The 43,391-nt window shown below is 69.5% G+C and carries 47 protein-coding genes and 6 pseudogenes; 18 read left to right on the top strand and 35 right to left on the bottom strand.

Features of this window, described 5'->3' with window-relative positions; all coding sequences use genetic code 11:
* Positions 1-500: 500 nt before the first annotated feature.
* Together IG05_RS46165 and IG05_RS0139090 are read left to right on the top strand one after the other, a co-directional pair.
* Positions 501-713 carry a helix-turn-helix transcriptional regulator gene (locus tag IG05_RS46165; RefSeq protein ID WP_030348874.1) on the top strand — a complete coding sequence of 71 codons (213 nt, stop codon included), beginning with the start codon at positions 501-503 and terminating at the stop codon, positions 711-713.
* Positions 703-1,089 (top strand): hypothetical protein, encoded by a 387-nt coding sequence (locus tag IG05_RS0139090; RefSeq protein WP_234336236.1) that lies wholly within the window; start codon positions 703-705, stop codon positions 1,087-1,089. The genes IG05_RS46165 and IG05_RS0139090 overlap by 11 nt, the downstream gene beginning before the upstream one ends.
* A gap of 115 nt (positions 1,090-1,204) precedes the next feature.
* Here the strand turns inward: IG05_RS0139090 and istB are convergent, their stop codons facing one another.
* From istB to IG05_RS48660, 3 genes are read right to left on the bottom strand one after another with little or no spacing between them, the layout of a single operon-like run.
* A complete protein-coding gene (gene istB, locus IG05_RS0139095; protein ID WP_030348876.1) occupies positions 1,205-2,008 on the bottom strand; it encodes an IS21-like element helper ATPase IstB in 804 nt (267 codons plus the stop codon).
* A complete protein-coding gene (locus tag IG05_RS49720) occupies positions 2,005-2,142 on the bottom strand; it encodes a hypothetical protein (protein WP_234336238.1) in 138 nt (45 codons plus the stop codon). Before IG05_RS49720 ends, istB begins: the two co-directional genes overlap by 4 nt.
* 57 nt (positions 2,143-2,199) lie before the next feature.
* Positions 2,200-3,063, bottom strand: coding sequence for a Mu transposase domain-containing protein (locus tag IG05_RS48660; RefSeq protein WP_234336239.1), 864 nt, complete (start codon positions 3,061-3,063; stop codon positions 2,200-2,202).
* Between the two features lie 698 nt (positions 3,064-3,761).
* Here IG05_RS48660 and IG05_RS0139105 point away from each other — a divergent pair.
* Positions 3,762-6,392 carry a glycoside hydrolase family 97 catalytic domain-containing protein gene (locus IG05_RS0139105; protein WP_078894836.1) on the top strand — a complete coding sequence of 877 codons (2,631 nt, stop codon included), beginning with the start codon at positions 3,762-3,764 and terminating at the stop codon, positions 6,390-6,392.
* A 213-nt stretch (positions 6,393-6,605) separates the two neighbouring features.
* Complete coding sequence (locus IG05_RS0139110) at positions 6,606-8,246, top strand: glycosyl hydrolase family 28 protein (protein ID WP_030348878.1); 1,641 nt, start codon at positions 6,606-6,608, stop codon at positions 8,244-8,246.
* An 88-nt stretch (positions 8,247-8,334) separates the two neighbouring features.
* Here IG05_RS0139110 and IG05_RS49725 read toward each other — a convergent pair whose 3' ends face one another.
* Positions 8,335-9,099 carry a ParB/RepB/Spo0J family partition protein gene (locus IG05_RS49725; RefSeq protein WP_234336241.1) on the bottom strand — a complete coding sequence of 255 codons (765 nt, stop codon included), beginning with the start codon at positions 9,097-9,099 and terminating at the stop codon, positions 8,335-8,337.
* On the opposite strand from IG05_RS49725, the pseudogene IG05_RS46175 reads away from it, so the two are divergent.
* Positions 9,004-9,255: pseudogene (locus tag IG05_RS46175) on the top strand (transposase); the annotation flags it as partial. The gene IG05_RS49725 and the pseudogene IG05_RS46175 sit on opposite strands and share 96 nt — an antisense overlap.
* A 190-nt stretch (positions 9,256-9,445) precedes the next feature.
* Here IG05_RS46175 and IG05_RS50795 read toward each other — a convergent pair.
* On the bottom strand, positions 9,446-9,904 hold the full coding sequence (locus IG05_RS50795; RefSeq protein WP_030348880.1) for an SH3 domain-containing protein: 459 nt from the start codon (positions 9,902-9,904) through the stop codon (positions 9,446-9,448).
* A gap of 1,029 nt (positions 9,905-10,933) precedes the next feature.
* Here IG05_RS50795 and IG05_RS0139125 point away from each other — a divergent pair.
* The 3 genes from IG05_RS0139125 (at position 10,934) to IG05_RS0139135 (ending at position 12,816) form a co-directional block, all read left to right on the top strand.
* Positions 10,934-12,274, top strand: coding sequence for a hypothetical protein (locus IG05_RS0139125; RefSeq protein ID WP_234336243.1), 1,341 nt, complete (start codon positions 10,934-10,936; stop codon positions 12,272-12,274).
* Between the two features lie 143 nt (positions 12,275-12,417).
* Positions 12,418-12,606 carry a hypothetical protein gene (locus IG05_RS42900; RefSeq protein WP_037815639.1) on the top strand — a complete coding sequence of 63 codons (189 nt, stop codon included), beginning with the start codon at positions 12,418-12,420 and terminating at the stop codon, positions 12,604-12,606.
* On the top strand, positions 12,607-12,816 hold the full coding sequence (locus tag IG05_RS0139135) for an ATP-binding protein (RefSeq protein ID WP_030348882.1): 210 nt from the start codon (positions 12,607-12,609) through the stop codon (positions 12,814-12,816).
* A gap of 34 nt (positions 12,817-12,850) precedes the next feature.
* Here IG05_RS0139135 and IG05_RS0139140 read toward each other — a convergent pair whose 3' ends face one another.
* Entirely contained in the window at positions 12,851-13,858 is a 1,008-nt protein-coding gene (locus IG05_RS0139140; protein ID WP_030348883.1) for a sodium-dependent transporter, read from the bottom strand.
* 187 nt (positions 13,859-14,045) lie between these two features.
* Between IG05_RS0139140 and IG05_RS48130 the strand changes: the two genes are divergently transcribed.
* On the top strand, positions 14,046-14,183 hold the full coding sequence (locus tag IG05_RS48130; RefSeq protein ID WP_158839117.1) for a hypothetical protein: 138 nt from the start codon (positions 14,046-14,048) through the stop codon (positions 14,181-14,183).
* 63 nt (positions 14,184-14,246) lie between these two features.
* Here the strand turns inward: IG05_RS48130 and IG05_RS0139150 are convergent, their stop codons facing one another.
* The 7 genes and pseudogenes from IG05_RS0139150 to IG05_RS0139180 form a co-directional block, all read right to left on the bottom strand.
* Positions 14,247-14,915 (bottom strand): response regulator, encoded by a 669-nt coding sequence (locus IG05_RS0139150; protein ID WP_030348884.1) that lies wholly within the window; start codon positions 14,913-14,915, stop codon positions 14,247-14,249.
* On the bottom strand, positions 14,912-16,192 hold the full coding sequence (locus tag IG05_RS0139155) for a sensor histidine kinase (RefSeq protein ID WP_030348885.1): 1,281 nt from the start codon (positions 16,190-16,192) through the stop codon (positions 14,912-14,914). Before IG05_RS0139155 ends, IG05_RS0139150 begins: the two co-directional genes overlap by 4 nt.
* Positions 16,193-16,219: 27 nt before the next feature.
* Positions 16,220-17,059: an ABC transporter permease gene (locus IG05_RS0139160; RefSeq protein WP_030348886.1), complete on the bottom strand. Its 840-nt coding sequence runs from the start codon at positions 17,057-17,059 to the stop codon at positions 16,220-16,222.
* Positions 17,056-17,994 carry an ABC transporter ATP-binding protein gene (locus tag IG05_RS0139165; RefSeq protein WP_030348887.1) on the bottom strand — a complete coding sequence of 313 codons (939 nt, stop codon included), beginning with the start codon at positions 17,992-17,994 and terminating at the stop codon, positions 17,056-17,058. The genes IG05_RS0139160 and IG05_RS0139165 overlap by 4 nt, the downstream gene beginning before the upstream one ends.
* Positions 17,995-18,129: 135 nt before the next feature.
* Positions 18,130-18,338, bottom strand: a pseudogene (locus IG05_RS46180) (TIGR00374 family protein); the annotation flags it as partial.
* A 331-nt stretch (positions 18,339-18,669) separates the two neighbouring features.
* A complete protein-coding gene (locus IG05_RS0139175; protein WP_030348888.1) occupies positions 18,670-19,599 on the bottom strand; it encodes a M48 family metalloprotease in 930 nt (309 codons plus the stop codon).
* Positions 19,596-19,967, bottom strand: coding sequence for a BlaI/MecI/CopY family transcriptional regulator (locus IG05_RS0139180; protein WP_030348889.1), 372 nt, complete (start codon positions 19,965-19,967; stop codon positions 19,596-19,598). The genes IG05_RS0139175 and IG05_RS0139180 overlap by 4 nt, the downstream gene beginning before the upstream one ends.
* A gap of 137 nt (positions 19,968-20,104) precedes the next feature.
* Here IG05_RS0139180 and IG05_RS0139185 point away from each other — a divergent pair, with 137 nt between their 5' ends.
* From IG05_RS0139185 to IG05_RS0139205, 5 genes are read left to right on the top strand one after another with little or no spacing between them, the layout of a single operon-like run.
* On the top strand, positions 20,105-20,773 hold the full coding sequence (locus IG05_RS0139185; protein ID WP_030348890.1) for a DedA family protein: 669 nt from the start codon (positions 20,105-20,107) through the stop codon (positions 20,771-20,773).
* Entirely contained in the window at positions 20,770-21,375 is a 606-nt protein-coding gene (locus IG05_RS0139190; protein WP_030348891.1) for a phosphatase PAP2 family protein, read from the top strand. The genes IG05_RS0139185 and IG05_RS0139190 overlap by 4 nt, the downstream gene beginning before the upstream one ends.
* Positions 21,372-22,190: a phosphatase PAP2 family protein gene (locus tag IG05_RS0139195; protein ID WP_030348892.1), complete on the top strand. Its 819-nt coding sequence runs from the start codon at positions 21,372-21,374 to the stop codon at positions 22,188-22,190. The genes IG05_RS0139190 and IG05_RS0139195 overlap by 4 nt, the downstream gene beginning before the upstream one ends.
* On the top strand, positions 22,144-22,806 hold the full coding sequence (locus tag IG05_RS0139200; protein ID WP_030348893.1) for a response regulator transcription factor: 663 nt from the start codon (positions 22,144-22,146) through the stop codon (positions 22,804-22,806). Before IG05_RS0139195 ends, IG05_RS0139200 begins: the two co-directional genes overlap by 47 nt.
* Positions 22,803-24,182 (top strand): sensor histidine kinase, encoded by a 1,380-nt coding sequence (locus IG05_RS0139205; RefSeq protein WP_030348894.1) that lies wholly within the window; start codon positions 22,803-22,805, stop codon positions 24,180-24,182. Before IG05_RS0139200 ends, IG05_RS0139205 begins: the two co-directional genes overlap by 4 nt.
* 28 nt (positions 24,183-24,210) lie before the next feature.
* Here IG05_RS0139205 and IG05_RS0139210 read toward each other — a convergent pair whose 3' ends face one another.
* The 6 genes and pseudogenes from IG05_RS0139210 to IG05_RS46190 all read right to left on the bottom strand — a co-directional run.
* A complete protein-coding gene (locus IG05_RS0139210; protein ID WP_030348895.1) occupies positions 24,211-25,002 on the bottom strand; it encodes a membrane protein in 792 nt (263 codons plus the stop codon).
* Between the two features lie 536 nt (positions 25,003-25,538).
* Complete coding sequence (locus IG05_RS49730) at positions 25,539-25,937, bottom strand: hypothetical protein (RefSeq protein WP_234336244.1); 399 nt, start codon at positions 25,935-25,937, stop codon at positions 25,539-25,541.
* 13 nt (positions 25,938-25,950) lie between these two features.
* On the bottom strand, positions 25,951-27,381 hold the full coding sequence (locus IG05_RS42905) for a hypothetical protein (RefSeq protein WP_234336245.1): 1,431 nt from the start codon (positions 27,379-27,381) through the stop codon (positions 25,951-25,953).
* Complete coding sequence (locus tag IG05_RS0139220; protein ID WP_030348896.1) at positions 27,381-27,641, bottom strand: hypothetical protein; 261 nt, start codon at positions 27,639-27,641, stop codon at positions 27,381-27,383. The genes IG05_RS42905 and IG05_RS0139220 overlap by 1 nt, the downstream gene beginning before the upstream one ends.
* Positions 27,642-28,265: 624 nt before the next feature.
* Entirely contained in the window at positions 28,266-28,400 is a 135-nt protein-coding gene (locus IG05_RS50120; RefSeq protein ID WP_267883340.1) for a hypothetical protein, read from the bottom strand.
* A 165-nt stretch (positions 28,401-28,565) separates the two neighbouring features.
* Positions 28,566-28,795 (bottom strand): annotated as a pseudogene (locus IG05_RS46190) (IS5/IS1182 family transposase); the annotation flags it as partial.
* 628 nt (positions 28,796-29,423) lie between these two features.
* Between IG05_RS46190 and IG05_RS49735 the strand changes: the two are divergent.
* Entirely contained in the window at positions 29,424-29,894 is a 471-nt protein-coding gene (locus IG05_RS49735) for a hypothetical protein (RefSeq protein WP_051790735.1), read from the top strand.
* Positions 29,895-30,025: 131 nt separating this feature from the next.
* Here IG05_RS49735 and IG05_RS0139240 read toward each other — a convergent pair whose 3' ends face one another.
* On the bottom strand, positions 30,026-30,955 hold the full coding sequence (locus tag IG05_RS0139240) for a LysR family transcriptional regulator (protein ID WP_030348898.1): 930 nt from the start codon (positions 30,953-30,955) through the stop codon (positions 30,026-30,028).
* A gap of 72 nt (positions 30,956-31,027) precedes the next feature.
* On the opposite strand from IG05_RS0139240, the gene IG05_RS0139245 reads away from it, so the two are divergent.
* Together IG05_RS0139245 and IG05_RS46200 are read left to right on the top strand one after the other, a co-directional pair.
* Positions 31,028-31,417, top strand: coding sequence for a RidA family protein (locus IG05_RS0139245; protein WP_030348899.1), 390 nt, complete (start codon positions 31,028-31,030; stop codon positions 31,415-31,417).
* A 93-nt stretch (positions 31,418-31,510) separates the two neighbouring features.
* Positions 31,511-31,911, top strand: a pseudogene (locus tag IG05_RS46200) (IS5 family transposase); the annotation flags it as partial.
* Between the two features lie 298 nt (positions 31,912-32,209).
* Here the strand turns inward: IG05_RS46200 and IG05_RS0139250 are convergent.
* From IG05_RS0139250 to IG05_RS0139290, 10 genes and pseudogenes are all read right to left on the bottom strand, one after another.
* Entirely contained in the window at positions 32,210-33,256 is a 1,047-nt protein-coding gene (locus IG05_RS0139250; protein WP_051790742.1) for an NAD(P)H-dependent glycerol-3-phosphate dehydrogenase, read from the bottom strand.
* 16 nt (positions 33,257-33,272) lie between these two features.
* Complete coding sequence (locus IG05_RS0139255) at positions 33,273-34,049, bottom strand: class I SAM-dependent methyltransferase (RefSeq protein ID WP_234336247.1); 777 nt, start codon at positions 34,047-34,049, stop codon at positions 33,273-33,275.
* A 16-nt stretch (positions 34,050-34,065) separates the two neighbouring features.
* Positions 34,066-34,620 (bottom strand): annotated as a pseudogene (locus IG05_RS46205) (YcaO-like family protein); the annotation flags it as partial.
* Positions 34,617-35,795 (bottom strand): TfuA-like protein, encoded by a 1,179-nt coding sequence (locus IG05_RS0139260; protein WP_030348902.1) that lies wholly within the window; start codon positions 35,793-35,795, stop codon positions 34,617-34,619. The pseudogene IG05_RS46205 and the gene IG05_RS0139260, both read right to left, overlap by 4 nt.
* An 80-nt stretch (positions 35,796-35,875) precedes the next feature.
* A complete protein-coding gene (locus IG05_RS50125; protein WP_267883341.1) occupies positions 35,876-36,010 on the bottom strand; it encodes a hypothetical protein in 135 nt (44 codons plus the stop codon).
* Positions 36,011-36,290: 280 nt separating this feature from the next.
* Positions 36,291-36,743, bottom strand: coding sequence for a hypothetical protein (locus IG05_RS44190; protein WP_037815641.1), 453 nt, complete (start codon positions 36,741-36,743; stop codon positions 36,291-36,293).
* Positions 36,740-37,303 carry an ATP-binding protein gene (locus IG05_RS0139275; protein WP_199808470.1) on the bottom strand — a complete coding sequence of 188 codons (564 nt, stop codon included), beginning with the start codon at positions 37,301-37,303 and terminating at the stop codon, positions 36,740-36,742. Before IG05_RS0139275 ends, IG05_RS44190 begins: the two co-directional genes overlap by 4 nt.
* Positions 37,287-37,688: a DUF6415 family natural product biosynthesis protein gene (locus IG05_RS0139280; protein ID WP_030348905.1), complete on the bottom strand. Its 402-nt coding sequence runs from the start codon at positions 37,686-37,688 to the stop codon at positions 37,287-37,289. Before IG05_RS0139280 ends, IG05_RS0139275 begins: the two co-directional genes overlap by 17 nt.
* Positions 37,685-38,098, bottom strand: coding sequence for a hypothetical protein (locus IG05_RS0139285; protein WP_158839118.1), 414 nt, complete (start codon positions 38,096-38,098; stop codon positions 37,685-37,687). Before IG05_RS0139285 ends, IG05_RS0139280 begins: the two co-directional genes overlap by 4 nt.
* Positions 38,099-38,383: 285 nt before the next feature.
* On the bottom strand, positions 38,384-39,628 hold the full coding sequence (locus IG05_RS0139290) for a helix-turn-helix domain-containing protein (RefSeq protein WP_078894842.1): 1,245 nt from the start codon (positions 39,626-39,628) through the stop codon (positions 38,384-38,386).
* Positions 39,629-40,009: 381 nt separating this feature from the next.
* Here IG05_RS0139290 and IG05_RS0139295 point away from each other — a divergent pair, with 381 nt between their 5' ends.
* Positions 40,010-40,243 carry a hypothetical protein gene (locus tag IG05_RS0139295; RefSeq protein ID WP_051790740.1) on the top strand — a complete coding sequence of 78 codons (234 nt, stop codon included), beginning with the start codon at positions 40,010-40,012 and terminating at the stop codon, positions 40,241-40,243.
* A gap of 437 nt (positions 40,244-40,680) precedes the next feature.
* Here IG05_RS0139295 and IG05_RS0139300 read toward each other — a convergent pair whose 3' ends face one another.
* The 5 genes and pseudogenes from IG05_RS0139300 to IG05_RS0139320 all read right to left on the bottom strand — a co-directional run bounded on the left by IG05_RS0139300 (position 40,681) and on the right by IG05_RS0139320 (position 43,186).
* The gene (locus IG05_RS0139300) at positions 40,681-41,196 is read right to left on the bottom strand and encodes a hypothetical protein (RefSeq protein ID WP_030348909.1); all 516 of its coding nucleotides are present in this window, start codon (positions 41,194-41,196) and stop codon (positions 40,681-40,683) included.
* A gap of 526 nt (positions 41,197-41,722) precedes the next feature.
* The gene (locus IG05_RS0139305) at positions 41,723-42,019 is read right to left on the bottom strand and encodes a hypothetical protein (protein WP_030348910.1); all 297 of its coding nucleotides are present in this window, start codon (positions 42,017-42,019) and stop codon (positions 41,723-41,725) included.
* Entirely contained in the window at positions 42,016-42,213 is a 198-nt protein-coding gene (locus IG05_RS0139310; RefSeq protein WP_229900791.1) for a toxin-antitoxin system HicB family antitoxin, read from the bottom strand. The genes IG05_RS0139305 and IG05_RS0139310 overlap by 4 nt, the downstream gene beginning before the upstream one ends.
* A 169-nt stretch (positions 42,214-42,382) precedes the next feature.
* Positions 42,383-42,778: pseudogene (locus tag IG05_RS0139315) on the bottom strand (IS5/IS1182 family transposase); the annotation flags it as partial.
* A 48-nt stretch (positions 42,779-42,826) separates the two neighbouring features.
* Positions 42,827-43,186, bottom strand: a complete 360-nt coding sequence (locus tag IG05_RS0139320; RefSeq protein ID WP_030348913.1) for a hypothetical protein — start codon at positions 43,184-43,186, stop codon at positions 42,827-42,829.
* Positions 43,187-43,391 lie beyond the last annotated feature (205 nt).

Consider the following 43,391-nt stretch of genomic DNA (forward strand, 5'->3'; position numbering starts at 1 on the left):
GACCCACGGCGAGCTCTCCACACTCAGGTTGAACGCTCGACTTCTACTGCAGACACGGCAGTCAGCGGCGATCCACCTCATTGTGTTAGCCCCTGTAAGTCGGCCGCGTCCACTTCGCAGTGGTGTTACTTCTCACCGACATTTTCGGGCTCTGTGATCGACAAGTGGTGTCCAAACTCGGATACAGACGGTGTCCGTTTTCACCTACGAAGCCACCTGGCTCTGTAGGCGAGACCTGACACCGCTTGTCGACGAATTCGGACAGCGTTTGTCGATCACAGCGTCGCGAAATGTCGGTGAGAAGTGACACCGCCTCGGAGCTGGAGCCGCGCTCGCGGGCGGGGTTGTGGCCGTCCAAGGAGTGGTCAGGGATGCACTCTCCGTTCCATACCGGACTGGCCATCAGCACGGTGGACACGGTGCCCAGGGGCCGTGCGAGCCTCGCTCTTCCTGTAAAGCGAGCTTGACAACTACCCAGAGGTGACAAGTAAGCTTTACATGTGAGAAATAGCGTCAGGGAACTGCGGTCGTCACGAGGGCTCTCTCAGGGCCAACTGGGCACGGCCCTCGGGGTCTCCCGGCAGACGATCAACGCCATCGAAACCGAGCGGTACACACCTTCCCTGCCGCTCGCCCTGTCCATGGCCAAGTTCTTCGAGGTCAGCGTTGAGGAGATGTTTCATGCCAATGAGGGCCCAGCAGATGACCAATAACACAGCCAGGCGGTCCGTCCCCGGCTTCTTCCTCGTCCTCGGAGGCGCCTGCCTCGTGGCCGCGACTTTCGGAGGCCGCCTCGCTCTCGGCCTGGTGACGTTCGGGATCCTGGCGGTCTGCAGTCTCGCCTTAATGCTGCTGGGACGCCGGAGCGAAACCTACCAGGGCCTCACCGAGAAGGAACCTGACGAGCGCTTCGCAAGGATCGCAGGGCGAGCCTGGGCCGGCACGGGCGTGGTGCTTACCGTGGGGAATCTCAGCGCCTTCATCGGTGACCTGGCATCCGGACGAAGCGGCGATCCGTACTTCTGGTTCGTGGCCACCGCCGCCATCGCCTACGTCGCGTTCGTCGTCTTCTGGTCTCGGCATACCTGAGACCCTGTCGCCTCCAACGGTTCGTCACCGTACGTCGGACCGGGCAACGCGATCAGCCTGGTTACCGAAGCTCGGTGCCGGGCGAGCTGACCGGGCGTGGCCAATGGCGGGCACGTCACTTGCCGGCCGAGTCCTGGGCGGCGGCTCGGGCTTGGGTGAGGGCGAGGCGGTAGGATTCAGTGCCGGTCTGGATGAGGTTGCCGCCGAAGGTGAGGCGGTCGACGATGGCCGCGCAGAGGCGGGGGTCGGTGAAGGTCTTGGTCCAGCCGCTGAAACTCTCGTTCGAGGCGATGGCGACGCTTTTCTTCTCCTCACGCTCCGTCAGGACCTGAAACAGCAACTCAGCGCCCCTGCGGTCCAGCTCCATATAGCCCAGCTCATCAATACAGAGAAGATCGACCCGGCCGTAGCGGGCGATGGTCTTGGTCAGCTGCTTCTCGTCCGCGGCCTCGACCAGTTCGTTGACGAGTTTGGTGGCGAGCGTGTAGCGGACCCGGTAGCCGGCCATCGCCGCCTCGGTGCCCAGCGCGATCAGCAGGTGGGACTTGCCGGTGCCTGAGTCGCCGATCAGGCAGAGCGGCAGGCCCTTCTTGACCCACTCGCAGGTCGCCAGGGTGTGGATGACCGCCGGGTCGACGTTGGGGTTCGCCTCGAAATCGAAGGCCCGCAGCGATTTCTCACGAGGAAAGCCGGCGGCCTTGATCCGTCGTTCCGAACGGCGCCGGGCCCGGTCGTCGCACTCGGCCATCAGCAGCTCGGCGAGGAAGCCGCGATACGACATCTGGTCGCGGGCTGCGGCTTCGGCGAGTTCTGGGAACTGGGCTCGGATGGTGGGCAGCCGGAGCATGCGGCATGCCTGATCGACGGCAGCATCGGCGGCCTGCTCGGTCATTCCGCGGTGGCGTTTGAACGTCGTCATGGTGAATCTCCCTCGACGGCGGAACGGTCCGGCCGCTGCCGCGGTCGCAGCAGCTGGTCGTAGGCCGCGACCGAGGGCAGCGGCCGGTTGTCGGGCGGCAGGTGGGCCAGCCGCCGTTCGGTCAGAAACGTCACGGTCGCCCGGTCCGGCTTTGGATCGGCGACGGGCGGTACTTCGTCAGCCTCGGCCGCTCAGCGGGCTTCCAGCGCGACGGCGTCCGCGGTCAGGGCGCCGGCCCGCAGGGCCGCGGCGAGCCCGGTCACCAGGTACTCGTGATGGAGATGGCGGCCGAGCAGCATGACTTCAATGAGGGCCCGGGTGCCGTCCCGGTCGCCATGGGCCTTGCAGGCCGGCGCCCACCAGGCGTCGTGGACGGGGGTGAACTTGCCTGCGGAGCAGGCCTGTTCCAGCGCGGTCGCGCCGGGGAAGGCACCGGGCTTGCGGACCAGGGCCTCCAGGTAGTGGTCCAGCTCCAGGTGGGCCTGGCCCTTGGCGATCAGCCGTTCGTGCCGGGCGACTTCTCTGCGGCCGTCGTAGACGACGACCTCGGAGGCGTGCAGCATCACCCGAACGGTGCGGCCGATCAGCCCCACCGGCACCGAGTAGCGGTTCGTGCGTACGCTGACCTGCGCATATCGGTCCACCCGCAAGCTGAACAGCCTGCCGGTCTCGAACGGCTCGTCCGGCAGCGGCCGTAACAGCGGCCGCTCCACGGCGAAGTACTCGCCGATCGTCCTCGGCCGTGACCTGATGCGGTGGGCATCGTCCTCGACGTCCCACCGCTCGATCATGGCGTTGAGCTCGGCGAGGGAGCCGACTTCCGGGACGGGGACCAGGTGGTTTCGGCGGAACCAGCCGATCTGGCCTTCCACCCCGCCCTTTTCGTGGGCGCCTTCGAGTCCCGGGATGCAGTACATGCTTTCGTTTCCGTAGTGCGAACGAAACGCGGTCCACCGCTCGTTCTCCACACGAGCCCGTGACAGGCCCAGCACCCGGGCCACCGCGGCCCGCAGGTTGTCATAGCGCACCTTGCCGGTCGGCGCCCCACCCAGCACGCTGAGAGCGTGAACGTGGCCCTCGAAGAACGCCCCCCGGCCCACCGGACGTCTTCGCCCAGATAGGCAGCCCCCCGGACGACGCTGTGCAACGAAGCTTGGGTGATCTCCTGCCGCTGTGGCTCATAGCTCTTCTAGCCGGCCTTCTCTCGGCCGGTGTGCCGCCGGTCCGGACGGCAACGACCACGAGCATCGTGAACAAGGTGGCCGGACGGTCCACGGGATCCGTGCAATCGATCACGCCGGGGCAACTCCCTGCCGCTACGCCACCATCCAGCCGCTCAGCAGCCGCAGATTCTTAGTGGCGGGTGCCCTCACAAACAGCGTGGTCGACGTCGGATCCGGCACAAGTGCCTGAATGCGGCCGGGCACGGGACAGCCAATAACGCGGCGCTGGAGAGATCGAAACCTGCACCTGCGACGCCACCAGATCCGCCGGCCGTGCTAGCCACCCCTCGCCCCCTCCGGGCCGTACCCCCCTCACACCCGTACGGCCCGGCGGACTCCCAATGTGGCATCGCCCTGTGGCACTGCCGAACGACACACCGACCGACGGGCGGGGCTGCAACGGCGCCTTGACCAACAGTGGTCCACCCCTCCCAGGCGGAGATACGGGGCAGGCACACCCCGGATCCCCGTCATCCGACGATCGCCACACGGCCTGTCGTCACCACCCCTCCACCCTATGAAGGACGCCCATGCCCATCACTCCACCCGGACGCCTGCTTCAGCGCTGTCTGTTGGCACTGCTGTTGCCCCTTGCTGTCGTAGTCCTGCCGGCGCACACAGCCGCTGCGGCCACCGGCTGGACCGTCACCGGCCCGTCCGCAGGCTCCCCGACGGCAGCGCAGATCACGCTGCACGACGACGGCACGCTCACCTTCGCCGCGACGAGCCATGACCAGACCGTCCTGTCACCATCCCCGATCGGGATCCGCACCAGTGCCGCCGACCTGACGAGAAACCTGACGTTCTTGCAGCGCAATGACCGGACGGTCACCGAGTCGTACACGATGACCACGGGTAAACAGCGCAATCGGCAGACTGCCTACACCGAGACGACCCTGTCCTTCTCGGGTACCGGCGGTGCCCGGCTCAACGTCGTGGTCCGTGCCTCAGACACCGGCGTGGCCTACCGCTACGTACTGCCGGGCAGCGGATCGGTGACCGTGACCGGTGAGGCGTCGTCCTGGACGGTCCCGTCCTCGGCCAACGCATGGCTCGTGCCGCCCGACCGCGAGGACCAAGGCCAGTGGTTCGCCACCACCGCCGGTGGCGCTCCCACCAACACCTACCACCTGCCCGCGCTGTTCCGGATCGGCAACGCATATGCGCTCGTGGCCGAAACGGACCTTGACGGCCGGTACGCGGCCTCCTACCTGTCCCACACGTCCGGCTCCGCCACCTACACCGCTCACCTGGAGGGCGGAATCACCACCACGCTGCCACTCTCGACGCCGTGGCGCACCGCAGCAGTCGGCGACCTGGCGAGCGTCACCCAGTCCACGATCACGGACGACTTGGCCGCGCCCTCAAAGGTCTCCGACACCTCCTGGATCAAGCCCGGCACCGTGGCCTGGTCCTGGCTGAGCGAACACAGCAGCCCGTCCAGCGAGGCCCGGCAGAAGCAGTACATCGACTTCGCCCAGCGTCACGGCTGGGGTTACGTCCTCATAGACGAAGGCTGGTCATCGTCCTGGGTGCCGAACATCGTGTCCTACGCCAAGGCCAGAGGCGTGCAAGTCATCCTGTGGTTCAACTCCTCGGACCTGCGCACCGCAGCGCAGCGCGACCAGTGGCTGCCGCAGGTGAGGAACTGGGGAGTTGCCGGGGTGAAAATCGATTTCATCGACGAGTACTCCCAGCCGACCCTGCAGTGGTACGACGCCCTACTCACTCAGACCGCGAACCTGAAGCTCGTGGTCAACTTTCACGGCACCGCCATGCCGCGCGGAATGCAGCGCACGTGGCCGCAGGTGGCCACTGCCGAGGCGGTGTACGGCTCGGAACAGGTCCGCAACCGAGCCGCCTTCGACACCATCCTGCCCTACACCCGAAATGTGATCTCCAGCATGGACTTCACGCCCGTGGTGTTCAGCATGACCACCCGTGACACCACCGATGCCCACGAACTGGCCACCTCCGTCGTGTTCGAGTCGGGCTGGCAGCACCTCGCCGACAGCCCCGAGAGCTACGAGGCACACCCCGAGGCGCTGCGTGTCCTCGACCAGCTCCCCGCCGCCTGGGACGAGACACGCCTGCTCGGCGGCAGCCCCGGCAAAGAGGCGTACCTGGCCCGTCGAGCCGGCGGCCACTGGTATGTCGGTGGCATCTCCGCCGTGTCCGCCAAGACCTATCAGACACCCCTGTCCTTCCTCAGCTCGGGGCAGTGGCTGGCCGAGACCGTTCGCGACGGCGCCGGAGGCCTCACCCACGAAACCCGCGTCGTCACCAAAGCCGACACCCTGTCAGTGGCAATGGCTGCCAACGGCGGCTTCGTAACAGCGCTGTGCCCCTACACGTCCGGCATGTCTACCTGCTCCCCCACGGGCCAGGCCGGCGCGCTGAGGGGAAGCCAGTCCGGTCTATGCGTGGACGTGCCGGGGGCGAGCCGAACCAACGGCACGCAGGTGGCTCTGTGGGACTGCCAGGGCCAGGCCAACCAAACCTGGACCGCCTCCACGACGGAGCAGTTGACGGTCTACGGCAGTGCGAAGTGCCTTGACGTCAAGGGCGGAGCCACGGCCGACGGTACGGCGGTGCAGATCTACGACTGCAACAACTCCGCGGGCCAGCGTTGGACCGTAGGCAACGACGGCACGGTGGTGAACCCCCACTCGGGCAAGTGCCTGGACGCCGCCGAGGGCGGCACCACCACCGGCACCCCGCTGCAGATCTGGACCTGCAACGGTAACCCCAACCAGACCTGGTACCGGGCCAATACTGCCGGCGCCTACAGGGGGAAAGGGTCCGGCCGCTGCCTGGACCTCCCCGGCGGCAACCAGTCGGACGGCACCCGCCCGGTGCTGTGGGACTGCAATGGCGGCACCAACCAGACCTGGTTCTCCACCCTGACCGGTGAACTCACCGTCTTCGCCAACCGCTGCCTGGACGCAGCGGGCGGAGCCAACGCCAACGGCACCGCGATACAGATCTACGACTGCAACGACACCTACGGACAGAAGTGGCGGGTCCGATCCGACGGCACGATCGTTAACCTCAAATCCGGCACCTGCCTGGACGCGGTCGGCGCCGACACGGCCAACGGCACCCAGCTGCAGCTGTGGACCTGCAACGGCAGCGCCAACCAGGTGTGGACCAGAAGCTGACAGCCCGTTTACTGGACCGGAACCCGTTCATGCGGTGTATCCGGCACTGCTGGCCACGGCGTCTGAGACCCGCTGGGTCGCGAAAGCGGCCGATACTCGGCCTGACCCGTGCATAAGAGCCGGACACTGCCCGGCCAACCGGACCGACCTACCCGACCAGCTCACCCGATCGCCCGCCATCGCAGGCGACTGCACCAGCCCGAAGGAATTGGAATGAGATCACCGTTCACGGCGCCCGGCGGAGCCGAGCGTCGTGCCGCGCGCACCCTGGCGTTCGGACTGACCGCTCTCCTGCTGGCCGTCGCGGCCCTTGCAGGAATCCCGCATCCCGTGCAAGCCGCATCAGCGAGCGTCGGTGCATACCCAGTCGCGTCGGTCTACCCGCCGTCGACGGACTACACGCTCACCGTCAACGGAACGCCTGTGCCCGTCACCAAGTACCAGGGTTACGACATCGCCCAGTTCGCTCTGGGAAGCGGTACCGCCACCATGGCGGTGACCAAGACCAGTAATACCGACATCGGCTCTTACAGCATCAGCCCGCAAAAGCTGAACATCAGCGGGTCGGTCACTGGCCCGACCCTGACCTTCACCGTGCAACATGACGACTACCTGATCGTCAAGCTGGACGGCCGCCCCAACCTGGTTATCGCAGCCGACCCGGCGGAGTCCGGCCGTCCCTCGCCTAGCGGCACCGGGATCTTCAATGTGCGAAGCGCCCCGTACAACGTGCAGCCGAACACCGGCGCCTACACCACGACGGCCTTCCAGACCGCACTGAACGACGCCGCCGCGTGGGGCACCGAGAACGGGCGGCAGGGTATCGTCTACGTGCCTGCCGGTGTCTACACGCTGGGCAACATATACCTGCGGAGCAACCTCGCCCTCTACCTGGCCCCCGGCGCGGTGCTCCGCTACACCGGAGAGGCCGACCACTACGTGGTGGGCGGCCACAAGAACTCCCAGGGACGTGACCTCACCTGGTTCATATCCACCCGCTATTCGTCGTCGAACATCAAGATCTACGGCCGGGGGATCATCGACGGCAACGGAGCGGCTTCGCTCAAGCCCAGCAACCTCGGCGTGAACCTCCTCATGCCTATCTACACCGACGGATTCACGGTCGACGGCATCACGTTCCGGGAGTCGAGCAGCTGGGCGGTCATCCCGCTGCGCTCCTCGAACCTGACGTTCCGCAACGTCAAGTTTTTCAACAGGTTCGACATGGGCGAGAACGACGGGATCGACGTCACCGAGTCCACGAACGTCACCGTAACCCACGCGATCGGCATCGGTCTCGACGACCCGTTCAGCACCAAGACTTGGGGCGATGTCGCCGACATCTACAAAGCCGTCCCCGGCACGGCACGTCCGTTGAAGCACGTCACCTTCGATGACCTGGTCTCCTGGACCTACTGCTACGGAGTCAAGGTGGGCCAAGGCGTGATCCAGCCCCAGGACGACGTCACGTTCAAGCACGTCGTCGTCTACGACGCCGCTGTCGGCATCGGCGTCCACCACAAGTACGGAGCGTCGAGCGCTACGAACATCCGCTTCGACGACATCGACATCGAGCGGCTGGACTTCGCCAACGACGGCAACCGGACGTGGCTGGCGCTAATGACTGGAAACACGCAAGGCGTCGGACCGGTCACGGGTGTCACAATCTCGGACGTGAAGGTCCGGAACGCCGGCACCACGGCCGGGCGCATCAACGGCCAGCCCGGTGCCCCCATCACCGGGATCACCCTGAGCAACATCGTGATGCCAGCGAGCTCTACCCCCGCCACCACGCTCGGTCAGATGAATCTCACCAACCTCTCGGACCACGGCCCCGTCACAATCAGGCCGTAGACCCGTACTGCCCGAGTGCCGATCTCCCATCTGTCACCGAACTGCTGTGGACACACCTACAGCGGCCCGGAGAAGCCTCAGTCGGGTCTCAGACCAAGGCCTCACCCACTGACCGCGCAGGGCTCGGCGACCCCACCGTGGGCGGGCGACTACCCCGGAGATACGCCGTTCTGACCTCCCCGCCCTCCTTTTGGCATCTCCCGGCCGCCGGCCCGCGATGCGACGTCGGCTGCGGCCCCGGCCCTGCACGCACCTGCGCGTCCAGGGCCGGGCTTTGCCTGGCCTCGCCCTGCGGGAGGTGCGGCAGTTCGAGGAGGCTATCGACGCCCCCACTCAGGCTGCTGGCATCGCCCGTGAGCTCGGCGACCGCCACGGCGAAGGCACGGCGCTGGGCCAGGCGCTGGGACACCCAGCCTTGCGACCGGTGAAGGCGCTTGGCGAGGGCTCGTTGACTGCCGTGGATGGCGAGCAGCCGCTGCAGGGCGCGGGCTTCGTCGATCTCGTCGAGGTCTTGCCGGTGGATGTTGGCGACGAGGGCGGATTCGAGAAGTTCTTCCGCGGTGGAGCCCAGGTCGTCGCTGACCATGACCTTAATGGTGGCCAGTCCGGCTTCGCGTGCGGCGGCGAGGCGGCTGCTGCCGTCGACGACGACGTGGGTGGTGTCCGGCTCCAGGGCGTGTTCTTGGCCGGGGTTGACCTTGATGTAGGCGTCACGGTTCATGACCGTGATCGCCTGCTTCTGTCCGTGGGTCTTCAGGAGGCCAGCCCGCACGGCATGCAACACCTGCTGTGCCGGGCGGTCTGGGACGCCGATGCCATCCGTGGCAACGTGCGCGAGTACGTCGTCGAGCACCTCCGTGAGGAGGCTGCGGTGCTGGTCGTCGACGAGAGCGGCGACGTGAAGAAGGGCACCCGCACCGTCGGGGTCCAGCGCCAGTACACCGGCACGGCCAGACGGATCGAGAACGCCCAGGTCGCGGTCTACCTCGTCTACGCGGGCGAGCGGGGCCAGCAGCGGTGGCCCGGGTGCGGGCGGCGTACGCGCGGACCGCGTCGGCGGCCGCGGGGTCCAGCTGCTGCCGGGCGGTGTCGGCCGGGGGCCGGCTGTTCCGCTCATCGAGGGCTCCGTAGGGCGCGGTTCGGATGTGTCTCACCAGAGTCTCGCCGGAGCCTGCCGGGCCGGGACCGCTTCAGCCGAGTCATGCCCCAACGTCTGGGGTTCGAGTGCAGGGAGGGACACCGCCGGTCCGACCCGGCGTCTGAGTCAGTCGAACTGTGTGCACACGCTCGGCCTCAGCGCTCGCTTGACCACCCATCCCGTGGTGCCCTCGCGCAGCCCTGACGACTTGCGGGTGCCGGACGCTGCCGGAGTCGTAGGCCAGGCGGACGCGGTACCAGCCGCCCCGGGTCTGAGAGGCATATACCGCATCACCTCGGTGCAGCAGGCCGAGGGCGGTGTAGCGGGTCCCGGGCCCGGTCCGCAGCCGCACGGTGTCGATGACCTCATAGCCACACTCGCTGAAGTCCGCCCGCGCCAAGGTGGTCGGGGGCTGCTCAAGGGGGCTGGCCGAGGCCTGCGGGACGGCCACGACCGTGCCGGACAGGACAACGGCCACGGCCACGGCCACGGCCACGGCCACGAGGATCAGTCGCTTCACGCCCCGCCAAACCTCAGTTCGCGGCGGCCGTCACGGCATGCGGCCGAAAGATCACCCGGGCGAGTGCGTACGCCCATGTTCGCCGCCCTCGCGCTCCGCCGTGGGGAAGCCGCCGCCCGACGCCGGCACGAAGCCGAGGAGCACAACCAGGACGACGTTCTCCTGGTGCGCTGTCTGCCGCCGTCGTCACCACGCCGGCTACGCGGAGTCGCTCGCTGCCCAGTGAGGGATGCACTTTTTCGTGGACCTCAAGCACCACATGTTGTGGTGATCTGACAGGAGCCCCCTCCCCGTCCGGAGGGGCTCAAGGTCTCCGCAACAGGCCTGCTTACCTCGCTCTCTGGGTAGGGATCCTGACCTGACCTGGGCTTTCACGGCAGTCGTCGGCCACTCAGTCGCTGTTACACGCATAGCTGCCTCGGTTTATGAGCCCTTCCCCACATGTAGAGCGCCCCGCCGTGGGAGCCGCGCGCGTGGACCAGCATGGGGATGCCGTGCAACACCTGGCCTGCGGGGCACACCTGGCTGTGACCAGCGCTTTCAGCCCGCACCGCGCGCGTTCTCCCTGCGTCGTACTTGTCCCAGCCCACCGACGACGGCGGCCTCGGCCTGGGCACCGTTGCGAGGAGCGTCCTGTAACTGTGACCGGCAACGATCAACGACGCGAGTGACCAACGGGTCACAGTCAGGATGTGTTCAGGTTCCCGCTGGCACAGTCGTCCGGTATGACCCAGGAGACACCCGAGAGGCTGGTCGTTCCAGAGCTCGGCACCCGGCAAGGGGACCGGAGGCAATCCGGCGAACAACCGGCCGAAGGGGGCTTGCACCAGGTCGCCGGTACTGGATGGGGAGTGGCAGAACGATCTCTGTGCGTCAGGAGGGCAGGCCGTCCGAGGGAATCGGTCGACGTGCCGTCCAGCGCTCCTCACATCGCGTAAGAGCGTAGCGAGGTGTGCCCCCGGTCATGACAGGCACACATGAAAGTCCTCGCTTGTCTACAAGATTGTAGACAGTTACCGTTCCGCAGACGTGAGGGTGCCCCCTCCGCGCTGCCATCGTCCATGTGAGGATTGCATGACAACTTCGACGACTACCGCGACTGCTCGTCATGTCGCGGGCAGCCGCCTGTTGAACAAGGTGCCCGAGGTCACGGTCTGGTTCTGGATCATCAAGATCCTCTGCACGACCGTCGGCGAGAGTTTCGCCGACTACATCAACGAGACGCTGGGCTTCGGCCTGACCAACACCATGCTGTTGTTCACCGCGGTCTTCGCGATCGTGCTGGCGATCCAGTTCCGCACGAAGCGCTACGTCCCGTTCCCGTACTGGCTCACCGTGGTGGTGGTCAGTGTCACCGGCACGCTGTACACCGACATGCTCACCGACAAGCAGCAGGTCCCGCTGTGGCTAAGCTCGACGGTGTTCTCGGTCCTGCTGGCCGTCGTTTTCGGGGTCTGGTGGCTGCGCGAGCGGACGCTGTCGATCCACAGCATCACGACCTTCCCGCGTGAGGCGTTCTACTGGCTGACAGTCCTGGTGACGTTCGCACTGGGTACCGCCCTGGGTGACTGGACGCTGGAGCTGACCAACTGGACGCCCGCGCAGTCGGTGTTCCTGCCGCTGGGCCTCATCGCGTCGATCACCGCGCTGTGGAGGTTCGGCGCCAACCCGGTTCTCTCGTTCTGGCTGGCCTACATCCTCACCCGGCCGCTCGGCGCCAACATCGGTGACTGGCTCGCCTCCCAGAAGGCGGCGGCCAACCCCGGCGAGCCGGTGGGACTTGGCCTGGGTACCTTCACCACCAGCCTGGTCTTCCTCGGCGCCATCCTGGCCACGGTCGTTTACCTGACGATCAGTCGCAGGGACGTCGCCGAGACTTCCGAGACGACGCACGAGCCGCCGGCCACCAACGCCCGCAAGGAGCGAATCGCGCTCGGAGGCTTGGCAGTGATCACCGCTGGCACCGTCGCGCTGATGATCTGGGCTCACAACCAGCCCCATGTCACCTGCGACCCGACCGGCCAGAGCGAGACGATGCCGGCCTGCCCGAAGGCCGCCATGACCGGCAAGCAGACGACCGCGGCAGTGGCGAAGTACGAGAAGCTCGCCCAGACGGCGATCGCTCAGGACCGGGCCGGGACGGCGGCGGCCTCCCACGCCACCGTGCAGAAGATGCGCGACGACTGGGACGCCGACACCACCTCGCTGCAGGCGGTCAACAACACCACGTGGACTCTGCTCGACCGCCAGATGGATGAGGTCCTCAAGGCGTACGCCATCGACCACGGCAACATTCGGCCGGCGCCGGCCGCCGAACAGGAGAAGCAACTCAGCACCTTGCTGGGCGACCTCCACAGCCACCGCTTCTGAGGAGGGTCGGGGCCTTGAACTGGTGGCCGGTTCAAGGGACCTGTACAGGACCGGTCACCAACTGCGCCACACCGGTGCACCAGGGCCCAACGCCCCCAGTGTCGGTGTTACGACGGGCCACCTGCTCTGGAACGATGCGTCTCATGCAGCCCCTGCCGGCACCCTGCCCCGCTGATCTGATCCCGGACGCGACGGAGCAGGAAACCTTCAACATCGCGTACCAGGCGGCCAAGCAACAGCGTGCCGTTTTCGTTGCCATCGAGCGCATGGGACCGCACTGGACGGTCAAGGCCGACGCGCTCACCGCGGGGAGGCCGTCGCCTTCGATGTGAGTGACGAGGGCGCGGTGGACGGCGAGGCGTCCCGGCTGTTCGACCGCAGCCGCACCGGCGCGGGGGGGCTCCGGCATCGGCCTGTCCCTCGCCCGCGATCTGGCCGGGTCTCTGGGCGGCAGACTCTCCCTGACCGGTCGCCATCCGGCCGCCTTCACCCTGCTCGTCCCCGTACGCCGCGAGGAGTTCGGCTCCGAGGGCGACGGCTGAGGAGGGTTCAGGTGCCTGCTGCGGTGGGAGCCGGTCACAGCCGGGTGACGATCCGGTTCGCGGCGGTCTTCTGCAGCAGCCCGTAGGCGAGGCCCGGCAACAGCAGGTGCGGTTTGTCGGGCAGGGACGCGGTGAGCAGTACGGCGCTCGCGCTGCTGTTGTTCATGCCGCAGGCGAGCGTCAACGACGAGGCGGTAACCGCCTCCAGCCGCAGGAGGTGGGCGGCGACCTGGCCGAGGACGAAGGAGAGCAGGCAGACCAGGGCGGCCACGGCCAGGGCAGCGGCGAACAGCAGCGGGCGTGGCCGGGTGAGCACGGATCCGAGGGCGCCGCTGGCGTTGACGTAGGTCAGGACCAGCGAACCGGCCATGGCCGACGGCGCCACCGTCGTGACTAGACGGCCCAGCCACCGCGCGGGCAGGACGATTGCACCCAGCAGGCCCGCCGCGCAGGGAAGGACCACGGCAGCGAGGGCGAATCCACCCTGGGCCAGCCGGCCGGTCGCGGCGAGGGTGTGCGCGTAACCGCCGCTGACCAGCGGCGACAGCGTCGCCAGCAACACGGGGGCGGTCAGCGGGCTGAGGATGGTGGAGGCCAGGACGAGGCCCACCATCGTCGGCTGATCTCCCTCGCCCTTATCGGTCCACACGGTCGCCCCGGCGGCGACGGGCATCACCACGACGAGGATCATCGCGGTGAGCAGTCCGCTGCCGCCATCGGTGTCCGGGGTGCGCCGCAGGAGAAAGGCGACGAACGGCACGACCGCCAGCGGGATCGCCAGGTGCAGCACGAGGCCGGCGAGCAGTGCCTTCGGACGCCGCAGCAGGGCACCCAGCGCGCGGACGGGGACCTGGAGCCCGGCCGAGAACAGCACCAGGGACAGCAGGAGCGGCGCGGCGTGCACTGTCAGATGCGACGGCGGCAAGGGATGGGGGCGGCGCAGCCACAGACCGGGGGCGGGCAGGGCCAGGGCGAGGGCGTAGGACAGGACGACAGCGCGGCCGAGCCGGTGCCGCAGCCAGGACGCGGCGCGGGTGTGCATGGCCCCATGTTGATCAGGCCGGACCCGGCGGGCCGGGAAGCCGCGCGGCAGGCAGGATGCGCTCAGGCAACCGCTGGCAACGTCCTGCCCATGATCTACGAACTCTCCGAGACTCCCGGGCGGCGCCGCGCGGGCGTCGGGGCGTAAACAGCGTCATGATCACGGCGAGATAGCCGGCAAAATCCGGGTGCTGCTCCACTGCGGTCTGCCGGGTGACGTCGCCTTCGCACAACCCGGTGCCACCGACGGGGACGCCTCGGTCCACCCCGGCAGCCTGCCCCGCATCAGCACCTTGCGCGGGCACGGCTACCGCCTGGAACTCTGACGGACGCCGCGCGCGGCAGCAGCGAGCAGGCCGCCGGTCTTCCCGGCGGCCTGCTCATCGGGTTCAGTCCGCGTTGGGCCGGGCGAGGCCGTGGTCGTAGGCGAAGATCACGGCCTGGATCCGGTCGCGGGCTCCGATCTTGGCCAGGACGCGGCCGACGTGGGTCTTGACGGTGGACTCGGAGAGCACGAACCGGGCGGCGATCTCGCCATTGGTCCAGCCCTTGCCTACGGCGATGAGGATCTCCCGTTCGCGGTCGGTGAGGGAGACGAGCCTCGGGTCCTCGGCGGCGTCACCCCGGTGGGCGGGGACGTACTGGGCGAACTCGTCCAGGAGGCGGCGGGTGAGGGCGGGCGCGATCACGGCGTCGCCGGAGGCGACGGCGCGGATCCCCGCGAGGAGCTCCTCGGGGCGCGCGTCCTTGAGGAGGAAACCGCTGGCCCCTGCCCGGATCGCGGCGTGGACGTACTCGTCGAGGTCGAACGTCGTGAGCACGAGGACGCGGGAGCGGCCGCCGGCGGCGACGATGCGGCGGGTGGCCTCGATGCCGTCCATGCCGGGCATGCGGACGTCCATCAGGACGACGTCCGGGCGCAGTTCGGCGGTCTTGCGGACGGCCTCCGCGCCGTGGGCGGCCTCCCCGACGACGTCGGTCTCGGGGACGGAGTCCAGGAGCAGGTGGAACCCGTAGCGTTGCAGCGGCTGGTCGTCCACGATGAGGACGGTGGTCATCGGTCACTGCCCCGGGGCGTGAGGTCGAGGACGGCTTCGACGCTCCATCCTCCGCCGTCCGTCGGTCCCGCGCCGACGGTGCCTCCATACAGAGCGGCTCTTTCTCGCATGCCCACCAGGCCGTGCCCTTCCTCGTTCGGCGGTCCCGGCTGTGCGGCCGGGCCGGTGTCCTGGACCCGGATGGTCAGCCGGGTGTCCGTCACGGCGACCGCCAGGTGCACCCGGGCGTCGTCGGCGGCGTGCTTCATGGTGTTGGTGAGGGCTTCCTGGACGATGCGGTACACCGTCAGCTGGACCCCGCCGTCCAGAGCCTCGACGTCGCCGGAGGTCCGGTAGACGACCTCCAGTCCGGCGGCGCGGACCGTGGCGCACAGCGCGCCGATGTCCGCGATGCCGGGCTGCGGGCTGAGCTCGGGCCCACCCGACGAACCGTCCCCAGCCTCGCGCAGTACACCGAGCACGCGCCGCAGCTCGCCCAGGGCCTGCCGGCCGGTGTCGCCGATGAGCTGCAGGGCCTCTTTGCCCCGTTCGGGTGCGATGTCGGTGGCGTAGGCGCCGGCGTCGGCGAGCGTGATGATCACGGACAGGTTGTGGCCGACGATGTCGTGCATCTCGCGCGCCACCCGGGTGCGTTCAGTGGCCGTGGCCAGCCTGCTGCGCTGGTCGCGCTCGATTTCCAGCCGGGCGGCCCGCTCCCGGAGTCCGGCGAGCTGGGCCCGGCGGATTCGCACCATGAGGCCGAGCGCGAGGGCCGCCGTCGCCGTGCTCAGCAGGAAGAACAGCGCGTCCCAGACGGACACGGCCGAGGACGCGCGGACCGCGACCAGCAGCATGGCTCCCGCCATGACCGCACCGGCCCACGGCAGCTGCCGCAGCCGCCCGTGCAGGGCCAGGCTGTACATGGCGACGAAGAGCGCGACGTCAGCGCGCAGCGCCGCGCCCAGGGACCATTGGAGGACGAACACCGCGGCGATGACACCGAAGGCCGCCATGGGCTTGCGTCGCCGCCACAGCAGGGGCAGTACCAGTCCTGCCTGCAGTGCCAGGATTCCCGCGACGGGCAACTCGGTGAAGGCGAGCCGGAAGCGGCGCGGGCCGTCGCCGTCGTCCACACCGCCGCGCAGCAGGTCGGGCAGACAGAACATCAGGAAGACCAGAGCCACGACCACTGTGTCCAGCACCCAGGGGTGTGTCCGGTCGGCCTGCCGCAACCGCTGGCCGCCCCGGGACAGCCGGGCGACCAGCGGTCCCATCCCGCTGATGTCATCGGTGGTCACGGACGTCACCTGTCCATGGTGCGGGCGTCAGACGTCGGTGCGCGCGAGCCGGTACGCCGCGCCGCCCAGCGCAAGCGCCGTCCAGCACAGGAAGACCAGCAGCCCGGCGCCCGGCGACAGGGACGTCGAGTCGTGGGTCAGCGCGAACATCGACTCACCCGCGTTGGACGGCAGGTAGGGGCTGATGTCGTCCTGCCAGGAACTCGGCAGCAAGGAGATCAGCCCTGGGATCAGCATCAGGGCGGCGACCAGCACCGAGATCCCCCCGGCCACCGACCGCAGCAGTGCGCCCAGGGCGGCGCCGATCACCCCGACCAGGCCGAGGTAGAGCCCGGCGCCCAGCAGACTCCGTATTACACCAGCGTGCGAAAGGCTCATCGCCGCGGGAGTGCCCGAGACGATTCCACTGCCGAACAGGAAGGCGACGAACCCACCCACCGTCCCCACGACCAGTGCGACCAGCCCGAACACAGCCGCCTTGGACCACAGCACGGGCAGCCGGCGGGGGACCGCCGCGAGGGTGGAACGGATCATTCCGGTCGAGTACTCGCCCGCCGTGACCAGCACGCCGAGCACGCCCAAGGCGAGCTGGGCGAAGTTCGTACCGAAGAGGGACAGGCTGACGGCCGTCGAATCGGCGAAGTCCCGGTCCATGTGGCCGGAGTCGATCCCCGACTTGTAGCGACTCGCGGAAATCAGGCCGAAGGCCACCAGGAACAGCAGGCCGAGGCCCAGGGTGATCCAGGTCGAGCGCAGGGACCACAGCTTGGCCCACTCGGAGGCGAGCACGCGCCGTCCGGTCACCCGGTAGGCGGGGCGGGCGGGAGTGGTCCTGGGTTCCTCTGCGGTTGCGGTGAGGGTGCTCATGCGGGCCTCCCAAGCGTCTCGATCGCGGTCGTGGAGCCGTGGTACTCCACGGCATCCCTGGTCAGGTCCATGAACGCCTCCTCCAGCGACACGCTCCGCGCGCTCAGCTCGAACAGCGCGATCCCGTGTTCGGCGGCCCTCAGCCCGATCTCGCGGGCGGTCAGCCCAGTCACCTGCAGCTCCTCGGAACCGATCCGGCCGGTGACATCGACGTCCGGCCCGGCGAGTACGTCTCGCAGCCGGGCCGGGTCCTGGGTGACAACCTTCACCGTGTCCCCGCCGGCCTCCCGGATCAGGTCTGCCACGGTCGTGTCGGCCAGCAGCCGCCCGCGCCCCACGATGATCAGGTGGTCCGCCACCAGGGCCATCTCGCTCATCAGATGGGAGGACACGAACACCGTCCGACCCTCGTCGGCGAGCCCTTTCAGGAGGTTGCGGATCCAGAGCACCCCTTCCGGGTCCAGCCCGTTGACCGGCTCATCGAGCATGACCGTCTGCGGATCGCCCAGCAGCGCCGCCGCGATGCCCAGCCGCTGGCCCATCCCGAGGGAGAAGGCGCCGGCCCGCTTCTCCGCCACGCTGTCGAGTCCGGCAAGGCCGATGACCTCGTCGACCCGGCTGCCGGGAATGCCGTGGGTGAGCGCAAGCGCTCTGAGGTGGTTGTACGCCGAGCGGCCGGGGTGGATCGACTTCGCCTCCAGGAGGGCGCCGACTTCCTGCAGCGGCGCCTGGTGGCGGGCGTAGCGGTGGCCGTTCACGGTGACGGAGCCGCTGGTCGGGGCGTCGAGGCCGACGATCATGCGCATGGTCGTGGACTTGCCCGCGCCGTTGGGCCCCAGGAAGCCGGTCACCGTGCCGGGCTTCACCACGAAGTCCAGCCCGTCGACGGCCGTCTTCTCGCCGTACCTCTTGGTCAACCGCCGTGCGTCGATCATTCGCGTTCTCCTGTCGGGCTCCGGCGTCCGTCACTCCGGACGCCTCACCGGCAAAGCTAGGCGCCGAATCACCCGGATCCCGTGGTACCGGGAGGCTGAACTGCGGCGGTCGTGTAGTACCGCGGTACTACGCGCCTACCTGCGGTGCAGCCCCAGCACCAGCAGGCCGGGGAACAGCGGCAGCCAGGCCGTCAGCAGCCGGCAGCCGAAGACCGCCGACAGGGCCGCGGCTACCGGCACCCCGGCCGCGGTGAGCATCAGCACGAGCGCGCGTCCAGCGAGCCCAGACCACCCGGGGTGGGCAGCAATACGGCGGCGCCGCTGGCAAGGAGGTACGCCAGGCGGCCGCGACGATCGGGAACCGCGCGTCCACCGCCCGCGCCACCGCCCGCGCCCTCGCTCGGGCCGCGCTCGCGGCCGGCCGCCGGGAGCCGCCGCAGGGGCTCGGCTTCACTGACCGCGCGGTCTCCCGCCGTATCGCCGCCCTCCAGGCCACCCCACTCCGCGCCTGTGGCCGCTGGCGGCTGCCGTTCTGGCGCTCGGCGCCCTCACCGCGCTGGGCGCCGCCGACGCAACCGGCGACCTGCTCCGGCTGCTGGAGCCGGCCCTCGCCTGAGAATGATCAGGCGGCGGGCCGGTTGCCCATCCGGCGGTGGGCCGCCGGGGTCGAACCGGTCAGGGAGCCTGCTCGCCCTGGGCGACCTCGACCTCGTGGTGGAAGTCGACGACGCCCGCCGCTCCGGCGGCGACGGACAGGACCGTGCAGACCACGAGGAGGAACGCGGTGCGGCGGGTGGTGCGCGGGCGCGTCCGGGTGGGTGCGAGAAGCGCCGCGACGCGTTGCGGCACCGGTCCGGCCGTCGCCGCGGGTGCGAAGTCCGGTCGGGTGGAGGGGGAGGCGTTTCCGGCGAGGGCGGCGCGGGCGATGGCCGTGGCGATCAGGCGCCGGTCTCCGGTGACCTCGGCGGCGGCCTCGTCAGCGGCCCGCTCGGCGGCGAACCGGATGGTGGCGCGGGTGGTGCGCAGGGCGGGGTGGCAGTGGGCGGCGAGTTCGGCGGCGGCCAAGAAGTAGTGGTGCCCGGCCCGGTTGTGGGCGCGCTCATGGGCGAAGAGGGCCTCACGCTCGGCAGGTCCCAGACTGCGCAGCATGGCGGTGGTGACGACGATGCGGTGGGGCCGGCCGGGCAGAGCGTACGCGTCCGGATCGGGCGATTCGATCACGCACAGGTCACCTGCGGCGGGGCGGCGGTCGGCCTGCGTGCGGGCGGTTTGGAAGGCGCGGGTCTGGCGAAAGGCCGAGCGTGCGAGAGTCCAGACGCTGAGGGTGAGCATCCCGGTGGCCGCCATGGCGGCGGGGAGGACGAAGTAGTCCGAGGGGGTCCGCAGGGGGTGGACGAGTTCGCCGAGGGCGGCGAAGGCGGGGAGTTTGAGCAGTCCGGTCAGGACGAGGGCGCCGAGAGCGGCGACGCAGGCTCCCGCCAGCGCCAGGGTCGAGGCGGTGAGGACCCACAGCGCGGTGGCGGGGGCCAGTCGGTCGAGGGTTCGGCGGGCCAGCGTCGGCGCGAGGAAGGGCAGGATCAGCGGGAGGAGCAGCAGTGCGGTCATCGCTCGTCGCCCTCCAGGAGCCGGCGCAGGTGCTGCTCGTCACCGGGACTGAGCTGGGCCACGAAGCGGGCCAGGACCGTCTCCCGGTCGGCGTCCCGGTCGAGTTCGGTGTGCATGCGCCGGGCTGTCAGGCCGGGCGCGTCCTGGACGGGGAAGTAGGCGTAGCCGCGGCCCTGCCGCTCCCGGTCGACGACGCCCTTCTCGTGCAGACGGGTCAGTATCGTCGCCACCGTCGTCCGGGCCAGGCCGGAGCCGAGCTCGGCCTGCACCCGCCCTGGCGTGAGCGGGGCCCCGGCGGCCCACAGCGCGGCCATGACGGCGGCCTCGAGCTCGCCTGCCGGCCGCCTCTCGCCCCTCGCGTCGGTCATGGGAACGTTCCTCACTCCGCCATCGTCTAGAGTTCAGTAGACCGTCTACAACATTGTAGTCAGTCGCCGGATGCCGCCGCGCCACCGTTCCGCCGCATCCGACAGTCCGGAGGAAGAACGATGAAGGGGCCCCGACGATGACCACAGCCATATGCCTATCGTCGCAGCTCGCCGTCAATGTGCTCGACGCGCGGTCGCTGCTGTCCGCGTTCGGCGTGCTGGGCGTGGGCGTGGTGCTGTTCGCCGAGACCGGACTGCTGATCGGCTTCTTCCTCCCGGGCGATTCTCTGCTGTTCACGGCCGGTCTGCTGTGCACCGGCACCGCCGGGAGCGGCCTGAAGCTGTCACTCGCCTCGCTCCTGGTCGCCGCAGCGGTGGGAGCGCTGGCCGGCTCACAGTGCGGATACCTCCTGGGCCGTCGAGCGGGCGGCGCCCTGCTCGCCCGAAGCCGCTCGGCCCGCCTGCACGAGGGGGCGAGACGCGCGGAGGAGCTGCTGGACCGCTACGGGTACGCGAAGGCGATCGTCCTGGCCCGCTTCGTTCCGGTGGTACGCACGGTCCTGAACCCGATGGCGGGCGCCCTGCGGGTGCCGGTGCGCACGTTCACCCTCTGGCAGGTGACCGGCGGGCTGGTGTGGAGCCTGGGGCTCACCCTGGCGGGCTACGCGCTGGGCTCCTCCGTGCCGAACGTGGACCGCTATCTGCTGCCGATGGTCGCGGTGATCGTGGGCCTGTCGCTGATTCCGGTCGTCTCCGAGGTGTACCGCTCGCGCCGGGACGCGAAGGCGAAGGAGGCACGCGGATGATCATCGCCCTTGACGGCTCGTCGGTCGACGGCTCGGCCTACACCGCCGTGGTGAACCTCGCCCGGCGCTCCCCCGTCTGGCTGGACGACACGGTGTCGGCCTGGTCGACGTACGGGCTCGTCCTGTTCGCGGTGCTCATGGCCGTCGGCTGGTGGCACGCCCGGCGTGTGAGCGCCACCGCGTCCGTGACGGCGCTCGCCGTGCCGTTCGTCGTGGTGGTGGCCTTCGCTGTGGACGCGGTGCTGAAGCTGCTGGTGCGCGAGGACCGGCCCTGCCAGAGCCTGCGGGTGACCACGCTGGAGGCGTGTCCGGCGCCCGGCGACTGGTCCTTCCCCAGCAACCACGCGGCCATCGCCGCCGCAGCGGCCGTCGCCCTGCTGTTCGTCTCCCGCCGACTCGGCGCGGTCGCCGTGGTAGCCGCCTGCGCGATGGCCGTCTCGCGTGTCTGGGTGGGCGCGCACTACCCCCACGACGTGCTGGCAGGGGTGGTGGTGGGCGCCGTGACCGCCCTGCTCGCCATGTGGGCACTGCGCAGGCGTGCGGAGCCCGCGGCCCTGCGGCTCGCGGCCACCCGTCTGCGTCCGCTGCTGGTGGTGTCGTGAAGCGCGGCGAGGTCGCCGAACTGTCCGGCAGCTGCGGGTTCGGAGCGTGGACGGCGTTCGGCGTGCTGACCATGGTCGTGGGGGGCCACGACGGCATACCGCTGCTCGCGGACGCCGACTTGCTCTCGTGGTCCGTCGGCCACCGACCCGACGTGGCAGTGGCGCTCGCCCGCGGGCTGACCGACACCGGGACCGGTGTGGTCCCGTACGCGCTGGCGGTGCTGGCCGCGCTCATCGCGGGGCGCACCTCACGGCAGCGCGCGCTCGCCGTCGCGCTCTGTCTGGGCTGCCTCGGCGCGGGCCAGGCGCTGCGGTACGCGGTGATGGCACTCGTCACCCGGCCGCGACCACCCCTGACGGACTGGGCGACGCATGCCTCGGGATGGTCGTTCCCGTCCGGTCACACCACCACGGCGGCCTTCACCGCGGGACTGTTGATCATCGCCGTACGCGTGCGCGGCCCGCGCGGCACGACCCCGCTCACCCTGATCGTCGGCGGCTGGGGCGCGTCGGTCGGCCTGACCCGCGTCTACCTCGGAGTGCACTGGTTCACCGACGTCGTCGGCGGCTGGCTGTTCGCCCTCGGGTGGGTTGGCCTGTATCTGAGCGTCGTGGCCCGCTGGCTTCCCGACCGATGGACCCCCGGCACGACGGACACGGACACGGACTCGGCACGCGGGACGGCAGAACCGACGGGCAGCACAGCAAGGGGCCGAACGCACGCGGCACCGAAACAGGTGCACGTGGCACGAGAGCAAATGGAGGACCATGCGCCGGACGATCCTGGTCGTCGAGGACGATCACGCCCTGCGTGACGTGCTGGTGCGCGGACTGCGCGACGAGGACTTCGACCCCGTGCCCGCACCGGACGGCGCCACCGCCCTGCGCCTGGCCACCGCCGACATCTCCGCCACCGTGCTTGACATCGGGCTGCCCGACGCCGACGGACGGGACCTATGCACGGCCATGCGCGCGAACGGATTCCTCTCCCCCGTCATCTTCCTGACCGCCCACCACCGGCTGAGCGACCGGCTGTCCGGGTTCTCGGCCAGAGGCGACGACTACCTGCCCAAGCCGTTCCATTTCGCCGAGCTCGCCGCCCGCTTGCGGGCAGCGCTGAAACGGACCGCGCCGCCGCCTGCCGCCACAGCGGGAGACCTGGCACTGGACGCAGTGCGGCACGTCGTCAGCGTTCGAGGCACCCGAGTCGACCTGACACCGACCGAGTTCCGTCTCCTGGCGGCGCTCATGGCGGCCTCCGGCGGCATCGTGCGCCGCCGCGAGCTGGTCCGGGCGGCGTGGCCGGAGGGCGCCCAGGTGCACGACAACACCCTCGACCAGTACCTGACCCGCCTGCGACGCAAGCTGCGCGAGGCGGGCAGCGACCGAACGATCGGCACGGCCCGCGGGATCGGCCACCGGCTGTCATGAGTGGCACCCGCCACCGGCTGCAGCCCGCTGTGACCGCCTTCCTCCACCGTCTGGCCCCCCGCACGCTGCGCGGCCGGCTCTCCCTCGTGGCCCTCACCACGGCCGCGCTGCTGATGCTGGTCCTCACCGTCGCCTTCAACGCCATGGCCCAGCACCGCCTCCAGCACCAGGCGGACGACGAGCTGCGCACCCGCGCCGCCGCCGTCGCGACGACCATCGACACCACCGGCACGAGCGTGCGCGTCCTGGAGACCTCCAACGACGCCCTCCTCGACACCAACGTATGGATCTACGCCGGCGGACGCCTGCTGGAAGAGCCCCCGAACGCCGGCCGCCTCACCCGCGTCGCCGACGCCCTCGCCGGGCGCGGCGGGCGGCGGTGCGTCACCGCCGATGTGGACGGCCCTCTCCGGCTGTGCTCGCAGCCGGTGTCCGCGGACAAGAGCAAAGCCCTAGTCGTCACCGCGCTCGACCTCTCCCCTTACCGGAGTTCGGCCGACACCCTGCTCCTGGGATCGCTCGCGCTGGGCGTCATGATGCTCGCCTGCACCTACGCCCTGACCCGGCTGGCGGTGGGCCGCGCGCTGCGCCCGGTCCGCACGATGACCGACCAGGCCACCCAGTGGAGCGCCGTCGCCTCCGAAGAACGCTTCGGCCATACGCGGCACCCGGCCGAACTCGCGCGCCTCGGTACGTCGCTGGACGCCATACTGGACCGCATCCGCACCCTCCTGTCTCACGAGCGGCAGCTCACCGGGGAACTCTCGCACGAGCTGCGCACACCCCTGAGCCGGATCATCGCCGAACTCGACTGGTGGCGGACCCGCCCCCGCACCGCCGACCAGACCCATGCCACCCACAAGGTCATCGCGGAAGCCGCCCAGTCCATGCGCACCATCTGCGACACCCTCCTCGACGACGCCCGCGGCGGCACACTCACCGCTCCCGGCACCGCCGAGGTCCTCCCCAAGCTGCGACGCCTCACCGAAGTCCTCGACACCCCATCTCACTTGACGGTCGCCGTTGACGGCCCGCCTCTGGAGGCCGGAGTCCCACCCACCCTCCTCGAACGCATCGTCAGCCCGCTCCTGGCCAACGCCTGCCGCTACGCCCGCTCCAAGGTCGCCGTCCGCGCCTACCGCGCACCCGACGGCGTACGCATCGACGTCATCGACGACGGCCCCGGCGTACCGCCCCTGTTCGCCGGGCAGCTCTTCGAGCCCGGCCGGCGCGCGGATCCCGGCGACGGACACAGCGGAGCGGGCCTGGGACTGCCGCTGGCGCGACGCCTGGCCCGCTCCGCCGGCGGCGAGGTGACGTACGACCCCGGGCACACCCCCGGGGCACGGTTCGTGGTCAGCCTGCCTGCCGGGTAACCGCGCCGCAGTCGACGCTAACGGAGCATCACGGCGTGATGTCGCGCTGGACGTCCTTTCGGGAGACGGCCAGGTAGCCGACGAAGCCGAGGATCGCCACCGTCCAGGACAGCGTGACCGGCCCCAGGCCCAGGTCGAGTCCGCCCCTGCCGTGGCCGACGGCCATCCAGTCGGCGACAGAGGCGCCGAGCGGGCGGGTGATGACGTACGCGGCCCAGAACGCGGCCACCGCGTTCAGGCTCCCCCACCGGTGGGCGGCGGCCGGGACGGCGATCGCGGCGGCGTACAGGATGGCGGAGCCCAGGTAGCCGAGGCCGATCGTGGCGGTGAGGTCGCCCGCGGCGGTGCCCAGCGCGAACGTGGCCAATACGGCGGCCCAGTAGAACGTCTCGCGGCGCCGGGTGTGGATGCTGTGGATGGACAGGGTGCGCTCGCTGCGGTACCAGAGGGCGAAGACGGCGGCCAGCGCGGCCATGAACAACGGGGTCGAGAGCGTGTACGGCACGCCGAGGCCGACGTGCAGGACGTCGGCGGCCATCGTGCCGAACACACTGACCATGACGATCGCCGTCCAGTAGACCCAGGCCACGTACCGGCGGACGGCGAACTGCACCGCCAGAGCGGCCACCAGGGCGATGCCGCCGAGGCCAACGGCGGGGATCGGGCCGAGGAGGTGGGCCAGGAAGTCGGAGGCCGTCTCGCCCATCCCGGTGGTCAGCACCTTGATGATCCAGAAGTAGACGGTCACCTCCGGCACCTTGCTCACCGCGTGACGGACGTGGCCCGCGGGCCTGTTGTGAGTGAGGTGATCAGTCGACATGGCAGGCACGATGACACGGTGCCCGGCGCTCGCCCCAGACCCCTTTGCCAGAGTTTTGGCGCTTCCGGTACGGGAGTTGCCCGAAGCAGCGCCGAACCTGAATGCGACCTGAACATATAGGCAGATGCACTGGTCAGCAGCGTGCGGCCAGTGATATCGGCTGTCTCCCGGCATCGGCCTGGCGACTGAAAAGCAGCTCCAGGCGGCACAGATAGGTGACCGTTGTGGCCGCCGGGGCAAGCGGCGCGGAATCTCGCGAAAGGTGCACGTCTTTCGGTCTGTCGCGCGGTGCTTCCATGGGCAGGAGGAGCCGGTCGGCGCCGCACCGGGTGCTGGCGCTGCCCAACGATGACGCTCCCATCGCCGGACGGCACTGCTGGGGGGTTCGAGACGGCTGTGGAGGTCAACCGCGTCGCGGCCGGGGAGTTCGCGGCTGCCCCTTTTCACGGGAGGCATCGCCCGGTCAGGGGCGGAGAAGGTCGCTGGGGGCAGGCCCGATACGGGTCTGCCCCCCACTGCCGGTTCGGGGTGCGTGGTCAGTCGGTGTGGCCGGTGGTCTTGGGCAGGGGCTGGCCGAGGCGGTGGACGGTGGTGACGGTGCGGGTGCGGTTGCCGTTGGCGTCGATGCCGAAGTGGCCGCTTGCGCCAGCGACGGCGTCGTTGCGCAGGGCGTACAGCTCGTTCCTAACGGCGTAGCGGTTGGGCAGGTTGGTCGGGCCGTCGCCGTGGGCGGCGGCGTTGTGCAGGGCCGTTGCTGCGGTGAGGACGGCGTCGTGGGCGACGATGGCCCAGTAGCTGCTGGTGAGGAGCTGCGCCGGGAACTGCTGGTCGTGGTGGGGGGCCACGAAGTCCTTCACGAACGCGTTGTACAGACCGCGGTCGGGGTTGTCGGGGCCGCGGAAACGTGGCGCGTCGGGGAAGGACGCGTACAGCACGGTGATCGGTGCGTCAGCGTTGTGGAGTGCCTCGGTCTTGGGGTCGAGGGCTGCCGCGTCCGATCCGGTGACGACGGTGATGGGCTGGGCGTGGCAGCTGCGCTGGGCCAGCGCGTCGAGGAATTGCGGCAGGTACTTGACGCGGGCGGCGTAGTAGACGGTGTCGATGGTCTTGCTCGTGTTGCAGAAGTTCTGGCTGATGGTGGGCAGGATGGCGCCGGGCCCGCCGCGCGGGTCGAAGGCGAAGTCGGAGTTGGGGTCCAGGTGCTTCTTCAGGCCGGCGATGGTCCGAAAGCCGTGCTGGAGGGACTCGGTGTAGAGGATCGCGGGTGCCGTTGGGGGTCACTTTGGTGCTGATCAGTGCGGCGGTGCGCCGGCCGGATCCGAGTGTTTTGCTGATCGCGGTGAGCTGGTCGGTGTTGGACAGGGCGACCCGGGCCAGTCCGTTGATCGGTCCTTTGCCGTCGACGGCGCCGGTGGCGTCGAAGCCGTCCGCGGTGATCAGGTCCCCGACCATGGGCAGACCGGCCTTGCTCAGCTCGCGGGTGGCGTCGACCGTTTCCTGCTGGGACAGTCCCAGTCCGGCCACTGCGACCAGGTGCTCTGCGTCCTTGCGGGCCTTCAGCTTGTCGACGGCCGTCTTCCAGGCCAGCTCGGAGCTGCCCATCGACGCCACCAGCAGCCTGATCTTCGGCCTGCTGTCCTTTTTGTTCTCTTCCTCCACGGCCGTGTAGGCGCCTTCGAGTTCGGCCACGTACTGGCCCACGGTCAGCGCGTTGGCGTCCGTCGAGCTCAAGGGTGTGAGAAAGGCGAACGTCACGTAGTCGCCGCCGTCGGTGACGTCGCTGTTCTCCGCGGCGATGGCCTCCATGACGGGCTTGAGGTCGTCGCCGAAGACGGCCGAGCCGTCGCTGCCGTCGGTGACGCCCGTGCACTCGCGGTCCTTGCCGGTCACCAGGTCCGGGCTGGACGTGCCGCAGTGCTGGCTTTTGAAGCGGTCCAGGTTCCCCTTGTGCACCTGCCAGGCCACGATCGCGGCGGCGAGAAGGAGCGCGGCACCGGCTGCCAGGCCAGTGCGCAGCCACCTGCGGCCGCCGCCCAGCAAGCCCTCCCAGCGCCTGCCGTGTCCGGCCGGCGGCACGGGCTGGTTGCTCAACGTCTCCCAGCACCGCAGCCACACCGTCTGGTCCGCCTCGCTCAGCCCGCAGGCCGGCAGGTACTTCACCACGAAGTCCTGGGCGGGCAGCGCGTCCTTCGTCAGAACCGTGTAGATCGTGGTGCTCGGCAGGTCCCCCTTACTGGCCGTCGCGATGGCCTTGTAGCTCTTGCCCCCGCGCAGCTGGTTCAGCGCGTCGCGGAACTGCTTCTGGTTGCGCACCCGCAGCGGGTCGGGCCCCTTGCCCTGCTTGCCCCGCGTGCCCGGCCAGCCTCCCGGCAGTTTCATCACGCACCTCCGGCAGAGCCGAGGGCCGGGCGCTGTCCGCTCAGCCAGGGGCCGATCTGCGTGGCGGCGGCTCCGGCCGCCGCGAGCAGCCCGATGACGTCGCAGGCGGGCTGCCCGCTGCAAACGAGGATGATCACCACCAGCAGGATGACCGTGAAGACGGTGATCCGCTGCAGCGGCGTCAGGCTCGCGCCGCACTGCGCGTGGTCCACGGGCACCGCCTGCCGGCGGTGTCGGGACCGGTTGATGCGTACTGACATGATTGTTGTCTCTGCCTTGGTCGCACCGGGGGAAAACCCTTCAGCTCAACCGGAATCATCCTGAACAATCACCGCTCGATTTCGGAATCCTTTTCCACTCCGAAAGGGCGACGTTTGGAACCGTCCGGCGGATCATCCGCTCACGCCCGGACCGGTCGGCTGCATGCCAGCCGCAGCACGCACCTGCACGACACCACCACACCAGCCCACACGCTCCTGACCTGGTCATTCGTCGTTCCGAACGGTTCCGAACCCATCCCGAACACGCGAAGATCTTGCATGGCGGCCCACCCGATGATGAGCTGAACAAGCGGAACCCCGCCCTCGAAAATCGCCGTCCCTCTCCCTCTCTGGGCGCGGCAGCGCAACACCGGGCGGAACGGGGGGCTCCTGTTACCGGCAGGAGCCCCTCACCGCACCCCCTCCACACGGAAAGCCAACTATTCCGATCGGACTCGAACTGCATTCCGCAGAAACGGAAAGAAGGAATCGGTAATCAGGGCCCCGGGACAAGCCCCCTGACCAGAACCCCGCTGGGTGCCAGCCCCACCCGCAGGTTGGCCGGTTCACGGCTGCGGCCGGCGACGGACCAGCCGCGGACCAGCCGCCGGTCGGTGTCCCTGATCACCGGCCGGCGGTGCTGGTCGCCACGGTCAGCGGGGCGGTGAGTACCGGGCGCCGATAGACGGCGTAGCCCAGCACTGTGACGATCCGCACGCCGACCAGGACCAGCAGCAGGACGACTTGCAGAGCGAGCATGGACATACGGTTCCCCCTCGGGATGAGGTGCGCCCCGAGCTGAGGCACACGGGTTCACCCGGCTGTAGAGCTCGGGCGTTGCCTGGCCCCTTGCGTCTCGGCCACACGGCCGGGACAGGGCAGCGTCAGGGTCGTTGCTGCTCGGGTTAGGCCGTTTCCTTCGGATCACCTGGCCGACCAGACGAAGATGGCGGCGAGATGGAGTCCGGCGAGGTAGGTGGTGGCGGTCTTGTCGTAGCGAGTGGCCAGGCCGCACCACTGCTTGAGATTATTGATGCACCGCTCGACGGTGTTCCGCTGCGGTCGAAGGCCGGCGGACGGCCACCGAGTCGGCCACGCCGCTTGCGATTCGCGGCCTTGTCCGCCGGCTGCGGGATCACCGCCCGGATCTTTCGCGGCGTTTCTGCGAATCACACCCGAGCAGCTGCGTGCGTTGGCCGTACCCGGCATGACCAATGTCGCTACGGTGGCCGGAGGTTGCCGGTCGGTGGAGGAGGACGAGGTGCGTCGTAGGGAGCTGCTGACGGGAGTGGTGGCAGCGGGAGCGACTGCCGTCGTCGGCGCCCGTCCTGCCGCCGCTGCTGAGCCTGTGGATCTGGAAGTGGCCCTGCTCCGGCTGCCGCAGGCGGAGCCGATGCCGCTGCCCCGGCTGGTCGGGCTGATCTCCGCCGCCCGTCGGGACTACTGCGCTACCCAGTACACGCGGCTCGGGCAGACGCTGCCGGGCCTGATCGCGGCGGCGACCGCGACGCGGGACGCCTCGACGGGCCGGGCCCGTGAGGAGGCGGACCTTGCGCTCGCCCGGTCGTGTCGCGGCCGAGCTGGCGACGAAGCAGCACTCCGATGCGGCTTGGGTGGCCGCCGACCGTGCGCTGGCGGCTGCGCGCTGCAGCGGCATCCCGGTGGCCGTCGGCGAGGCCTCGCGGCAGCTGGCGATCGCCATGCGCCGCTCGGGCCGCTCCACTGCCGCGGTGCACCAAGGAGGCCGCGGACCTGAACGCCTCCCGCGATCGCACCGGCGCGGTGCGGACGACGCTGCTGCTGACCGGTGCCTACTCGGCGGCGACGGGCCGGGACCGGTCGACGGCCCTGGCTCTGTTGGAGGAGGCCGAGCAGGAGACGGAGCGGCATCCGGCGGTGCCGGGCCTGTTCACGGTGGAAGCGACGCGGACGCAGGTCGACGTCTACCAGATCGGTGTCCTCAACGCGCTGAGCACGCCGGACGAGGCGGTGACGGTGGCGGCCCGGCTGAACCTGGCCCGGATGCCGACGGCGAAGCGGCGAGCGCGGGCGTGGACCGACGTCGCCCGCACGTGGAACGCTCTCGGCGACGGCAGCCAGACGTTCGCCGCGCTGCGTCAGGTCGAGCGGGAGGCGCCGCAGGAGGTTCGCCGGCCTTCGCTGCGGGCGCTGACGGCCGGGCTGCTGTACGGGCCGACCCGGATCGAGGGCGTCCGGGAGTTCGCGGCCCCCACCGGTGCCCTGGCCACCTGACGTTAGAAAGACGCCCGTCTGTGCACACCGGTCACGGGCCTCCCGCCGTGAGCGAGGTCCCCGCCGGGCGTCCGGTGGGGGCCTCGCTGCGTGTCCGCCCGGTCACCCGTAGAAGCCGTCCAGTTGGACGTTCAGCTCGGCGAGGTCCGGGTGGCTGTCCTGTCCGGCGGATCTTGGTTAAGTGCGGCCAAGATGCCGGGGACCAGAGGGTTTGGGTCGTTCTTCCGCCACGCGACGGCGACTCGTGTGTGCACGGTGTCGGGCTCGATCCTGCGGAAGGCGACGCCTTTGAGGCGGATCCGGCGGATGCTCTCCGGGGCCAGTGACACGCCAAGGCCGGTTCCCACCAAGGCGCAGACGGTCTGCCATTCCACAGCGTATTGGGTCACTTGGGGGGTGAAGCCCGCAGCGATGCACAGATCGGCGATCTGGTCGTACAGCGGCGGGCCGACGGCACGCGGCAGGAGCACGAAGGGGCAGTCCGCCAACTGATCGACCTGGACGGCTCGTTGGGCTGCGAGGGGATGTGAGGCGGGCAGGACGGCCACGAAAGGTTCGGTCAGCACGGTCTGGAACCCGAGTTCCGCGTCATGGGCAGGCGGCTCTCGCAACAGGCCGATGTCGATCGTCCGTTCGCGCAGGGCGGCCAGTTGCGGCGTGGTGGTCATCTCCTGGATGTCCAGATTCACGGCGGGAAACCGTTCCCGGAAGGTTCGCAGCAAGCTGGGGAGGACGGTGAGAGCGAGGGAGGCAGCGAAGCCGATCCGCAGGTGGCCAGCCTTGCCGCTGCCGACTTCTCGGGCTGCGGTCAGACCCTGTGCGAGGTGAGTGAGGGCGAGCCGGGCGGCGGGGAGGAGTTCTCGGCCTGCGGCGGTGAGGCCGATGTGCCCGGGTTCGCGACTGAACAGTGCGTATCCGACCTTGTCCTCCAGGCGGCGGATCTGCTGGCTCAGCGGTGGTTGGGCAATACCCAAGCGAGCAGCGGCGCGGCCGAAATGGAGTTCCTCGGCGAGCACGACGAAGGCGTGCAGCTGTGGCAGGGGAAGTTCAGGACGCTCCATACGCTTAGAGATATCACTCTGCGCCGAAAGGCGTATTAGACGTATCAGTTCTGCTCACTTAGCGTTCGGCGCATGACAGAGCGACGTTCCATCCTCAGCGGCTCGACGTTCGAGGAACAGATCGGCTATGCCCGCGCGGTGATCGACGGCGACTGGGTTCATGTGTCCGGGACAACGGGATTCGACTACACCACCATGACGATCTCCAAGGACGTGGTGGAGCAGGCCGAGCAGTGCCTGCGCAACATCGAGGCTGCCCTGGCCGAGGCGAAGTGCACCTTCGCCGACGTAGTACGGGTGCGCTATCTGCTGCCCGACCGGGCCGACTTCGAGCCCTGCTGGCCGACGCTGCGTCGTGCCTTCAGCGATGTCCGGCCAGCCGCCACCATGCTCATGTGCGGCCTCGCCGACCCCCGCATGAAGATCGAGATCGAGGTGTCCGCCCGGCGGATTACCGCGTAACCGTCCGATCCGATCTCGGGGAACGGGGGCACGGTGCCCGAGGTCGGGCGGGGCGATTTGACGTATGCCGAGTGGGCACGGCTCGCGCCACTGATGCCCGGCGACGCACGGCCGGGCGGACGGTGGACCGCACAGTGATCAACGGAATCCTCTTCCGCCTGCGCACAGGCGTGCCCTGGCGTGATGTGCCCTCGCCATACGGGCCGTGGAAGACCGTCTACGAACGTCATCGACGCTGGTCGGCAGACGGCACTTGGGACAAAATCCTGCGCTCGCTCCTGGCGCACGCCGATGCCGAAGACCGGATCGACTGGAGCATGGTCGGCATCGATTCCACCTCCTGCCGGGCCCATCAGCACGCGGCTGGCGCACGCACGACTCCCCCGCACATCCCAGGGCGGCGGGCCGTCCCTCCTCAGCATCGGCCCGACGAGGGACTGGGACGTTCGCGGGGCCGTCTGACAAGCAAGATTCATCTGGTCGGAGGGCACGGCAGCTTGGTTCGTTGTCACGACCGAAATCGGAAACGAGACTGTCATTTAACCCTGTAGTGACCACAGTGACTAGATGAATGCACCCAACCCCCGTGAGCCACCCGTATGAGTGACACGGAAGTGGATCGACAGACCGAACAACCGCCCCTTTTAAGCTAGTTCAGCACCCTGCTACGCCGGGACCCGGAGCTAGGAAGGCGCATAGCTCGGCCGCGTTTCCCAGCCAGGCTCAGCTTCCACATGCGCGGGTCTCCGGCCGCGTGGGGAACAAGACCGGAGACCTCTGCCGTCAGCACAGTCAGTGCTCGCGGCTGTTCTGCTCTGCGACCGCTGCCCGCAGAGACGCGGCTTCGGACTTGGGGGCTCGGCCCATCAGCTCCTGTACGGTCCGCACTGCCTCCCGGCCGCCGTGGATGATGTCGACCACGGCCCGCGTGATCGGCATCTCCACGTCGTACCGCTCGGCCAGGCTCTGGACGGCCTTGCAGGAGACGACGCCTTCCGCAGTCTGGGTAGTGGCGGCCCGCGCCTCCTCGACACTCAGGCCCTTCCCCAGGTGGGCGCCGAAGGTGTGATTCCGGGAGAGAGCGGACGAGCACGTGGCGACCAAGTCGCCCATACCCGCCAGCCCGGCAAAGGTGAGGGGATCCGCGCCCATGGCGACTCCGAGCCGGGTCGCCTCGGCGAGCCCACGGGTGACCAAGGCGGCCTTGGCGTTGTCGCCGAGCCTCATGCCGTCCGTGACTCCGACGGCCAGAGCGATGACGTTCTTGATGGCGCCGCCCAGCTCGCAGCCGATGACGTCGGTGTTCGTGTATGGCCGGAAGTACGGCGTGCGACAGGCCGTCTGAACGACCGCAGCCGTGCTCTCGTCGACGCAGGCGACGACGCTCGCGGCCGGCTGCCGGGCGACGATCTCGGCGGCCAGGTTAGGACCGGACACCACGGCAATCCGGTCGGCACTCGCTCCGGTCGTCTCTGCGATGACCTCGCTCATTAGCTTGCGGGTGCCCAGCTCCACGCCCTTCATCAGCGACACGAACAGCGTCTGACTCCCCCACAGCCCCACCCAACCTTCCAGCAGCGCGCGGGCACTCTGGGCGGAGACAGCGAGGACGGCGATGTCGGCGTCGTGCGCCGCCTCGGCCGGGTCGGTCGTGGCCCGGACGGTCTCCGGCAGCTTGGTCTGCGGCAGGTAGTCCGGATTGGCACGGGTTTCGTTGATCGCATCGACCAGCGCAGCCCGGCGCCCCCACAGCTCGACCTCGCACCCAGCGTCGGCCAGGACGAGGGAAAACGCTGTCCCCCAGGACCCAGCTCCGTAGACGGCAACACGACGAGTCATGCGGTGCATCTCCTGTTCACTCCTTGGGGCGCCTCAATGTAACGGCGACGGCCACGCGGTCCCGGAGCGCGGGCCCGCGCGTCCTCGCCTCCGTCAGCATGCTGTCTGCCTGGGCGTGGCCGAGCTGCTCCCGCAGCTCCGCCTCATGCTCCACCCACGATCGGTAGACGCGCTGCCACACGCCCGGCTCGTGGGGCCGCTCCTCCTCGGCGTCCAGGACCAGCCCGGTGCCCTGCGCCTGCTCGCTCCACGGCGGCAGGGCCGGCGCCATCCGGGACCGGCCGGACGTGAGGACCGCCCGCGCGCCCGGCTTGAGCACGCGGCGGATCTCCTCCAGCGCCTTGCGCCGGTCCTTCTCATGTCCCAAGGCGTCCACGCACACCAGGCCGTCCGCGTACCGGGCGGGCAGCCCGGTGGCGCCCAGGGAGCCCAGACGGAACTCCGCCCGCTCCGGCGGCAGCCCGAAATGCCGGGTCCGGCCGGCCGCCAGGCCGAGCGCGGTCGAGGACACATCCACTCCGGTCACGCAGGCGGCCAGCGCCCGGGCCAGCCACAGGCCCACGCCGCCCGTGCCGCAGCCGACGTCCACCAGGCGCTGCCCGGGCTGCATGCGCAGGTTGGCCACCATGGTGCCGAGCAGCGCCCAGTCCGCGGAGCTGGAGGCGTCCAGCTCCGCGGGATACAGGTCGCCAATGGCCTGCCCGTACAGGTCGCCCACGATCGTGGTCCCCGTACGGGAGGCGTGCATGGCGTCGTACACCGCTGCGGTACCGGCCGCCGGCCGTGTGATCACGGTGGAGTACGTCCCGCTCCACGCACTCCAGCAGGGCGTGCAGCGTCGCCTCCTGCCTCGTGTTCCCGCATGCCAGGCCGTTGCTGGTGACGGCGTAGAGCTCCGGCCGGGCCGGACCGCCGTGGTGGACCTGGCGGCGGAAAAGGTCCGCGGGCACCAGGATGTCGCGCTGGGTGGCCAGGCCGCGGCCGGTAGTCCAGTCCTGCACCACGTCCGCCAGGCGCGGGTGGTTCACCTTCACCGGGAGCGCCGCCATCGGGTAGGGCGGCCGGAGCTCCCGGTGCGTGCCCTGGGCGTCGAGGCGCACCGGCTGCTCCGCGTGCCACAGTTCCGCGGCCTCCAGGACGGCCGAGATCTTGGCCAGAGTGTCGCTGGCGCCCTTGTCCTGGGACGTGACCAGCGTGTGGGCGGCGGGCCGGACGGCCGTCCATACCGGGATGTCGAGATAGTCGAGGCCAGTCAGCCGGGCGACGCGGCTGATGCCCAGACGGCCGATCTCCGGTTTCAGCGCGGCCCACGTGTCCTCGGGCGTGCGGGTGCGGACGGTGCCGATCAGGCAGTGGCTCCTCATCGGGCCGCCTCCTGGTCCCGGAGGAACCCCAGCACGAGCGGGCGGGCCGCGTCTACGGCCTCCCTGGCGCCCTGGAGGCCACGCTGCCACGCCTCCTCGTCCAGCCCGTCCGGGCTGGTCCCCCACACCACGGTCAGCATGCGCCGCACCACGTCCTCCTTGATGGCCTCCGGGAAGAACCCGCGGCATGCCTGCTGGGCCTCGGCGTTGACGGCGGCGTACCGGGCGACGTCGGCGCGGTCCGCAGCCGTCTCCCGCGCGAGGAGCCGCGCCGCTGTGGTCTCGTCGGTGAGGTCCGTGCGGGGGTGGATCACCGCGCACGCCACCGCCCGAGGCAACTCCTGCGCCTCACGGCCGCCCAGGTGCTCCCACCACACTTCTTTGAACGCCGGGTCAAACACCTGCTGGAACGTCACGCGCTCCAGGGTCGCCAGGCAGCCCTGGTCGGTGTCCTGGGCAGCGAACCGGTTGGCCCACTGCCGGAAGCAGCGCGTGCCCCAGTGCAGGCCCTCCACGGGCTCCACCGGTGTCCCTGCCAGGTCCTGCGCCAGGGCCACGGCCTCCAGGGCGTCCGCCCGCTTCACGTCCCCGAAGTGCGGGTCACCGGCCAGCGCCTCGACCAGCCACTCCGCGAACGCGGGGGCCTCCCGCTGGCTGATGAGCCGCACCGCGTCCCAGGACCGGTGCGCGTAGTACACGCCGACCAGGGCGCCGAAGACTCGGACCACTTCCTCGGCGTCCACCACGCCCGAGGCAGCGGCCAGGCCGGCGACCTGGCGGACGCGGACCAGCGGCCACGTGCAGGCGCGTAGATCGCCCTCGGTGGACTGGGCCACGGCCACCTCGTCGTCGCCGTCCAAGACGCCGGTCGCGTAGCCGTGCCACACGGAACCGACGCCGAGCATGCCGCACTCGCCCAGCTCCGCCGCGCGCAGAGCACCGATGCTCGCCGCGCCGATGACGCGGACACCCCGGCCCAGCGTCCAAACGATCTCCTTGTGCCGCACGGCCGGCGCCTGGTGGTAAACGCCGTCGATGATGACGACCGTGTCCCCGGCCCTGATCTCCGGGTCGAACAGGTCTCCGTGCCCGATGGGGGGCCGGACCCGCAGGCCCTGGCCCTGGAGGGCGGGGTCATCCGGGCTCAGCGTGGGCCCGGTGAAGACGTGAATCACTTGGTCTCCAAAGGTGGGTGCACAGATGGGGCGGGCGCCCGGCCACAACCGTGTGGCCGGGCGCCCACCGTCGAGCCGGGTCAGAACGTGTAGCACTCCTCCTGCTCCACGTCCTCACTGCGGACGACCGCAGCGATGTCCACCAGCGCCTCCACGTCCGCGCCGTCGGCGACCTGCTCCGTGGCCTGCGCGGCGTCCTGAGCCTTCGACACCATTTCGGGTTCCTTTCATTCGGTCCTCCCGGCGAGGCGGATGCCTCCCGGGTGCTGCCCGGCGGCTGTTCAGGGGCGACCAGCCGACGCGGAGTCCAGAGGGCGGTCCCGGCCGCCGTGTCGGCGGCCGGGGCCGGTGTCCCGGTGCCGTCGCTCCCCCACGGAGGGTCAGCCGGGACGCGGTGGCCCACCCCGGGCCGGGGACCATGCAGCGGGATGCAGGTCCGGGCATGGGGAGCCGGTCAGCTGCCACTGCCGGCCCAGGGCGGGTGGTCAGGGGTGGTTACAGCAGTCGGGTGACTGCCGCGGCGGCGATGCCGGCCAGCAGGACGGTGTAGGCGCCAGCCACGAGCGCCAGCCGGGGGTACCGCTGGCGGATGATCCGCCACGCCTCCCGTCCGGTCCGGCCATCGGCCTGGGCGCGGACACCCAAGGCGGTGAAGCTGATGAAGACGCTGGAGACGGGCTGCACCGCCTTGTCCGGTCGTGGCTGCATGGCGTTGCCTTCTGGGGTGACGACGGCTGAGACGGGGAACCGGCTGTCGGTGACGGCCTCGGGGTCCGGCTGGCGCTCGAGGAAGTGCTGGCGGATGCGGGCCTCCGCCAAGGCGAGGCAGTCGGCGCAGAGGTAGATGGGGGCGTACTGGCCGCACCACTGAGCAGGCCCGACCCAGATCACCGGTATGTCGCTGCTGTCGCAGCGCCAGCACAGGCCGGTCACCCATGCGACGCTCACCGCTGTCCTGCGGAGATCAGGACGCCGAGCCAGGCGGCGAGCGTCACGACGATGAGCACGTAGATGAGCTGGGCTGTCCGCGTGCTGTACCGGCGGTGCTCAGCCACGCAGGTGTCCAGCGTGAGGTCGGCCCAGACCCGTTTGCCGAAGAAGAGGCGATCGGTGCCCCACTGCTTCGCGACGGCGTTGACGAGTGCCAGGCCCCGGCCAGTGACGTCATCCTCGCCGGCGCAGTGCAGCGTGGGCATCACGCGGCTCTTGTCGATCACCGCCACCCGTACGCCGCCGTCGGCAATCGGCTGGACGGTCAGCCGGAACACGTCGTGGCGGGCATGCCGGACGGCGTTGGCGGCCAGCTCTGCGACGACCAGTTCGGCTGAGTTCGTCAGCTCCGGCAGCTTCCAGTCCGTCAATGTCTGGCGGACGAGCTGCCGGCACATCGGCACCGACGCGGCCTTGCGAGGCAGGCACGTCGACAGTTTCGGGCCGTCTTCATCCGTCAGGACGTGGCCTCGCGTGGACAGCAGGCGTCTGGGCTGACTGTCAGTCCTCGGGCGCACGGTCAGCCCCCTTCGTCTGCCGCTCGTAGAGGCCAGCGAGCGCCCGGCAGCACAGCGCCATGTCCTGTGCGTGCACGGCGGCTGCAAGGTCCGTGGCCGCCGGGGTGGCTTCGAGGAGCTGCCGGTCGCGGCCGAGGAGCCACTGTGCGGTCTGCCGCTCAGCCGGGTCCTCTTCCGTCGCGATGAGCGCCCCGACGTCGCACACCAGATCCTCGACGTACACCCGCAGCTCGGCGACGGCCGGTTCCAGCTGTGCCCGCGGCGGCACATGGGCCGGCAGATCCTTCGTGAGCTGCACGACCTCGTCGCGCACCTTGCGCGCGCGGTCCAGGTCGACGTCCGCGGCGACCGCATCGGCCGGCGGGCTCAGCAAGCAGTCCGTCATGCCGTCACCGCCATCGTCCCGCCGACGTAGCTGAAAGCCTGGCGCAGGATCCGGCCGACGTCTTCGCCATGGGTCAGCGGTCGGGGGACGCCGGTCACCTCGATCCACGGCGGGGTGTCCCAGCGCACTCCCCTGCTCGGCGGCAACGCGATCCAGCCGTCTTCCCCCGTACGCACGCTCACGTCCGGGTGGACGAGGCAGTAGCGGCCGGTGGCGGGGAGGACCAGGAGCAGGGTCGTGTCGTCGTTCTGCAGCAGGCACGGCACGCTGACCTCGCGGTCCAGCAGGATCATGGCGTGCATGCCGATGTCACGCGGCAGCACGACGGCGTCGAAGGTCGTGGTCGTGGCGATGAGCGAGGCACCTGGTGCGGTCTCCAGAGCACCGGCCAGGTATTCCTTCGTCATCACGGGGGACGGGTGCAGCGCGGGATGCGCACCTGGCGCGGCGCAGTCCGTCCTGCCGCACGTACAGCCCTGTCGGGGCCGGTAGCGGTGCCCGAGACGTAAGCGCCACTCCAGCGCCAGATACGCGCCCGCGGCGGCGTCCGGGTCACCCGTGTTGATCGGCACCATCGCCGATACCCCCTGGTGATCACTTCGTTGCGGTCAGTGACCTCACCAGGATTGCGTGCACGCACGGCAGCGCCCCCTAGTTTTTCTAGGGGGCGCTCGCGCCACGGGAGTTCACTCCTGTCAGCCGACGAGTTCCATGTTCCGTATCAGCCCCGACAGCACGGATGCCTGCGACGGCACGCCGACCCGGGCCAGGTCGGAGACCAGGGCCCTCGACATGGGGTCGGCGTAGACGTAGTAAGGCGCCTGGGCGGCAGCCTCGCGCAGCTTCACCACGGCGGAGGCATGGCGGCCCATGCGGTGCATCGCGCGGGCCTTGTCGATCGCGAAGTGGGTGCGCCGCTCCTTGGAAGGGACCTCGTTGATGTCGGCGCCGGGCACCCGCTTGAGGCCGGTGTCGGGCTGGTCGACCTCCACGCCAGCCTCCGCCGCGTGCACCGCGACGGTGCCCCGGCCGAACACTGTCTGCTGCTCGACGTCGTACCAGGCCGGGCCGAGGCGGTTGGAATCCTCCAGCGCGGCGTCGATCCGCGCCCACGCGTCGGCTTTCCGGTTTCCGCGCGCGTGCGCGATCGCCGCCCGGAGGTGGAGGGCACCGTGCAGCGACACCGCCTTGTCGTCAGCGTGCCGGGCGCTCGCGTACGGCTCCAGGTCCCGCAGTGCAGCATCGACCACGGCCACGGTCTCGTTCAGGCTCGCCTGGTGCAGCAGGGCTCCGCACCGGTCCCAGGCCACGGCCGCCTTGACCATGGGATCGTCCAGCTGCGTCGCGGCGCCGGCCGCGACCTCGGCGGCCACCCACGCCAAGTCCGGGTAGCCGAGCTGGTTCAGGCACATCCGGGCGGTGCGGGCGGCATCGACCAGGAGCCGCAGGGACTCCTCCCGGCTCGGCCCGTCGGCGACCAGCAGGGCCGTGTTCAGGTCCTCGACCATCGCAGGCAGTATCCGCGCGACCTCGGGCAGGTTCGCCGCCTGCCGGGCTTCATTGGCCTCCACCGACCGGCGCCTCAGCGTCGTCAGGTCGACGGGGGCGCCCTGCGGGGCCAAGCCCGGGTGGCCGGACAGGATCAGGCCGGCCCGGCGCATACCGGTGCGCAGGGCCGGGACGTGGGCGTGCGCGAGGGATGCGCCGCTGCGCTGCAGACGGTAGGGCTGGCCGAGGAGCCAGACAACATCAACGTCGCACTGGTCGGCGATCGCGGTGATGACGGAATATCGGTCAAGCGGCTGACGGCCGCTCTCGACGTTCTGGACCCACGCTTCCGTGCGCCCCAGGAAGTCGGCCAGCTGAACCTGGGTCATACCGGCCGCATTACGGGCGATCCGGACGCGCGTGCCGATGTGCTCGTCGCTCTGCAGGGGCATACTGGTGCTCCGTTCTGACCTAGACACTCAGAACGTACTCCGAACGGCGCCCCTGCCGCTGCCCCCCGAGACAGCCAGGGGCGCTGTTCGTTGACGCTCGGTCAGGCGTGGACGCCCCTCTGCCGGACACTCGGCCCCCACTTCGCGGCGACGACGGCGAAGCAGTTGCGGCACAGCGGGTTCGCACCGCCGCCGTACCTCTTGCACTTCTCGGAGCACCGCGCACACAGACCCTCTTCTCCGGGCCCCCACACAGGGGACGGGTAACTCCCCAGATCTATGCCATCGGGCGCGCCCATGCCGGTGTCCGTTCTACTTGCTCCGCAACAACCGTTTCGGCACAGATCGCCGCCCCACGGAGTCAACGACACGGCGCCGGGAATGACATTCGTCGACCCTGGCTGCAGGGACAACCGGCCGACGGTCGCCACTCTGCACGAGTACGGCCCCGACAGCAGCGCCAACAAGAACCTCATCCTGATCGCCGACAACGACGAGCAGAAGGCCGGCGTCCACATCACTCAAATGAAGAGGAGGAACCCGCCCAAACTCAGCCTGATACTCGCCTCCGGCTGCTACCAGGTCCCGGACGGCGAGAAGGTCGAGCACTTCTAGCTGTATTGCCCTGTGAGGTCGGGGACGCGGCTGGCGCCGACGACTTCGTCAGCGTCAAGCCGTGCGCGACCCGCAGCCGCTTGCGCTCCACCGTCGGCGGCAGCAGCGAGCGGGACGCGACCAGCGCGCCGACCGCGTCGAACAACTCGGACACGGAATACCGTACAACTAGCGTACTTCCACCACCAGGCCTTTGGAACGCATGATGGCGTCGATGCGTTTCCCGGCTCGGCGGCCTTCCGGTTTCACCCACGAGGTCGCGTCGCCCCGACCTAAGGCCCCGAATCCATCCCTCCTGCCTGACCCCTCGCCGGGTGGGCCGCAGCCGGTGTCGCGTCGTCCATGCGAGCCACCGCAAGACGGCCTGGTCAACTGAACCGCCGGGTCCGATCCCTAGATGTACGCCGCGGGTGCGCCTCGTGGGCGCAATTCTGCGGTTACGGCGCCATGGGGGCGCGGACCTCGTTACGGATGGTCGCTGTCTTGACCATGAAGGCCTCGAGGTCGAATGCGGCAGGAGGCCTCCTGGAGTCCACACTCTGAGTAATGACAACAACGGCCGAGCTATCCGCCCAGGAGCAGTCCGGTTCCCAGGTCATTCCGAACTCATCCGTCTTGCGAACGATCCGGCAAGAGACTGGCTCTGAGGAGCCCTGAGGGGTGATCGTACGCGGGCCGATGATCACGGCAGAGCGAACCTCCGTGCCGATACTCCGGCTGTCAACGATCTTCAAAAGCTCGTCGCGGGCCATGACCGGGCTGAGCACGGTTCCATACACCCCGGTCACCGACAGAACGGGCCCCGAAGTCTCCGATTTACGGTCGGCGGCCTGATAGGCGGCGAACGCAGAGATGCCGTTCTCAATCTGGCCGGAAAGCATCGACGCGATGTTCGGATCGGGCTTGGAGTGGTCCGACTCCGTGAAGTTCCCCTTCAGTACCGCCTTAGGCATTTTCAGCCGATATGGCCCTATGGAGCGGCTGCCTGTCCGCGATCGTGCGTCGATGGACTCGTACTCTCGCCGCTGCCTCCGCAGCTGACCAGCATCACCGTGGCCACACTCGCAATCACCGCCCACCTGAGATGCCGATTCACGTCTTCCCCCACCGCAGACAGTCCAACATGATCACTTTGCCATGGGGTAGGACGCCAGAACCATACCGCCGCCTGGGGCGTGGCCGGGGGCCGGTGGTAAACGCGGTCGATCGGGGTGGCGCAGAGCGCGGCGGTGCTGGCGCGGTATCTTCGGCAGGGGCAGGATCGTCGGCTCGCGGTGCTGGAGTGGTTCGCCGAGGCCAGCATGCTGCCGGTGCAGCCGGGACAGTGCGGTGCCGGAACCCCCGATCGGCGCCGTTCATCAGGCCCTTGTGCGGCCAGGGCTCGGCGGCGCAGGTGCTGGAGGCGTCTGCTGCCCGCTCCCGGCACGGGAAGCCGTGCCGCAGGCGCAGCGACACGAGCTGTGCTGGGCAGGGAGTGCTTCAGAGGTCCTGGACGGCGCGCAGGGCCTGGTCAACGCGGGCCATGACCGCAGTGTCGACCGGTCCGAGGAGCTTGGCACCGTCGAAGCGGCTGGTCCGCATCTGGACGATGTTGACCGCGACGGCGGTACACGGGATCGGGGAGTCGATCACCACCGACATGGCCGTGTCCGGGAAGCGGCCGCTCTCATGCAACACGATCACCAGCACAGCCCCGTAAGACTCTTCCAGACCGGTCAGACTGATGATCAAAACGCTGCGGCCGTCCGGCAACGTCCAGATCTCACCGCGCCTCACAGGGTGTCGCCCTCGCCCGCCAGATCATCACCGAGGCCGAGAGCAGCCAGCTGCCGCCCGGCGTCCAGGGTCGCCGCACGCCGTGCGGCACGCACCACGTACGCGTTCACACTCAGGCCGGCCTCCGAAGCGGCCGCCTTGATCGAAGGCGCAAGATCATCCGGGATCCGCAAGGTCATCGTGGTGACAGACATGGTGGCAAGTTTAGCCACCACGAGTCGATACCGGTAGAGGAAGCTGCAGCTCAAATACGATCAGCTCCGACCGCGCCAGGGCACCCAGCCTCTCCGCAAGCTGACGACGCAAGGTTGCAGGGGATGCCGGTCGCAAGAGCGGGCACTCCATCCCTGCGGGCGCGGGGTGGTGGTTGGTGGAGTACCGGTAGTTCTTCGACTTCTCGGCGATGGTGTGATCGCGAGTGGGCACCAGGGTGCCGTCCACGATGAGCACGGCGTCCTTGGCGAACCGCTTGCGGGACTGGAGCGCGAGCAGCGGCCCGAGGTGGTCGATGATGCGGTCTGCTGCCGACTTGGGCACCCCGAACAGCGGAGCGAGCTGGCGCACCGTCAGGTTTGTGCGCCAGTACGCCGCGACAAGCAGTGCCCGGTCCTCCAGGGGCAGGCCCCATGGCCGACCCTTGCGGACCGCGTCCGCACCTTCGCGCCGCAGCATGGTCACCAGCTTCCCGAAGGCACGCGGGCTCAGCCCGGTGAACGGGGCTATCCAGGACGGCTCCGACACCGTGATCACACCAGCCACGCCGGGATCATCGCACCGCAGTGTGCCTCGCCAGCAGGCGTCCCTGCATCAGCGGAACTCGTGGACCACCTGGATCTCACCGACGATGTGGGCGTTAAAGTCGTTCAGCTCCTCGGCCGGAACCCAGAGCTCAAGGATCGTCTGCCCACCGGCCTGCTGGATGGGATACCGGCTCAAGAACTCCGACTCGACCTCAAAGCGAGTGACGAAGCCAGCGCCATCGTGCTTCACGTTCCAGTCCCGCGCGATCCTGCCCGCGTAGTCCTCGTTGAGGACCGGGTAGAAGATCGGCTGCTCGGGCAGCCGGGGCGGCCATGCACGCCAGTTCAGCTCCCGCACCAGATCCAGCTCCTTGGGGCCTGTGGGGCGCCACAGGGTCGTCGTTGCTTGCTGGCTGGTCATCTGCATCGCTCTCTGAACGTAGGCCGCTGGTGCGGCTGGTCGGGAGAGCGGACGATACCGGCACCGCGTACTCATCAGCCACGCAGTTTCCGCACCGTGACCAGCAGTTACGGGACAACCCTTACGAGCTCGTGCACGGTAGGCGGGGAGGCGTCGAGTTCTCGATCGTCGATCATGGTTGTGTGGTGGGGAACGCGTCTCGTGCAGCGAT

The organism is Streptomyces sp. NRRL S-1022, from assembly GCF_000720135.1.
GTDB lineage: Bacteria > Actinomycetota > Actinomycetes > Streptomycetales > Streptomycetaceae > Streptomyces.

What these genes read in the sequence shown, in the direction of transcription:
- IG05_RS0139310 (WP_229900791.1), bottom strand. Translation starts at nt 42,213, where the DNA reads ATGTCTGTCACCACGATGACCTTGCGGATCCCGGATGATCTTGCGCCT.
- IG05_RS0139105 (WP_078894836.1), top strand. Translation starts at nt 3,762, where the DNA reads ATGCCCATCACTCCACCCGGACGCCTGCTTCAGCGCTGTCTGTTGGCA.
- IG05_RS0139150 (WP_030348884.1), bottom strand. Translation starts at nt 14,915, where the DNA reads ATGACCACCGTCCTCATCGTGGACGACCAGCCGCTGCAACGCTACGGG.
- IG05_RS42905 (WP_234336245.1), bottom strand. Translation starts at nt 27,381, where the DNA reads ATGAAACTGCCGGGAGGCTGGCCGGGCACGCGGGGCAAGCAGGGCAAG.
- IG05_RS0139300 (WP_030348909.1), bottom strand. Translation starts at nt 41,196, where the DNA reads ATGCCTAAGGCGGTACTGAAGGGGAACTTCACGGAGTCGGACCACTCC.
- IG05_RS0139175 (WP_030348888.1), bottom strand. Translation starts at nt 19,599, where the DNA reads ATGACCGCACTGCTGCTCCTCCCGCTGATCCTGCCCTTCCTCGCGCCG.
- istB (WP_030348876.1), bottom strand. Translation starts at nt 2,008, where the DNA reads ATGACGACGTTCAAACGCCACCGCGGAATGACCGAGCAGGCCGCCGAT.
- IG05_RS50120 (WP_267883340.1), bottom strand. Translation starts at nt 28,400, where the DNA reads ATGCTCGCTCTGCAAGTCGTCCTGCTGCTGGTCCTGGTCGGCGTGCGG.
- IG05_RS0139200 (WP_030348893.1), top strand. Translation starts at nt 22,144, where the DNA reads ATGCGCCGGACGATCCTGGTCGTCGAGGACGATCACGCCCTGCGTGAC.
- IG05_RS0139250 (WP_051790742.1), bottom strand. Translation starts at nt 33,256, where the DNA reads ATGACTCGTCGTGTTGCCGTCTACGGAGCTGGGTCCTGGGGGACAGCG.
- IG05_RS0139180 (WP_030348889.1), bottom strand. Translation starts at nt 19,967, where the DNA reads ATGACCGACGCGAGGGGCGAGAGGCGGCCGGCAGGCGAGCTCGAGGCC.
- IG05_RS0139185 (WP_030348890.1), top strand. Translation starts at nt 20,105, where the DNA reads ATGACCACAGCCATATGCCTATCGTCGCAGCTCGCCGTCAATGTGCTC.
- IG05_RS0139210 (WP_030348895.1), bottom strand. Translation starts at nt 25,002, where the DNA reads ATGTCGACTGATCACCTCACTCACAACAGGCCCGCGGGCCACGTCCGT.
- IG05_RS0139245 (WP_030348899.1), top strand. Translation starts at nt 31,028, where the DNA reads ATGACAGAGCGACGTTCCATCCTCAGCGGCTCGACGTTCGAGGAACAG.
- IG05_RS0139110 (WP_030348878.1), top strand. Translation starts at nt 6,606, where the DNA reads ATGAGATCACCGTTCACGGCGCCCGGCGGAGCCGAGCGTCGTGCCGCG.
- IG05_RS50125 (WP_267883341.1), bottom strand. Translation starts at nt 36,010, where the DNA reads ATGGTGTCGAAGGCTCAGGACGCCGCGCAGGCCACGGAGCAGGTCGCC.
- IG05_RS0139160 (WP_030348886.1), bottom strand. Translation starts at nt 17,059, where the DNA reads ATGAGCACCCTCACCGCAACCGCAGAGGAACCCAGGACCACTCCCGCC.
- IG05_RS0139290 (WP_078894842.1), bottom strand. Translation starts at nt 39,628, where the DNA reads ATGCCCCTGCAGAGCGACGAGCACATCGGCACGCGCGTCCGGATCGCC.
- IG05_RS0139090 (WP_234336236.1), top strand. Translation starts at nt 703, where the DNA reads ATGACCAATAACACAGCCAGGCGGTCCGTCCCCGGCTTCTTCCTCGTC.
- IG05_RS0139280 (WP_030348905.1), bottom strand. Translation starts at nt 37,688, where the DNA reads ATGACGGACTGCTTGCTGAGCCCGCCGGCCGATGCGGTCGCCGCGGAC.
- IG05_RS0139295 (WP_051790740.1), top strand. Translation starts at nt 40,010, where the DNA reads ATGACATTCGTCGACCCTGGCTGCAGGGACAACCGGCCGACGGTCGCC.
- IG05_RS0139240 (WP_030348898.1), bottom strand. Translation starts at nt 30,955, where the DNA reads ATGGAGCGTCCTGAACTTCCCCTGCCACAGCTGCACGCCTTCGTCGTG.
- IG05_RS42900 (WP_037815639.1), top strand. Translation starts at nt 12,418, where the DNA reads ATGCAGCCCCTGCCGGCACCCTGCCCCGCTGATCTGATCCCGGACGCG.
- IG05_RS0139205 (WP_030348894.1), top strand. Translation starts at nt 22,803, where the DNA reads ATGAGTGGCACCCGCCACCGGCTGCAGCCCGCTGTGACCGCCTTCCTC.
- IG05_RS0139320 (WP_030348913.1), bottom strand. Translation starts at nt 43,186, where the DNA reads ATGCAGATGACCAGCCAGCAAGCAACGACGACCCTGTGGCGCCCCACA.
- IG05_RS0139140 (WP_030348883.1), bottom strand. Translation starts at nt 13,858, where the DNA reads ATGCACACCCGCGCCGCGTCCTGGCTGCGGCACCGGCTCGGCCGCGCT.
- IG05_RS0139220 (WP_030348896.1), bottom strand. Translation starts at nt 27,641, where the DNA reads ATGTCAGTACGCATCAACCGGTCCCGACACCGCCGGCAGGCGGTGCCC.
- IG05_RS0139190 (WP_030348891.1), top strand. Translation starts at nt 20,770, where the DNA reads ATGATCATCGCCCTTGACGGCTCGTCGGTCGACGGCTCGGCCTACACC.
- IG05_RS0139165 (WP_030348887.1), bottom strand. Translation starts at nt 17,994, where the DNA reads ATGATCGACGCACGGCGGTTGACCAAGAGGTACGGCGAGAAGACGGCC.